The sequence below is a fragment of the Nocardioides aestuarii genome (assembly GCF_039527245.1).
Classification (GTDB): domain Bacteria; phylum Actinomycetota; class Actinomycetes; order Propionibacteriales; family Nocardioidaceae; genus Nocardioides; species Nocardioides aestuarii.
This window is the reverse complement of sequence record NZ_BAAAJT010000002.1, coordinates 2,832,840-2,889,635: the sequence shown is the minus strand read 5'-3', so window position 1 is coordinate 2,889,635 and position 56,796 is coordinate 2,832,840. Positions and strand designations below refer to the sequence as shown.

The following is a 56,796-nucleotide window of genomic DNA, read 5'->3' as shown; positions in this document are numbered from 1 at the left end:
CCCCGCCCGCTCGACCGCCAGCCGGCAGGAGTCGACCCGGTTCACCTGGCCCATGCCGATGCCGACCGAGGCGCCGTCGTGGGCGAGCAGGATCGCGTTGGACTTCACCGACCGGCACGCCCTCCAGGCGAAGGCGAGGTCGGCGAGCACGTCGGCGGACGCCGCCTCACCGGTCGCCAACGTCCAGGTCGACGGGTCGTCGCCACCCGCGCCCTCGTCGAGCACGGCGTCGACGTAGTCGCGCTCCTGGACCAGTAGTCCCCCGGAGATCGGTCGCATCTCCACCTCGCCGCGTCCCAGCGGCTCGCAGACGAGGATCCGGATGTTCTTCTTCCCCTGCAGGACCTCGACGGCTCCGTCGTCGTACGCCGGCGCCACGATCACCTCGGTGAAGATCTCGGCCACCTGCTCGGCCATCGCGACCGAGACGGGCCGGTTCGCGGCGATGACGCCGCCGAAGGCGGAGACGGAGTCGCACGCGTGGGCGCGGCGGTGGGCCTCCGCGACGTCGGACCCGACGGCGATCCCGCACGGGTTGGCGTGCTTGATGATGGCCACCGCCGGCTCGTCGAAGCCGTAGGCCGCGCGCCGGGCGGCGTCGGTGTCGACGTAGTTGTTGTAGGACATCTCCTTGCCGTGGAGCTGCTCGGCCTGGGCGAGGCCGCTGCCGACGTCGTTGAGGTAGAGCGCGGCCCGCTGGTGGGGGTTCTCCCCGTAGCGCAGGGTCGAGGCCTTTTCCCACGTGCCGCCGACCCACGCCGGGAATCCCTCGCCGTCGCTGGTGTCGGTGAGCACGTTGCCCATCCACGAGGCGACGTTCACGTCGTAGGTCGCGGTGTGCACGAACGCGTCGGCGGCCAGCCGCTGCCGCTCCTCGAGGGTGAAGCCGCCGGCGGCGACCGCGGCCAGGACGTCGTCGTAGCGCTCGGGCGAGGTCACGATCGCGACCGAGGGGTGGTTCTTGGCTGCTGCGCGGACCATCGAGGGGCCGCCGATGTCGATCTGCTCGACGCACTCGTCGGGCGTGGCGCCCGACGCGACCGTCTGGGTGAAGGGGTAGAGGTTGGAGACGACGAGGTCGAAGGGCTCGACGCCGAGGTCGGCGAGCTGGGAGACGTGGGACTCCAGTCGGCGGTCGGCGAGGATGCCGGCGTGGACGCGCGGGTGGAGCGTCTTGACCCGGCCGTCGAGGCACTCGGGGAAGCCGGTCAGGTCCTCGACCTTCGTCACGGGGATGCCGAGACCCTCGATCAGGGCGGCGGAGCCACCCGTGGAGACGAGCTCGACGCCGGCGTCGTGGAGGCCGCGGGCGAGCGGCTCGAGACCGGTCTTGTCGTAGACGGAGACCAGGGCGCGGCGGATCTGGATGCGGGTCACGGGTGACTCCTCGGGGCTCGGGGTGGATCGAGTATCGAGGTCGGGCACCCAGGCGTTCGATGCGCCGACGTGGTCACTCCCCGGTGGTGGCCCACCTGCGCCAGTCGTGTGGGGTCAGCCTATCCGCACCCGGCGGCCGTCGAGGGTCCAGCCCTCGCGTGCCATCCGGCCGACCGCGTCGACCAGCATCGCGCGCTCGGCGACCTTGATCCGCTCGTGGAGCGAGGCGACGTCGTCGTCGTCCTCGACCGGCACGGTGGCCTGGGCGACGATCGGGCCGGTGTCGACGCCGCCGTCGACGACGAAGAGCGTCGCGCCGGTCACCTTGACGCCGTAGTCGAGGGCGTCACGTGGCCCGTGCATCCCGGGGAACGACGGGCACAGCGCCGGGTGGGTGTTGACCATCGCGAACCGCTCGAGGAAGCCGCCGCCGACCAGCTTCATGAATCCCGCCGAGACCACCAGGTCCGGCTCGTACGCCGCCACGGAGTCGGCCAGCGCCGTGTCCCAGTCCTCGCGGCTGTCGTGGTCGCCGACGCGGCACACGAACGTCGGGATCCCGGCGCGCGAGGCCCGCGCCAGTCCCTCGATGCCGTCGCGGTCCGCCCCGACCGCGACGACCTCCGCGCCGTAGTCGGGGTCGGCGCAGGCGTCGAGCAGGGCCTGCAGGTTGGTGCCGGAACCGGAGACGAGGACGACGAGCCGCACGGGGGTGGAGCCTACGGGGAGGTCAGTCGGTCGGCCGCAGCGTCCGCCGCTGCCACCAGGTCATGACCAGCCCGCCGACGAGGCCGCCGATGCCGAGCGCCGTGATCGCGTGGACCAGGACGTCGAAGGCGTAGGGCTGGACCAGCTGCATCCGGCCGGGGCCGACGGCACCGCCCGCCAGCAGCGACAGCCAGCCGAGCAGCACGCCGGCGAGGACCCCGCCGGCGCAGCCGCGCAGGGCGCCCTCCTCCCACCGCAGGGTGGGCCGGCGCCGCTGGGCGAGCGCCGCGCCGAGTGCGGCAGCGAGGGGCGGGACGGCCATGAGTCCGACCGTCCACGCCGGGACCGTGCCGCTGTCGGGGAGCGCAGCGAGCAGCGGGAAGGCCGGCAGCGCACCGGTCACCACCACGGTCGGCGAGACCATCGTCTGAGCCCCGACCATGAAGCCCGGACCGAGCAGGTAGGAGGTCGAGAAGAGGGTCGCGTTGGGGAGGACGAGGAGGGAGAGCAGGCCGTAGAGGGCGGCCTCGCCGCCCGACAGCCGCAGCCCGGCCATCACGTTGACGGCGGTCGAGACGTCGACGGCCAGCGCGACGACGAAGGCGACCAGGCCGGCGAGGAGGACCGAGCGGAGCACCGCCCGGCAGGTGGCCGCGGTGGCCCGCAGGTTGGCCGGGACGACCGTCGCCCAGATCGCGGCGCGGCCGGAGCCGACGGCGATGGCCGGACCGCCCACGAGCAGGGCGAGCCCCAGCGACCAGGTGATCGCACGGCCACCGTCGGGGGCCGTGGCCGAGGTCGCGGCCAGGCGCAGCGTGACGGCCGTGACGGCCGTGTAGCCGAGGGCGAAGGCGGTGAGCGCGACCGGGACCGTCCAGTCCCGCTCGCCGTCGGCGATCTGGTCGGCGTCGGGCCCGTGGCCGGAGACCGAGCTGCCGACCTTGTGGCCGACGCGCCAGCACGACCAGGCCGCGAGCAGGGTCAGCAGCAGCGGGACCGCCGTGACGACGACGCCCTGGACCTTCACGCCCGACCCGTGGGCCATCAGCCAGCCGAGGGCACCGATCCGGAGCGCGTCGCGCGGGGCGCCGTGGGAGGCCGCGTCGGAGAGGAACCAGCCGGTCACGGCGACGCCGAGGCAGACCACGAGCAGTCCGAGTGCGGCCGTGGCGCCTCCGGCCAGGCCCACGGCGAGCAGCGGCCGGCGGTGGCGCAGGTCGGTCGCCGGGCTCGTCGCGCGGGCGGGGGCCGGGAGCAGGGAGGTCATGGCCCGGCCATCATCACCCGCTCCCGCGCCCGTCCTGCGCTGCCACGCCGAGGTCGTGAGCCGGCCCACGTGACCGCGTGCACACTCCCGCCGGTGAGTTTTCAGGGCCTCCGACCTCACCCGTATGGTGGATCGGTCATGATCAACCCCGAGGCCTACGACGCGTTCTACAAGGACGCCCGCGCGCGCCTGCTGCTGCAGACCTACGTGCTCACCGGCGACCTCCCCGCGGCCCGCTCGGCCGTGCGCGACTCCTTCATCGTCACCTGGCACCACTGGCGCAAGGTGAGTCGGCTGCCCGACCCCGAGTCGTGGGTGCGGCCCCACGCGTGGGCGCAGGCGCAGCGCCGCCACACGGCCCGGATCTGGCACCGCGACAAGGCCCTCGACCCCGAGGCGCGGGCCACCTTCGACGCCTTGGGCTCGCTGCCGATGTCGCAGCGCAAGGCGCTCCTGCTCGACCAGACCACGTCGCTCCCGATGACCGAGCGAGCCAAGGAGCTCGGGCTGACGCTCGGGGAGGCCGAGCGCCTCACGCTCGCCGCGACCGGCGCGTTCTGCGAGGCCCGGGAGGCCTCCCCCGCCGACGTGCCGCTCCTCTTCGGCCACCTCGCCACCCTCGTCACCGACACCCGGCTGCCCCGGGCCTCGATCCTGCGCCGCGCCGGCGCTGCCCGGCGGCGTACCCACACGGTGGTGGGGGCGGCCGTCGCCGTCGCCGCCGTCGTCGTGACCGGCACGGTCGTCAGCGGCTCCACCGTCGAGGGGAGCACCCGGCTGCGCGAGGACGACACCAGCAGCATCGCCGCCTCGGGCGTCGACGGCGCGCCCGTCTCGGCCTTCACGCCGGCCCGGCTGCTCGAGGCAGACGAGGTCGGCGACGCGATCGGTGGCGACTGGACCGAGAAGAAGACCTCCGACAACTCGCGCGGTTCGGGGCGGGTGGCGCCCTGCCAGCAGGACCGCTACGCCGACCCCCAGGGCGTGTCGACCCTCGTGCGGACCTTCGCGTCGGAAGGGTCGAAGCGCGAGCCCGCCGCCTCGGCGGTGCAGTACGCCGAGCTGTCGAAGACCACCTCGACGTCCCGCAGGGCGTGGGAGCGGATGCTCCGCTGGTACGGCGGCTGCGTGACGCCGCAGACCCAGCTGATGGGCACCTACGCCGTCTCCGGCGTCGGCGACGAGGCGATGATGTTCCACCTGCGCAGCTGGAAGGGCTCCGGTGAGACCTTCGTCGTCGGCGTGGCCCGGACCGGCCAGATCGTCACGACGACCGTCAGCCGCTCGGCCGCGACCGACGACCCCGCTCTCGGGGCCTCCGTCGACCTGCTCGGCTCCGGGGTCAACGGCTTGTGCCGGACGACCCCCAACGCCAAGTGCGCCGACGACACCGACATGGAGGAGACCGACCCGGTGACGGTCGGCGAGGTTCCCGGGCTCCTGGTGGAGTCCGACCTGCCGCCTCTGGTCGGGGTCTCCAAGCCGTGGGTCGGCACCGAGCCGCGCGAGGCCCGCACCAACACCGCCTCCACGCGGTGCGACAACACGGAGTTCTCGCAGAAGTACGTCACCAATGCCGTGACCCGCACCTTCCTCGTGCCCCAGGCGAAGCTGCCTGCCCAGTTCGGCCTCACCGAGACCGTCGGCCGGATGCCCGAGGGGCGGGCGCAGGCGCTCGTCGACGAGGTCCGCAAGAAGATGGCGTCCTGCTCCGACCGCGACGCCGGCAGCGAGGTCGAGTCGCTGGCCAGCGACGAGACGAAGGACTCCGACCTCTCGCTGTGGCGCGTCCGGGCGGAAGTGAGCGACAACGAGACGGTCACCTACCTGATGGGCATCGCCCGCCAGGGCGGCACCGTCGGCCAGGTCGGATTCGTCCCGGGAGGCGGCGTCTTCATCGAGGCCGACGACTTCGACGCGCTCGTACGCCGCGCGCTGGCCCGGCTCGACGACCTGCCGAAGAAGCAGCGCTGACCGTCAGGTCCCGCTGCGCTGCATGTTGCTCCAGCCGGTCCAGCCGCGCTCGGCCATCAGCTCCTGGAGCCGGGCCACCATCGGGTGGGCGTCGGTGGCGAAGGCGTCCATCACCGCGATGAACGCGTCGTCGCCCATCTCCTCCTCGGCGAGCTCGAGCTCGCCGTCGCGCTCGGACTCCTCGGTGAGCTCGACCATCAGGTCGGCGACCTCGACGAGCCGTTCCTCGTCGTAGCCCTCCTGGGCGAGCTCGCCGATGAGCAGGTAGAGCCGCACCGTGCGGGGGTCGTCCAGCCGCTGCTGCTTGTCGACCATGAACTCCGGGATCCGGTCCGGCCAGCGCGCGGCCATCAGGATCCAGCCGTCGCGCTCGCCGAGGACCATCTCCTCCGCGACGCCGAGCGTACGCAGCCGGTCGAGGTAGGCGACGACCTCCGGCGGGAGCGCCAGCGAGTCGCCCGCGGCCAGCGCGGCGATCCGCCGCCGGTGCTCCTGCAGCGCCTGCACCTCTGCCCGGAGCCGCTGGTCGATCTCCGCGACCGCAGCTGCGAAATCGTCCGGGTCGGCGTCGAGCAGCTCCTCGACCCGTGCGAGCGGCACGCCCGCCTCGGCCAGCGTACGGATCCGGACCAGCCGGACGACCGCGGCGGCGTCGTACGAGCGATAGCCGGAGTGGTCGCGTGCGGGCTCCGGCAGCAGCCCGACGTGGTGGTAGTGGCGCACGGCGCGCACCGTCACCCCGGCGTACGACGCCAGCTGGCCGATCGTGAGCATGCCCTCAGCCTGCCTCAGCTCGCCCGGACGCGCCCGAAGACGCGGCTCGCCCACCAGAAGCACACGGCCGAGATCGCCACGCACCAGCCGACCGCCCACCACGCGTCGGCGCCGGGGGCCCGGCCGTCGAGGCAGGCGCGGAGGGTGTCGATGATCGGCGTGAACGGCTGGTGCTCGGCGACCCAGGCGAGCCCGGCGGGCATCGTGTCCGTCGGGACGAAGCCGCTGGAGAGGAAGGGCAGCAGGATCAGCGGCATCGGGGCGTTGCTCGCCGCCTCGACGCTGCCGCTCGCCAGGCCGATCGCGACGCAGAGCCACGTGACGGCCCAGCCCATCAGCAGCAGGATCCCGACGGCGCCGGCCCAGCCGGCCACGCCGGCGTCGCTGCGATAGCCCAGCAGCACCGCGGTGGCCAGGACGGCGGCGACGCCGACGACGGTCTGCACCATGGCGGCCAGCACGTGCGAGGTCAGCGGGGCCGAGCGTGCGACCGGCATGGTCCGGAACCGGTCGATGATGCCCTCGGTCGCGTCCTTCGCGACCAGGATCGCCGTGCTCTGGGCGACCGCCGCGACCGTCATGACCAGCAGCGTGGGCGTGATGTAGTCGAGGTAGTCGGCGCGGCCGGTGCCGCCCGGCAGGCCCGCCCCCATCGTGCCGCCGAAGACGAAGACGAAGAGCAGCAGGAACACCAGCGGCATCGCGACGATCATCACCGTCAGCGACGGATAGCGCAGCAGGTGCCTGAGGTTGCGCCGGAACAGCGTCGTGCTGTCCGTGAGGACGTAGGTGCTCATGCCGTCACCTCCGTCGCGGTCGGCTCGGCCGCGTGCCCGGTCAGGGCGAGGAAGACGTCGTCGAGGGTCTCTCCCCCGGCCTGCTCCTTGAGCTGTGCCGGGGTGCCCTCGGCGACGATCCGGCCCCGGTCGAGCACACCGACGGTGTGGGCGAGCTGGTCGGCCTCCTCGAGGTACTGCGTCGTCAGCAGGACCGTCACCCCGTCGGTGACGAGGTCGCGGACGACCTGCCAGAGGTCGCGGCGGCTGCGCGGGTCGAGTCCGGTCGTCGGCTCGTCGAGGAAGATCACCCGCGGCCGGGCGACGAGGGTCATGGCGAGGTCGAGCCGGCGCCTCATGCCGCCGGAGTAGGCCGCCGCCCGCTTGTCGGCGGCGTCGGTGAGCCCGAACGTCGCGAGCAGCTCGTCGGTCCTCGCGGCCGCCTCACGCCGGCCGAGGTGGGCAAGGTCGGCCATCAGCCGCAGGTTCTCGCGGCCCGTGAGGAGGTCGTCGACGGCCGAGAACTGACCGGTCACGCCGATGCTGCGGCGTACGCCGGTGGGATCGGTGGCGACGTCGTGGCCCGCGACGCGGGCCTCTCCGCCGTCGGCGCTGATCAGGGTGGACAGGATGCGGACCAGGGTGGTCTTGCCGGCGCCGTTGGGCCCGAGCAGGGCATGGACGGTGCCGCTGGGCACGGTGAGGTCGAGGCTCCGCAGCACCGGCTGGTCGCCGTACGCCTTGGTGATCCCGACCGCCTCGATGGCGGGTGTCGGTGAGGTCATGCCCACAGCGTCGGGGGTTGACGCAGCGTCAAGGTCAAGCCCCCGGCCACACCGGCCCGTCGTCGGTCCACGTGACGCCCTGGTTGCGGCACAGGCAGAAGGGGTGGCCGACCGGGTCGGTGTAGACGTGGAAGCCGTGGCCCTCGGGTCCGACGTGCGCGGACATCAGGGTCGCACCGAGGGCGACGACGCGCTCGTGCTCGGCGACGAGGTCGTCGACCTCGAAGTCGAGATGGAACTGCTTCGGGTGCTCGCTCGCCGGCCACTGCGGGGCGCGGTAGTCCTCGACCGGGGTGAAGGCGAGCTCGAGACCACCCAGCGCGATCCCCGCCCACTGCTCGGTGCTGTCCTCCTTGACCGGCAGCCCCACCACCGCGGAGTAGAAGCCCGCCAGCTCCATCGCGTCCGGGCAGTCGATGATCACGTCGGTCAGCTTCAGCACGCGGTGATCCTGCCAGACGTGGGACCCGAGCCAGCCCGCTGAGCGGCAGCCTGAGCGCTCGGTTCCAGGTGAACCCCTAGCTCGCGTCCTCCGCCCAGTGCTCGGCGGGAGGCTGGATGACACAGAACTCATTTCCGTCGGGGTCCTCCAGCACGTGCCACGTCCAGCCGAACTCCGAGAACGGCTCCGACGAGACGACGCGCGCACCCAGACCCACGACCCGCGCCAGCTCGGCGTCGAGGTCAGGGGTTCGCAGGTCCAGGTGGATCCGGTTCTTGGTGGCCTTGACCTCAGGCACCCGCTGCAGGAGCACCTCCACACCCTGGCCATCGGCAGGAAGCAGGGTGCAGTACCTCGTGCTGCCCCCGCCCGCGTCGAGATAGCCGAGCACCTCGGTCCAGAAGCCTGCTGATCGACGCACGTCCGCGCAGTCCACGACGACGACCAGCTCCCCACGCCCGGGCCCGTACCCCTGTCGCTTCCGTGTCACGCGGCCAACCTATCCGGGCGTCCGGTCGATCGGACGGCGACGAGGGGCCGGACCCAACCGGGTCCGGCCCCTCGTCGTCGGTGCAGCGATCGTCAGAGGTTCTTGACGATCTCGCGCATCAGGTCGGCGGTCTCGGACGGCGTCTTGCCGACCTTCACGCCCACGGCCTCGAGGGCCTCCTTCTTGGCCTGCGCCGTGCCCGAGGAGCCCGACACGATGGCGCCGGCGTGGCCCATGGTCTTGCCCTCCGGGGCGGTGAACCCCGCGACGTAGCCGACGACCGGCTTGGTCACGTGGTCCTTGATGTAGGCCGCGGCGCGCTCCTCGGCGTCGCCGCCGATCTCGCCGATCATCACGATCGCCTTGGTCTCGGGGTCGTTCTCGAACGCCTCGAGCGCGTCGATGTGAGTGGTGCCGATGATCGGGTCACCACCGATGCCGATGGCGGTCGTGAAGCCGTGGTCCTTCAGCTCGTACATCATCTGGTAGGTCAACGTGCCCGACTTCGACACCAGACCGATCGGACCCTTGCCCGCGATGGTGTGGGGCGTGATGCCGGCCAGCGACTCCTCGGGCGTGATGATGCCCGGGCAGTTGGGACCGATCATCCGGGTCGACTTGCCGTCGAGGTAGGCCACGACCTCGGCCGTGTCCTGGACCGGCACGCCCTCGGTGATGACGACGAGGAGCGGGATCTCGGCGTCGATGGCCTCGATGCAGGCGTCCTTGGTGAACGCCGGCGGCACGAAGGCGACCGAGACGTTCGCACCGGTCTCCTTCATCGCCTCCTCGACGGTGCCGTAGACCGGCAGCTCCTTGCCGCCGAGCTCGACGGTGGTGCCGGCCTTGCGGGCGTTGACGCCGCCCACGATGTCGGCGCCGGACTCGACCATCAGCGTGGTGTGCTTCGCACCCATGCCGCCGGTCATGCCCTGGACGATGATCTTGGAGTCCTTGTTGAGGTAGATCGACATTGTTCTTCTCTCCTCCTCAGGCGCCGTGGGCCAGCTCGGCGGCCTTGTCGGCCGCGCCGTCCATGGTGTCGACCTGGGTGACCAGCGGGTGGTTGAGCTCGTTCAGGATCGCGCGACCGGCGTCGACGTTGTTGCCGTCGAGGCGGACGACGAGCGGCTTGGTCGCCTCGTCGCCGAGGATCTCGAGCGCCCCCTTGATGCCGTTGGCGACCTCGTCGCAGGCGGTGATGCCGCCGAAGACGTTGACGAACACGCTCTTGACCTGCGCGTCATTGAGGATGACGTCGAGACCGTCGGCCATCACCTGGGCGTTCGCACCCCCACCGATGTCCAGGAAGTTGGCGGGCTTCACGCCCCCGTGCGCCTCGCCGGCGTAGGCGACCACGTCGAGGGTCGACATGACCAGGCCCGCGCCGTTGCCGATGATGCCGACCTCGCCGTCGAGCTTGACGTAGTTGAGGCCCTTGTCCTTGGCCTTCGCCTCGAGCGGGTCGGCCTCCTCGCGGATCTCGAACTGCTCGTGCTCGGGGTGGCGGACCTCGGAGGCGTTGTCGTCGAGCGACACCTTGCCGTCGAGCGCCTCGAGCTTGTCGCCCTCGAGCCGCGCGAGCGGGTTGATCTCGACGAGCGTGGCGTCCTCCTCGACGTAGACCTTCCACAGCTGCTGCACCAGCTCGACAGCCTGGTCGCGCAGCTCGGCGGGGAACTTGGCCTCGTCGACGATCGCGGCGGCCTTCTCCGGGGTGACGCCCTCGAGGGCGTCGACGGGGATCTTCCGGACGGCGTCGGGGTTGGTCTTGGCGACCTCCTCGATCTCCACGCCGCCCTCGACCGACACGATGCACAGGTGGGTGCGGTTGGAGCGGTCGAGCAGGAAGGAGAAGTAGTACTCGTCGACCGGCGGGGTCGCCGGGGTGACGAGGACGCGGTTGACCGTCAGGCCCTTGATCTCCATCCCGAGGATGTCGCGGGCGTAGGACTCGGCGTCGTCGGCGGTCTTGGCGATCTTCACGCCGCCCGCCTTGCCACGGCCGCCGGCCTTGACCTGCGCCTTGACGACGGTCACGCCGCCCATCTCCTCCGCCGCCGCGCGCGCGGCCTCGGGGGTCTCGGCGACCACACCGAGGGTGGTCGTCACTCCGTGCTTGGCGAAGAGCTCCTTCGCCTGGTACTCCATCAAGTCCACTGTTCGCCCAGTCCTTCGTTCTGTTCGACACGCCCCGTCTCAGGGCTTGGGATCCGGCCTTCGCACCCTAGTCCCGTGTCGCGGGTCACGGCAGGTCGGGTCAAGCGTCGAACAGGGCGTACGCCGGGAGTCAGGCGCCGACGGCGAAGTGGTCGGCCACCCAGCCGGTGATCTCGTGGGTCGGCGCACCGGGCGTGAAGACCTTCGCCACGCCGATCTCCTCGAGGACCGGGATGTCCTCCTCGGGGATGATCCCGCCGCCGAAGACGACGATGTCGGAGGCGTCGCGCTCGGCGAGCAGCTCGAGCAGCTTCTTGAACAGCGTCATGTGGGCCCCGGACAGCACCGAGAGGCCGATCAGGTCCGCGTCCTCCTGGATCGCGGTCTCCACGATCTGCTCCGGCGTCTGGTGGAGCCCGGTGTAGATGACCTCGTGGCCGGCGTCGCGCAGCGCCCGGGCGACGATCTTCGCGCCCCGGTCGTGGCCGTCGAGGCCGGGCTTGCCGACGACGATCCGGATCCGGCCCACGGGTGGCTGCGCGCTCATGGCGGCAGGGTAACGGAGGCGTGATCCTCGCCACGGACCGGCTTCGGCCAAGTCCCACCGGCGGGACACCGCCCCGCCTGCACCGTTCACAGGACGTGCACGCAAAGGTCACAAACAATCCACAATGCTCCAGACCGGGATTACGTGGCGCGTGATCAATCCGTTACAGTCCTTTCTCGTTGTCTCCGGACCAGACCACCCCCGTCCCCGACCGGAAGAGCTACTGCTTCATGGGTAACCACCGTGCGGACCGCCGCGGCCCCCGCCGCCGGTCCGAGGCGACTCCGCCTGCCGCGGCCCCGGTCCTGACGGCCGGTGGTGGCCGCCGCAAGGCCAACCGCCACACCGGCTCCCGCGGGCCGCTCTTCCGTGGTCTGCCCTCGCTCCCGGTGCTCGTCGGGCTCGCCGCCCTGAGCGCCTCGGTCGGCGGCGCGGTCACCGTGTCCGACTCCGGCCTCGGCGGGCCGGAGAACCACCGCCTGGTCGCCGCCAACGCGCTCAGCGGCGCCAGCGGGCAGTCGAGCAGCGACGCCCTGCGCGGACGCTCCACGCTCTCCCGCGACTCGCGGCGCGACGCCCTCGCCGACGCCGCGGACGCCGACCTCGTGGCCGAGGCCGAGGCGATGACCAAGCGACGCGACGCCGCCCTCGCCCGCTTCGCCCAGCTCGCCGAGAAGCAGTCGAAGAAGATCGAGGACAACCGCTGGGTGCTCCCGCTGAGCCCCTCGATCACGACCGCCGAGTTCGGTGACTACGGCCTGTGGGCCAGCTATCACACCGGCCTCGACTTCAACGGCGTCGACGGCCAGTCGATCATGGCGATCGCCGCCGGCACCGTGACGTCGGTCGGCTACGACGGGTCCTACGGCAACAAGACCGTCGTCACCCTCGAGGACGGCACCGAGATCTGGTACTGCCACCAGTCGAGCTTCAGCGTCAGCGAGGGCGACACCGTGGCCCCCGGCGAGGTCATCGGCGCCGTCGGCTCCACCGGCAACGTCACCGGCTCCCACCTCCACGTCGAGGTGCGGCCCGGCGGCGGCGACCCGGTCGACCCGTACGCCGCGTTCCTCGTCCACGGCGTCACCCCCTGACGCCTCGCCCGACTATCGTGCGCCCATGGCCGCACGCCCGTCCGTCGACCACCTCGTGGTGGCCTCGGCAGACCTCGCGGTCGGGACCGAGTGGGTCGCGCGACGCCTCGGCGTGACGCCCGCGCCCGGCGGGGTCCACCCCGGACTCGGCACCCGCAACGCACTGCTCGGCCTGGGCGACCTCTACCTGGAGGTGCTGGCCCTCGATCCCGCGCAGCAGGGGCGGTCGTCGCGCTTCGCCGATCTCGCCCGAGGTCGCGGGGAGCCGGCCCTGGTGACCCTCGCGGTCGCGCGGGACGACCTCGAGGACCCCGTCCCGATGTCACGTCGACGGCCCGACGGGACGTCGATGTCCTGGCAGGTCCAGTTCACCGGGACCCCGTTGTTCTACATCGACTGGCTGGACTCACCGCGGCCCGCGGGTCTTCCCGACGGCGGGTCGCTGACAAGACTGACGGTCACGACCCCCGCGCCGCAGGAGCTCGCCGGCGTGGCCGGCATCGAGGTCCGCGAGGGTCCGTGGCACGTCGAGGCCGACGTCGACGGCACGCCGCTCGCCTGACCCGCCCGCGGCCCGGAACTAGAGCTTCTCGACGGGCGCGTAGCGCAGCAGCAGCCGCTTGACGCCCTCGCTCCCGAAGTCGATCGAGGCGACGGCCTTGTCAGCCGCGCCCTCGAGCGCGACGACGGTGCCCATGCCGAAGGAGTCGTGGAGGACGCGGTCGCCGGGTGACAGAGACGGGACCTCGCGGGCCTGCTTCGCCTTCGACGCGGCGTCGGCACGCGCCGCGGCGGCCGAGAAGTTGCGCCGGCCCGCGGCGGTGGGCTGCCCCCACGAGCCGCTGCGGCCGCCGGAGAGGTCGGGGCGCGACCACAGCGCCTGCGCCGCCTCGGTACGCCGCCAGTCGACCAGGTCGACCGGCATCTCGTCGAGGAAGCGCGAGGCGGGGTTGTGGGAAGGCGCGCCCCAGGCGGACCGGACGACCGCCCGCGAGAGGTAGAGCCGCTGCTCGGCCCGGGTGACGCCGACGTAGGCCAGCCGGCGCTCCTCCTCGAGCTCGGGCTGGTCGCCCAGCGACCGCGAGTGGGGAAAGACGCCGTCCTCGAGACCGGTGAGGAACACGACGGGGAACTCCAGCCCCTTGGCGGTGTGGAGCGTCATCAACGTGACCACCCCGGAGTCGTCGCCCTCCGGCGCGTCGGGGATCTGGTCGGTGTCGGCGACCAGCGCCACCCGCTCGAGGAAGTCGGACAGCCCCGGAACATCGGAGCCGGCAACAGTGTCATCGGGGTCGGTGGGGTCGGCGGACGGTCCCGCCACCGGGTCGTCGGAGAACTCGCGGGCGACCGCGACCAGCTCGGCGAGGTTCTCGAGCCGGGTCTCGTCCTGGGGGTCGTCGGAGGCCTCGAGCTCGCTGAGGTAGCCCGACCGGTCGAGCACGGACTCGAGCACGACGTCGGGCCGCTCCCCCCCGGCGACCATCGACTGCAGCTCCTCGACCATCTCGACGAACCCGCGGATCGCGGTCCGGGACCGCGTGACGAGGCCGGGTGCGTCGTCTGCTCGGCGCAGCGCCTCCCAGAAGGTGATCCGCTCGCGCTCGGCGAAGGCCGAGACCATCGCCTCGGCCCGGTCGCCGATGCCGCGCTTGGGCACGTTGAGGACGCGGCGCAGCGAGATCTCGTCGTCGGCGTTGACCAGCATCCGCAGGTAGGCGACGGCGTCACGGACCTCACGGCGCTCGTAGAAGCGCACTCCGCCGACGACCTTGTAGGGCTGGCCGGTGCGGATGAACACCTCCTCGAACACGCGTGACTGGGCGTTGGTGCGGTAGAAGACGGCGACGTCGGACGGCTTCACGCCCGCCTCGTCGGTGAGGGTGTCGATCTCCTGGCTGACGAACCGCGCCTCGTCGTGCTCGTCGTCGGCGACGTAGCCGACGATCCGCTCCCCCTGGCCGGCGTCGGACCACAGCCGCTTGGGCTTGCGGCCCTTGTTGTGACCGATGACGCCGTTGGCGGCCTCGAGGATCGTCTGGGTCGAGCGGTAGTTCTGCTCGAGCAGGATCGTCTGGGCCTGCGGGAAGTCGTTCTCGAAGTCGAGGATGTTGCGGATGTTGGCGCCGCGGAAGGCGTAGATCGACTGGTCGGCGTCGCCCACCACCATCAGCTCGCTCGGCTCCACCCGCTCGGCCTCGGGGTCGAGGTCCTCGGGGTCGTCCGCGCAGAGCTGGTGGATGAGGGCGTACTGCGCGTGGTTGGTGTCCTGGTACTCGTCCACGAGGACGTGGCGGAACCGACGGCGGTAGTTCTCACGGATGTCGGGATAGGCCTGGAACAGGTGGACCGTGGTCATGATCAGGTCGTCGAAGTCGAGCGCGTTGGCCTCGCGCAGCCGGCGCTGGTAGGCCGAGTAGGCCTTGGCGCACGCCTCCTCGTAGGAGTTGCGGGCGTCGCGGGTGGCCTCCTCGTGGTCGCGCAGCTCGTTCTTCTGGTTGGAGGTCCAGTGGAGCAGCACGTTGGGCGGGAACCGCTTGGGGTCGAGCTCGAGGTCCTTGGCGACCAGCGTCATCAGCCGCTTGGAGTCGGCGGCGTCGTAGATCGAGAACGACGACTTGAAGCCGAGCCCTTCCTGGTTGAGCACCGTGATCTCCTTGCGGAGGATGCGCACGCAGGCGGAGTGGAAGGTCGAGACCCACATGATCCGCGCACGCTTGCCGACGAGGTCCTCGACCCGCTCCTTCATCTCGGCCGCGGCCTTGTTGGTGAAGGTGATGGCCAGGATCGAGCCCGGGTGGGCCTTGCGCTGGCTGATCAGCCAGGCGATGCGCCGGGTCAGCACGCGGGTCTTCCCCGATCCGGCGCCCGCGACGACCAGAAGCGGCGCGCCCTCGTGGACGACGGCGGCTCGCTGGGGGTCGTTGAGCCCGTCGAGCAGCTCCTCGCGCGAGGGGCCACCGCGCCCTCCCCGGGGCTCGGCGGGGGTCGAGGCGGCGGCGGCGAGGTGCTCGAATCCGGGCAGCGGTGCAGACGTGCTCATGTCGGTCCAACCCTACGGCGGACCGCCGACGACGCCGGGTGCGGGAGCGCTCAGACGAAGACGGCGACGCCGACGTTGAGCACGGTGAGGCCGAGCATCAGCGCCCACAGCCCTTGGGGGATCGACGGCTTGCGCATGTTCATCATGACGAGCACCAGCAGCACGACGCCCACCACGAGCTTGATGCCGACCTTCACGTGGTCGACGTCGCCGTCGCCGGCCTCCAGGACACCGACCAGGCCGAGACCGGCGACCACCGCAGTGCCGACACCGTCGCGCATCGCTCCGTTGACCCGCTTCTGCTCGTCGCGGTGCTGCACGAGCAGCCCGCCGAACAGCGCTCCGAAGCCGAGCAGGTGGAGGACGAGCAGGATCTCCCGGAGTGTTTCCATGCCGTGAAATCTATCGACCGGTCCGGTCTCACCGGCGCCCGGTGTCTGGACACTCCGCCGGAAGTGCGGTTCGGTGTCATGCATGTCCCCAGCCGAAATTGTGACCCACGCCACATACCGCGCCGCTGAGGCGGCAGAGTCCTGGGGGTGGTTGAGCAGCGTCGAGGACGCGATCAACAACGCCTTCACCCCGATCTCGGACGCGGTCCAGAGCGTCATCTTCTACGCCCCCTCCATCGGCGGCGTGGAGGTGCCGCTCATCGTCTTCTGGCTCGTGGTGGCCGCCGCGATCTTCACGATCTACTTCAAGGGCGTCCAGTTCACCGGCTGGCGGACCTCCATCGACCTGGTCCGGGGCAAGTACTCCCGGGCGAGCGACCCCGGCGAGGTCACCCACTTCCAGGCGCTCACCTCGGCGGTGTCGGGCACCGTCGGACTCGGCAACATCGCCGGCGTCGGTGTGGCGGTCACGATCGGCGGTCCGGGTGCGACGTTCTGGATGATCCTCGCGGGCCTCCTGGGCATGTGCACCAAGTTCGTCGAGTGCACGCTGGGCGTGAAGTACCGCGAGGTCCACGAGGACGGCACGGTCACCGGCGGCGCCTTCCGCTACCTGCCGGTCGCCTTCGAACGCTTCGGCTCCGGGGTCTCCAAGACGCTGACGATGATCTTCGCGATCGCGCTGTTCTTCTTCGGCGCGGTCGGCGGCAACATGTTCCAGGCCAACCAGACCTTCGCCCAGGCGCAGGAGATCACCGGCGGCGACGACGGCTTCCTCGGCTCGTCGGGCTCCGCGCTGATCTTCGGCATCATCCTCGCGATCCTCGTGGGCGCGGTGATCCTCGGCGGCATCACCTCGATCGGCAAGGTCACCTCCCGCCTCGTGCCCCTGATGGCCCTCATCTACGTCGGCGCCTGCCTGCTGGTCATCGGCTTCAACATCGCCCACCTGCCGGCGGCCGTCGGCGAGATCATCAGCGGCGCCTTCGCCCCGGTCGGCGTGGCCGGCGGCGCGATCGGCGTCCTGATCATCGGCTTCCAGCGGGCCGCCTTCTCCAACGAGGCCGGCGTCGGCTCCGCCCCGACCGCCCACGCCGCGGTGAAGACCAAGCACCCCGTCAGCGAGGGCTTCGTGGCCCTGCTCGAGCCCTTCATCGACACGGTCGTCATCTGCACCATGACCGCGCTGACCATCGTCATCGCCGACACGACGTTCTACAGCGACGCACGCGAGGCGGTCGCGGCCGGCGAGGCGGCGCCCGACGGCGTCGTCGTCACCTCGCGCTCGTTCGAGACCTTCCTGCCGCAGTTCCCGGTGATCCTCGCGATCGCCGTCGCCCTCTTCGCGTTCTCGACGCTGATCACGTGGGCCTACTACACGCAGAAGGCGTTCACGACGATCTTCGGCCGCTCCAAGCGCAACGAGATGATCTTCAAGGTCATCTTCTGCCTGTTCACGGTCGTCGGCTCGGTCCTGACCTTCGACTCGGTCCTCGGCTTCGCCGACGCGATGTTGTTCGTCTGCGCGATCGTCAACCTGCTCGCGTGCTACCTGCTGCTGCCCAAGGTCAAGGAGGAGGTCCGCTCCTTCCGCCAGGGACTCAAGGACGGCTCCATCGAGGAGGTCCCGGTCGAGGAGCGCGCCACCACCTGAGCCGCGCCTCGTCGTACGACGAGGGGCCGGGACGCGCGCTGCGTCCCGGCCCCTCGTGCCGTCCGGTGGAGGTCAGCGCCGCTTGCGCGGTGCCGGCCGTACGACGAGCACCGGGCACGGCGCGTAGTGCTGCACGCGCTGGGCGGTGCTGCCGACCAGCACCCGGTCGCTGAGCCCGCGACCGCCGGCGGCGACCACGACCAGGCCGGCTCCGAGCTCCTCGGCGGCCTTGATGATCTCGTCGGCCGGAGAGCCGGAGCGCACGTCGCGGTGGACCGCCGGACCCCAGCCGTCGAAGACCCGCGCGACGTGGTCGACCGCAGACTCGGCCGCGGACCGGAAGCCCCCGGCCTCTCCCTCGGCGGCCCGGCGATCCGGCTCGGCGAGGTCGTCGGCGAACGCGACGGCCGCGAGCGGGCGGACCACGGCGAGCACGGTGACGTCGGTGACCTTCGTGGGGTCGGCGAAGGACAGCAGCTCCTCCGCCGCTCGCAACGACTGCCTGCTGCCGTCGGTGGTGACCAGCACGTGCATGTCAGGCTCCTTCGATGGGCTCGCTGCGGCGGCCGGTGCCCTTGCTGCCGAAGAGCGACTCGACGACGTAGAGCACGCCGCCGAGGCCGATCAGGCCCAGGCACCACCACAGGGAGCCTGGGTCGGTGTAGATCACGTAGCCGAGCAGGACGAGGTTGCCGAGCAGGCCGATGCCGAGGAGGACGCTGTTGGCCTTGAAGGTCTCGTCCGACTCGTCGCTGCCGCGCAGCTTGAAGCAGGAGACGATGACCCCTGCGTAGACGGCGAGCAGGAGCACCACGGTGACCGCGGCCAGCCGTTCGACGATGTCGATCTTGAGGCCGATCCCGTTGAGCAGCGATCCCACCACGACCAGGGCGATCACGACGGCCGCGCTGAAGATCAGGGCGTTGACCGGGCTTCGTCGCGACGAGTGGACCTTGGCGAAGACGCCCGGCACGACGTCCTCGCGGGCCATGCCGTAGAGGATGCGCGACTGGGTCACGACCTGGACCAGCGTGGTGTTGGTGATCGCGATCATCGCGATCACCGCGAAGACCAGCACCATCACGCTCACCGAGATCGGCAGGATGCCGGCCTTGATGACCTCGAGGAGCGCGGCATCGGAACCGGCGAGCGTCTTGACGTCCACCGTGAGCGCAGCCGAGATCGAGACCAGCACGTAGATCACGCCGGCCGCCGCCATGCCGCCCACGAGGGCGCGCGGGAAGTTCTTGTGGGGGTCGATCGTCTCCTCGGCCACGTTGGCCGCGTTCTCGAACCCGGTCATCGCGAAGAACGAGAGGGCGACACCCGCAACGATCGCGAAGATGACGCTGTCGGACGTGGAGAAGTCCGTGAGCCGCGAGAAGTCGGCGTTGCCCTGTCCGACGTAGATGATCGCGCAGATCATCACGATGACCAGGCCGGAGATCTCGACGATCGTCATCAGCATGTTGGCCACGACGGACTCGGTGATGCCGATGAAGTTGAGGACCGCCAGCAGGACGATGAACGCGATCATCACCAGGAGCACCGGCGGCGCCCCCCAGATCTGGCCGAAGTACTTCGCGAACCCGGCGGCCAGTGATCCTGCCGCCGCGAAGGTAGCCGACAGGTAGGTCACCGTCGTCAGGAAGGTGAGCCCCTTGTTGCCGAACGCCTTGTTGACGTAGAGCGAGGCACCGGCGGCCTGGGGGTACTTCGTCGCCAGCTCGGCGTAGGCCAGGCCGGTGAACCCGGCGACGGTGACGCCGACGGCGAAGGCCGCCCAGAAGGCACCGCCGACCTCGCCGGCCACCGCACCGATGAGGACGTAGATGCCGGAGCCCAGCACGTCGCCCAGCACGTAGAAGAAGAGGAGTCGTCCGGTGATCGACCGCTTCAGGCCGCCGTCGCTGACGGCTCCTGCCGAGGTCGCGGTGTTGGGTTCGGCCACGAGGGTGCCTTCTCTCCGAGAGGAATCGACCCTCCAGCGAACCGGAGGCGCTCGGCCGGTGTCACCATTCCTTCGGGTGAGCCAGGTCAGAGCAGGTGGCGGTCGGAGGCCCACCGGGTGAGCTCGTGGCGCGAGGAGAGCTGGAGCTTGCGCAGCACGCTCGACATGTGGGTCTCGACGGTCTTGATCGAGATGAAGAGCTCCTTCGCGACCTCCTTGTAGGCGTAGCCGCGGGCGATCAGCCGCATCACCTCCCGCTCCCGCTCGGTGAGCCGGTCGAGGTCCTCGTCGACCGCGGCGACCTCGATCGACCCGGCGAACGCGTCGAGGACGAAACCCGCGAGCCGGGGCGAGAAGACGGCGTCACCGTCGGCGACGCGCCGGATCGCGTCGACGAGCTCGGGTCCGGTGATCGTCTTGGTGACGTAGCCCCGGGCCCCGCCGCGGATCGTCCCGATGACGTCCTCGGCGGCGTCGCTGACCGACAGCGCGAGATAGCGGGTGTCCTCGCTCCGGGAGCGCTTGACCACCGAGACGCCGCCACCGCCGGGGAGGTGGACGTCGAGCAGCACCACGTCGGGCCGCTCGGCGTCGATGACGCGGACCGCCTCGTCGACGTCGCCGGCCTCCCCCACGACGACGACGTCGTCGGGCACGGTCGCCAGCTCGCCCCGCACCCCCGAGCGGAACATGGCGTGGTCGTCGACCAGCACGACGCGGACGGGCGCGGTGCGCGCCGTCCCGGACATGGGCTCAGTCATCGTCTCCTCCTACGGGCAGGTGCAACCGCACCTCGGTCCCCTCGCCGGGGGTGGAACGGATCTCGGCCGACCCGCCGTGGCGGGTCATGCGGTCGTGGATGCTCTGGCGGACGCCGTAGCGGTCGTCGGGGACGTCGTCGGGGTCGAAGCCGCGGCCCCGGTCGCGCACGAAGACCGAGATCTCCTCCGCGGCCACCTCGGCGTAGACGTCGACGCGGTCGACCCCCGCGTGCTTGGCGGCGTTGGTGAGCGCCTCGCCGGTCGCGCGCACGACGGGCTGCCACGCCTCGGCGTAGGGCAGGTCACCGACGACGACCACCTCGACCGCGACGCCGTGCGCGTCCTCGACGTCGGCGGCGACGCGGCGCAGCGAGCTGGCCAGCGTGCTGTCGTCGGTCGCCTCGCCCCGGTAGAGCCAGGCCCGCAGGTCGCGTTCCTGGGAGCGGGCGAGCCGCGAGACCGTGGTCGGGTCGTGGGCGTTCTTCTGGATCAGCGCGAGCGTCTGGAGCACCGAGTCGTGGAGGTGGGCGGCGACGTCGGCCCGGTCCTGGGTCCGCACCCGCTCGGCCCGCTCGGCAGTGAGGTCGGCGGCGAGCCGGTAGATCCAGGGACCCACGACGATGCCGAGCCCGGCGACGGCGAGCAGCGCCACGAGGGTCACGTCGCGGGCGAGGGCGAAGGAGGAGCCGCCGTGGAGGGAGACGAGGACCAGGGCGCCGACGATCAGCAGCGCGCCCACCACGAGTCGCGTCCAGGCGGCCCATCCGCCGTTGCCGAGCACGACCCGGACCGGGTCGACCCGCCCGGTGCGGTCGAGCCAGCGCTCGCGCTGGGCCTCGTCGGCCTGGCGCCACAACAGCGCGACACCGCCGACCCCCAGCAGCGCGGCCCAGAAGAGCGAGCCCTGGCCGAAGACGGCGTCGAGGAGCAGCACCGCGCCGATGCCGAGGGCCGCGAGGACGTGGACCGGGCCGACGTCGGCGAGGCGGCGGATCCGGCCGGGGCGGCGGCCGTCGCGGCTCGCGCCCTCGAGGCCGGGGGCGTCGCGCTCGAACGCGGCGTCCGTGGGCAGGACCATCCACAGCGCGCCGTAGAGGAAGACGCCGAGGCCGCCGAGCGTCAGCAGCAGGACGAACCCCACCCGCACCCAGAACACCGGCAGCCCGAGGTGGCGCGCGAGACCCGCCGCGACCCCGCCGAGGACCGGCTGCTGGGTGTCGCGGAAGGCCTTGCGCGTATCGGGGCGGACCTCGTGGTCCGCGGTCGGGGTGCTGCTGCTCATCGTGGCTCAATCCTCACACGCAGGCAGCGGACCCACCATGAGGTTCGACCCCGGTCCTGACCCCGGGGCGACCCTGAGGCGCACGAGCCGGGGACCGGGCATGATCAGGGTCGTCCCCGATGGTCCGGGGCGCCCGCCGCCACCACGCTTGGAGCCATGACCACCACACCGCCGCCTCCCGAGGAGGCCACCACCCCGCCGTCCGGGGGCGGCACCGCCACCGACGAGCACACCGGTCCCCGCGTCACCGCCGACGAGGTCCGCGACCTCGGCCGGCTGCGGCGCACGACCACCGACCGCAAGGTCGCCGGCGTCGCCGGCGGCCTCGCCCGCCACCTCGACATCGACCCGATCATCCTGCGGGTCGCCTTCGTCGTCCTCGCCTTCTTCGGCGGCGCCGGCCTGATCCTGTACGCCGCCGGCTGGCTGCTGCTGCCCGAGGACGGGGAGGAGCGGGCGACCCTCCACCTCGACGAGCGCAGCCGCACCATTGCGCTGGTCGCCCTGACGGTGCTGGCCGGACTGGCCCTCGTCGGCGACTCCTGGGGAGCCGGCTGGTTCCCCTGGCCGCTGGCGATCATCGGGCTGATCGCCTTCGTGTGGCTCAGCCGCAGCCGCGAGCGCGACCTCCGTCGTGCGGCGGCCGCACCCGCGGCGGAGGGGGAGCCCTACGCCACGCCGTCCCACACGGCGTACGCGCCCCCGCCGCCACGCGACCCGCGCAAGCGCGGCCCGAAGCTGTTCTGGTTCACGGTCCTGCTGATCGCCGTCGCCGAGGGTGCGCTCGGCATCGCCGACGGCGCCGGCCTGCCCGTCGTCGACTCGGCCTACCCGGCGCTGGCGGTCGGGCTCATCGCCACGATGCTCGTCGTCGGGTCGGTCATGGGTCGTGCCGGCGGCCTGATCGCGCTCGGCCTGGTCGGGAGCCTGTTCCTCGCCGGCGCCACGGCGGCCGACCGGTGGGACGGCGACCGCTTCGAGTACCACCCGTCGTCGAGCGCCGACGTCGAGGACAGCTATGCGATGGACGCGGGCACGATGGTCGTCGACCTGACCGACCTCGCGGACCCCGAGGCGCTCGACGGCCGCACGATCGACGTCACCGGTCAGGTCGGCGAGCTCGTCGTCCGGATCCCGGAGGACTCCAACGTCCGGATCCGCGCGTCGATCGACGGCCCCGGCGGCTACGACTTCTTCCAGGGCGACCGCCAGGGCGGTGGGATCGGCACCACCACGACCGCCCAGTGGCGCGGCGACGCCGACGACCCCACCTTCACCGTCGACGCCGACCTCCAGGTCGGCGTGGTCACCATCGAGACGGAGTGAGCACGATGAGCGAGCACGAGACCTACCGCTACGACACCGACAGCTTCGAGACCGACAGCTTCGAGACCGGGCGCATCCAGGAGACCGGGAGCTGGCGCCACCCGCTCAACGTCGGCCACCTGGTCATGGGCATCGCCTTCGCCGGCATGGTGCTGGTCTGGGCGCTGGTCGCCGGTGGCGCGGTCGCCGACGACGACATCCAGTGGCTGCTGCCGATCCCGTGGGTCGGGGCCGGCGCGGCCGGGCTGGTCGCGATGGCGCTGGCCGCGAGGCGGCGTACCTGAGGCGCTCCTAGGGTGGTCGCCATGACGACGCCCACCCTGGGGACCCTCGCCACCGAACCCGTCGACGCCCGTCCGGACCTGCTCGCCGAGCCGGTCCGGGCGGCGTTGTCGTCGTGGGAGCACGCCGGGGCGGTCGGCGTCGCGCCGATCGACCCGTCGCTGGCGGACACGGCCGCCTGCTCCGAGGCCTATGCCGTCCCGCTCGACGCCGGCGCCAACTGCGTGGTCGTCGCCGGCAAGCGCGACGGGCAGGAGCGGGTCGCCGCCTGCCTGGTCCGCTCCGACACCCGGGCGGACGTCAACAACCGGGTCAAGCGGCTCCTCGACGTCCGCAAGTGCTCCTTCCTGTCAGTGGACCGAGCGGTCGAGGAGTCGGGGATGGAGTACGGCGGCATCACCCCGGTCGGCCTGCCCGCCGGATGGCGGCTGCTGGTCGACGCCCGGGTCCTCGAGACCGACCTGGTCCTGATCGGCTCCGGCGTACGCCGCTCCAAGCTCGTCCTGCCCGGCCACCTCGCCGCCGCCCTCCCCCGCGCGGAGGTCGTCCCCGACCTCGCCCTGCCCTGACCGCCGAGTCGCGGGTTCGTGACGTGCGAGTGGCGGGTTGGTGACCGTCGAGCCCGCACATCTCCGCGACTCGGCGGTCACAACCCCACGACTCGACGTTCACCGGGGCGCCACCGGGGGCTCACGTCGGCGTCGTACGACGCGGGCAGGGTGGGCCGCATGACGCAGACGACCCGCGACCTCGTGCTGGGCCTGGCCTTCCTGTTCTCCTTCCCGCTGCTCCTCAGCGTCACCGGGTGGCTGGCGGCCACCCACTGACCCACGACCCTTGCGATCGTGACAGCGTTACTGTCACGATGCGGGAGTGCAGCTCTCCTACTCCCTGATGTACGACGGCAACCCGCGCGCGGCTGCCGACCAGGTCGCCGAGCTCGAGAAGGCCGGCATCGACGTGGTGTGGGTGGCCGAGGCCTACGGCTTCGACTCCCCCACGCTGATGGGCTACCTCGCAGCCAAGACCGAGACCGTCCAGATCGGCTCGGCGATCCTCAACATCTACTCCCGCACCCCCGGGACGCTGCTGCAGACGGCCGCCGGGCTCGACAACGTGAGCGGCGGCCGCGCGTTCCTCGGCCTCGGAGCCAGCGGACCGCAGGTGATCGAGGGGTGGCACGGCGTCCCCTACTCCAAGCCGCTGGGTCGCACGGCCGAGATCGTCGACCTGGTGCGCCGCGGCCTCCGGCGTGAGGTGCTCACCAACGACGGGACCTTCAAGCTCCCGCTGACCAAGGACGACGGCGCGGTCACCGGCCTCGGCAAGCCGCTGAAGATCCTGACCCACCCCGAGCGCGACTCGATCCCGATCTGGATCGCGGCGCTCGGCCCCAAGTCCGTGGAGCAGGCGGCGACCATCGCGGACGGCTGGATCCCCCACCTCTTCCACCCCGAGAAGTCCCACCTCGTCTGGGGCGACGCGCTCGCCGCCGGCGCGGAGCAGCGCTCCGCCGACCTCGCGCCGCTGCAGGTCACGGCCGGCGGCATGGTGGCGATCGGCGAGGGCCCCGAGACCAAGGCGCTCCTCGACTTCGCCCGCCCGCTCTTCGCCCTCTACGTCGGCGGCATGGGCGCGAAGGGCAAGAACTTCTACAACGACGTCGCAAAGGCCTACGGCTACGAGCAGGAGGCCGAGGAGATCCAGGACCTCTACCTCGCCGGCCACAAGAAGGAGGCCGAGGCGAAGGTGCCGACGGAGTGGCTCGAGGCGTGCAACCTCGTCGGCCCGGCGTCCTACGTCAAGGAGCGGATCGCCGCCTTCCGCGAGGCCGGCGTCACCCACCTCACGGTGATGCCCGCCAGCGACGACCCGGCCGCGACCGTGCGCCAGATCAAGGAGTGGGTGTGATGACCGGCCTCTACGAGGACGAGCACGAGGACTTCCGCAAGACCGCGCGGGCGTTCTTCGAGCGCGAGGTCGTGCCCCACCACGACCAGTGGGAGGCCGACGGGATCGTGCCGCGCGAGCTCTGGCTCAAGGCCGGCGAGGCGGGGCTGCTCTGCTTCGACGTCCCCGAGGCGTACGGCGGGGCCGGGATCGACGACTTCCGCTTCAACGTCGTGCTGTCGGAGGAGCAGACCCGGGCGGGTGCGTCGGGACCGGGGTTCTCGGTCCACAGCGACATCATCGTCCCCTATCTCACCAGCCTCGGCAGCGAGGAGCAGAAGCAGCGCTGGCTCCCCGGCTGCGTCAGCGGCGAGACCATCACCGCGATCGCGATGACCGAGCCCGGCGCCGGGTCCGACCTCCAGGGCGTCCGTACGTCGGCCGTCGACGCGGGCGACCACTACGTCGTCAACGGCTCCAAGACCTTCATCAGCAACGGCATCAACGCCGACCTCGTCATCGTCGTCGCCCGCACCGACCCCGACGCGGGCCACCAGGGCATCAGCCTGCTGGTGGTCGAGCGCGGCATGGAGGGCTTCGAGCGGGGGCGCAACCTCGACAAGATCGGCCTCCACGCCCAGGACACCGCCGAGCTGTCCTTCACCGACGTCCGGGTGCCGAAGGCCAACCTCCTCGGCGAGGAGGGCCAGGGCTTCGTCTACCTGATGCAGAACCTGCCCCAGGAGCGGCTGATCATCGGTGCCCAGGCGGTCGCGGCCACCGAGGCTGTCGTGGAGATGTGCCTCGACTACGCCAAGACCCGCGAGGCGTTCGGGCGGCCGATCGGCAAGTTCCAGCACAACCGCTTCCTCGTCGCCGAGATGGCGACCGAGGCGCGGGTGGCCCGCGCCTTCCTCGACGACTGCGTGCGCAAGCACCTCGACGGCCAGCTCGACGCCGTCGACGCAGCGATGGTGAAGTGGTGGACCACCGAGCTGCAGAACAAGATCGTCAACCAGGGCGTGCAGCTCCACGGCGGCTATGGCTACATGACCGAGTTCCCCATCGCGAAGGCCTACCTCGACAGCCGGATCTCCACGATCTACGGTGGCACGACCGAGATCCAGAAGGAGATCATCGGACGCAGCCTGGGGGTCTGATGCGATGGCGGGGTTCCCGGTCGCGGGCGAGGCGTACGCCGGCCGCTACACCGTCGTGCGCGAGCTCGGGCACGGCCGCGCCGGCACGGTCTACGAGGCCCACGACCCGGTCCTCGACCGCCCGGTCGCGCTGACCGTCGTCGTCCCGTCGCTGGCCGACCGGGGCGGCTACCAGGACCGGTTCGCCCGCGAGGCGGCCGCCCTCGCCCGCATCCGGTCGCGCCACGTCGTCGGCATCCACGAGTACGGCGAGCACGACGGCACCGTCTACGCCGTCACCCAGTTCTTCCCCGACGGCGACCTCGAGCGCTGGCTGGAGCATCGCGGGCCCCTGGACCGCGCCGACGCGCTCCGGCTGGTCGCCGAGGTCTGCCAAGGACTCGCCGACGCCCACGACGTCGGTGTGGTCCACGGCGACGTCCGGCCCGAGGCCGTGCTGCTGTGGCAGCAGCCCGACGGCCTGGTCCCCTACCTGCGCGACCTCGGCGTCGTCGGCGGCAACGAGCAGCACCTCGCCCCCGACGGCGCGATGGTCGGCACCCCGGCGTGGATGCCGCCCGAACGCCACTTCGGTCACCCGGCCGACGAGCGCGGCGACGTCTACGGCGCGGGCTGCCTGCTCTGGGCGACGCTGACCGGCCGGGCGCCGTACGCCGGCACGGACTTCCAGACCGTCAACGCCCACATCAACGACCCGGTGCCGCAGCTGCCCGGGGACGACGCGGTGGACGAGCGGATCAACGCCGTGCTCGCGGCCGCGATGGCGAAGTCCCCCGAGGACCGCACGACGTCGGCCTCCGAGCTGCGGGTGCGGCTCCTGCACGTCCTCCACGAGCTCCAGCGGTCGACCCAGGGGGCCGAGGCGGACGACGAGCCCCGCAGCCAGCGGTTGCTCCACTGGGCGCTGGCCTGCGTGGTCCTCGCCGTCGCGATCGGCGTGGTCGCCCTGGCCCTGTCCTGACCGCGGGCCCGCGGTCAGGCGGAGGAGTCGCTGAAGGCGTAGGTCGCCGCGTAGCGCGACGGCAGGGCCGCCGGGTGGGCGTCACGGCCCTGGAGGAGGCCACGCTCGAGGGCACGGCGCACCTGCGCGAGGTGGCGGGTCCACACGTCGACCACGGTGTCGCCGCGAGCGATCCGCACCGTGGCGCCGTCGACGAGTCGGAGGTCGCGGCCGTGAGCGGCGACCTGCACCTGGGTCAGCGCGTGCTCCAGCAGCCGGTCGGAGCCGAAGCCGTCCGGGACGAGCTGGACGGCGGCGATCCGGTCGCGGCCCTCGTCGAGCATCCGGGCGATCTCGAGGACGCCCTCGGGCGAGATCACCGCGCGCGGCGACTCGAGCTGGACCTCGAAGCGGAGGTTGCCCGTGAGCTCCTTCTCGACCCGCTCGGCGAGGTGGACGAGCGCCTCGACCTGGGCGACGCCGGTGACCGTGCGGACGGTCACGACGAAGCCCGGCGGCACCTCTCCGACACCCTCGAGGAACCGGCCGAGGGTGCGGACCGCGCGGGCGCGGGTCTCGCGGCCGAGCGCGGGGATCCGGATGCCGGCGTGGTCCGGCAGGTCGCCGCTCGCCGAGGCCGACGTCCACGACACGGCCGCGCGGTCGACGACGCGGTCGCCGGTCCACGGCGTGAAGTCGAGCCGGAGGTCCTCCACGGGCTCGGCAGCGAGCTTCTCGAGGACCTTCGCCATCAGCGCGTCGTCGCCGCCGAGGCAGTCGAGGAACTCCTCGGCGTGCTCGAGGATCAGTCCCTCGGCCTCGCGGCCGACGTCGCGCACGTGGTCGGCGTGGAAGTCGCCCGCGACGACGTACCAGGAGTGGACCGGGCGACGCTCCGCGAGGCGGAGGTGAGGGGTCGTCGGCGGCTCCTCGACGTCGGCGAGGATCTCGTCCACCTCGGCGGTGAGCCCGTCCAGATCCATGGCTCCACAGGGTAGTGGGGGTCCTCGGCGTGGCGCGAGTCGGTCAGGGGTCCCCTGCGACCCCGGACCGCTGCGCCCGGGCGTCAGGCGACGGCCAGCGCACCGGCGGCCACCAGGCCCGCCGCCGCGCACACCCCGAGGGTGCGCAGGGCCGACCAGCGGAGCCGGAGCACCAGCACGAGGGCGAGCCCGGTCAGCCCCACGGCCACCAGGTCGACCGACGCGGGCACCGGCAGCTCGAGGGACAGCGGTCCCGCCTCGACACGCCGGCTGTCCTCGAAGAGCGTGTGGAGCGCGAAGTAGGTGGCGAGGTTGGCGATGACCCCGACGACGGCCGCGGTGATGCCGGTCAGGGCTGCGGCGAGGCCGCGATGGTGCCGCAGCCGTTCGACGTACGGCGCCCCGAGGAGGATGAAGAGGAAGCACGGCACGAAGGTGACCCAGGTGGTGACCAGCGCCCCGAGGACGCCGGCGACCCAGGGGTCGAGCGGCCCGGGGTGGCGGTAGGCGCCGACGAAGGCGACGAACTGCACGACCATCACGAGTGGTCCGGGGGTGCTCTCGGCGAGCGCGAGCCCGCGGACCATCTCCCCCGGTGCGAGCCAGCCGTAGACCTGGACCGCCTGCTGCGCGACGTAGGCGAGCACGGCGTAGGCGCCGCCGAAGGTGACCAGGGCCGCGCCGCCGAAGAACCGGCCCTGGTCGACGAGGACCGAGTCGCGGCCCAGGGCGAGCCCGAGGGCGACCACCGGGGCGACCCACAGCGCGATCCCGACGACGAGCACAGTGAGGGACCGACGCCGGGTGGGGAGCTCGCGGTGGAGGGCGTCGTCCGCGATCAGGGGTGCCGGGCCGACGTCGCTCGCGGGGTCCCGCGGCGCCGGGGCCAGGTCGAGTCCGCCGACGCGGACCAGCAGCCAGCCGGTCGCGGCGGCGAGGCCGACGACGACCGGGAACGGCACTCCGAACACGGACAGGGCGAGGAATGCAGCGACCGCCAGACCGACCAGCGCCGGGTGGTGGAGGGCCTTCGCCCCCAGCCGCCACAGGGCGCTCACGACGATCGCGATCACCGCGGGCCCGACTCCGAGGAAGACCGCGTCGACCCAGGCGGTGTCGCCGTAGGCGACGTAGATCCCCGAGAGCGCCAGCAGCGCGACGACCCCTGGCAGCACGAAGAGGGTGCCGGCGACCAGCGCGCCGCGGACGCCGTTGAGCAACCACCCGACGTACGTCGCGAGCTGCTGGGCCTCGGGACCGGGGAGCAGCGTGCAGTAGGACAGCGCGAAGAGGAACCGCTGGTGGCCGATCCAGCGCTTCTCCTCGACCAGGGTGCGCTCCATGACGGCGATCTGGCCGGCGGGGCCGCCGAAGGTCTGCAGCGAGATGAGGAACCAGGCCCGGGTCGCCTCCCGGAGCGGGACCACGTCTCCGGTGCGGATGCTCACGCCGTTAAGTCAACCACTTCGCACGAGTTAGAGCACCCGAGCGATCACCGTTCGTCGCGTGTCCTCTGGGGCGGCTCCTCCCCGGGCAGCGGGTCCTGCTCGGGCTCGAGGCGCGCCATCGCGATCGGCAGGACGAAGGCGACGATCAGGACGGCAGGGACCAACAAGAGACTCACCCCTCGTGCCTACGCGACCTGCGCGCCCCTGACCTCACCCCTGCGTGGGTTTCGGGCCCCTCACTCCCACTCGATGGTGCCGGGCGGCTTCGAGGTGATGTCGAGGGTGACCCGGTTGACCTCGGCCACCTCGTTGGTGATCCGGGTCGAGATCGCCTCGAGCACGTCGTAGGGCACCCGCGCCCAGTCGGCGGTCATCGCGTCCTCGGAGGTGACGGGCCGGAGCACGACGGGGTGGCCGTAGGTGCGGCCGTCGCCCTGGACCCCGACCGACCGGACGTCGGCGAGCAGCACGACGGGGAACTGCCAGATGTCGCGGTCGAGGCCGGCGTGGGTGAGCTCCTCGCGGGCGATGGCGTCGGCGCGGCGCAGGATGTCGAGCCGGTCTCGGGTGACCTCGCCGATGATCCGGATGCCGAGGCCCGGGCCGGGGAACGGGTGCCGCCAGACCATCGACGGCGGGAGTCCGAGCTGCTCGCCGACGGCGCGGACCTCGTCCTTGAAGAGCGTGCGGAGCGGCTCGATGAGCTCGAACTGGAGGTCGTCGGGCAGTCCGCCGACGTTGTGGTGGGACTTGATGTTGGAGGTGCCGGCGCCCCCGCCCGACTCGACCACGTCGGGGTAGAGCGTGCCCTGCACGAGGTAGGCGGTGGCCTGGGTGCCGGCGGCGAGGTCGCCGAAGACCCGCACCTCGGCGGCCTCGAAGGTCCGGATGAACTCGCGTCCGATGATCTTGCGCTTGTCCTCGGGGTCGGAGACGCCGGCGAGCGCGTCGAGGAACTGGTCGGAGGCGTCGACCACGTCGAGGTCGCTGAAGACGGCCTCGAAGTCGCGCTTGACCTGGTCGGTCTCGCCGAGCCGCATCATCCCGTGGTCGACGTAGACGCAGGTGAGCCGGTCGCCGATGGCGCGCTCGACGATCGCGGCGGCCACGGCGGAGTCGACGCCGCCGGAGAGCGCGCAGATCGCCCGCCCCTCGCCGACCTGGTCGCGGATCAGCTCGACCTGCTCGTCGATGATGTTGAGCATCGTCCACGTCGGCCGGCAGCCGGCGATGTCGAGCAGGAAGTGCTCGAGGACGCGCTGGCCGTGCTCGGTGTGGAGGACCTCGGGGTGCCACTGGACCCCGGCCAGGCCGCGGCCGACGTCCTCGAAGGCCGCCACGGGCGTCACCGTCGTGGAGGCGAGCACGTCGAACCCGGCCGGCGCCGCCGTCACGGCGTCGCCGTGGGACATCCAGACGGTGTGCTCGGTCGGCAGGTCGGCCAGCAGGGTGCCGCTCTCGGAGACGCTCACCCGGGTACGGCCGTACTCGCGGGCGCCGGTCGCCGCCACCTCGCCACCGAGGCCGCGGGCCATCAGCTGGAAGCCGTAGCACATGCCGAACACCGGCACCCCCGCCGTGAACACGCCGGTGTCGATGCCGGGCGCGCCCTCGGCGTAGACGCTCGAGGGGCCCCCGGACAGCACGATCGCCTTCGGCCTGCGCGCCAGCATGTCGGCCACCGGCATCGTGTGGGGCACGATCTCGGAGTAGACCTTCGCCTCCCGCACCCGGCGGGCGATGAGCTGGGCGTACTGCGCGCCGAAGTCGACGACGAGGACCAGGTCGTGGTCGGGCGTCTCCGTCATGGCGTGAGCCTATCGACAGGTCGCGGGCGACCGTGACCTGCCGTCGTACCCGACATCAGCGTCGTGATCTGCCGGATTCACGACGCTCAGGTCGGGTAGGACGGGCTCACCCGGCGAGACGCCGCAGCCAGAGGGCGCGTTCGGTCTCGCCCAACGCGAGCCGGCGGGCAACGGTCGAGGTGTCGACCCACCACGTCGGCTGCTCGGTGGTCCACGACCGGGGCGACTCCGGCCGGGCCGCAGCGCGGCGGTAGGCCGCGTCGAGGCGGTCGGTGAAGCCGGCGGCGTCGGGGCGGCTCGACGACATCATCGTCACCAGCTCGAGGCCGAGGGTCGCGACACAGCGCCTCGCGGTCGAGGTCGCGCCGTCGCGTGGTGTCGTCGAGGTGGACGGCGCCGTCGTACTCCCCCACGATCCCGGCCCGCTCGTCGAGCAGGTCGGGGGTCAGCAGATGGCGCCCGGCGTGGTCGAAGACCGGCCGGTTGGCCGAGAGCACCGTCCCCGGCCGGTGGTGGGTCCACACCAGTCGCATCCGGGACTCCTGCGGGGACCAGGCGTTCTCGTCGGCCCGCGACAGCGCCTCGCGGAACCGTCGGATGCCCGGCCTGGGTCCGAGGGCGGCCGCGTAGTCGGCCAGCCGCTCGAGGTCCACCAGGTCCGCCGCGACCGCCATGTCGACCGTGATCTCGGCCGCTGCGAGCGTCCGCGCGCGGCACGTCTCGAAGGCGACCGCACGTTCGGGGATGGTCGTCCGCAGTCCGTCCACGCGTACGACGTCGTGGGGCAGCAGCCAGTCCTCGGTCAGCTCGACCCCGGCGCGGCGACGGGCGCCCCGCCGCCGGTCGAGCGCCACCGGCACGTCGACGGGCGTTCGACCGTCAGCGGCGAGACCGTCGAACCAGCGGGCGCCGGCCCACCCCAGTGATGCCCAGCCCGTGACCGCGGCATCGAGCGGCAGCCCCACCAGGGCCTCGACGATGCGCTGGTCGCGCGACGAGGAGTCGGTGCCGACCGGGACGTACTGACCCGGGGCGACCCGTCGCCAGCGCGGGCCGCGCGCCTGACCGGGTGTGGGCCCTGACGCGCCGCTGCGGTCGGGCGGTCGCGGCACGACGATCCCTCGCCGGGTGATCGGAACCGGGTCCATGCGCGCCAGCATCCGCCGGATCGCGGGGGCCGGCGCCGCTCTCTCCACAGGCGCGGCCGGGCCCGCTCGTCGTACCCGACATCAGCGTCGTGATCCGGCGAGATCACGACGCTCATGTCGGGTACGACGACTCCAGCCGGGCCACGGACACGAATCAGGGCCCGGCCGGGGAGGGAGGATGGCCGGGCCCTGACTGTCCACAAACCGGTGGTCGGTGGGTGGACCGGAGGACCCGACGAGGGAGGGAGCAAGGGTGTCGGGTCCACCCCTCCAACGAGGTCCTGTCGGGGTGGTTACGTCCGGCTCCGGACTTTTTCAGGAGACCTCGACGATGGGCAGCCGGAGTGCTCCGGGAGCCCCCTCGGGCACGACCGGATCACGGGGTGCGACCGGCTGGATCCGCCGATATCCGGCCCCGAGCACGGGGCGCGCGTCCTCCTCGCCCTTGTTGGGCCAGAACGACATCGCCCGCTCCGCCTGGGCCGTGATCGTCAGCGACGGGTTGACGCCGAGGTTGGCCGAGATCGCGGAGCCGTCGGCGACGTGGAGCCCCGGGTAGTGGTAGACGCGCTGGTAGGGGTCGATGACGCCCGACTCCACCGACGAGCCGATCGTGCAGCCGCCGATGAAGTGCGCCGTCAGCGGCATGTTGAACGGTTCGCCGATGTTGCCGCCGGGAAGGCCGCCGATCGTCGCCGCGATCCGTCGTACGGCGTCGTTCCCGGCAGGGATCCAGGTCGGGTTGGGGGCGCCGTGGCCCTGCCGGGAGGTCATCCGCCACCGCTTGGTCAACCGACCGCGCTTGCCGTAGGTCGTGATCGAGTTGTCGAGGCTCTGCATGACCAGGGCGATGACGGTCCGCTCCGACCAGTGCTTCACGTCGACGAGGTCGCCGAGGTGGTGGCGCTGGGTCCACAGCTCCTTGAGCCACGTCCGCCAGCGGGGCGCCGGACCGTCGCCGTCGGTGAGCACGGTCTGGAGGAAGGCCATCGCGTTGTGACCACGGCCGTAGCGCACCGGCTCGATGTGGGTGTCGGCGTCGGGGTGGAAGCTCGACGTGATCGCGACGCCCTCGCTGTAGTCGGTCGTGTCGCCCTTCGGGGCGATGGCGCCGAGGATCGACTCCGAGTTCGTGCGCGAGAGGTGGCCGAGCCGCTCCGAGAGCCGCGGCAGGTGGCCCTCGTCCTTCATCCGGTGGAGGAGCTTCTGGGTGCCGAGGGACGCCGCGGCCAGCACGACGTGGTCGGCGGTCAGCGTGCGGGTGGTCCGCGAGGTCTCGCGCTTCGCCTTGGTGAACCGCACCCGCACCTCGTAGCCGTGGTCGGCGTCGGTGCGTGGTGAGATCCGCGTGACCGTCGTCAGCGGCAGCACCTTCGCACCCTTGCTCTCGGCGAGGTAGAGATAGTTCTTGACCAGCGTGTTCTTCGCGTTGTGGCGGCAGCCGGACATGCACTCGCCGCAGTTGATGCACGTACGCCGCGCCGGACCCGCACCGCCGAAGAACGGGTCGTCGACCTCCTCGCCGCGCGCCTGGCCGGGTCCGCCGAAGAAGACCCCGACCGGCGTGGGGTGGAAGGTCTCGCCCACGCCCATGTCGGTGGCGACCTTCTCCATCACGTCGTCGGCGGGCGTCCGGTAGGGGTAGTCGGTGACGCCGAGCATCCGCTTCGCCTGGTCGTAGAACGGCGCGAGCTCGTCGGCCCAGTCGGTGATGTGGGCCCACTGCGGGTCCCGGTAGAACGCGGGCAGCGGCTCGTAGAGGGTGTTGGCGTAGACCAGCGACCCGCCGCCGACGCCTGCGCCCGCCACGATCATCGTGTCGTGGACGGCGTCGATGCGCTGGATGCCGTAGCAGCCGAGGGCGGGCGCCCAGAGGAACTGCTTGAGGTCGAAGGTGCCCGTGGTGAAGTCGTCGTCCTCGAACCGGGCGCCGGCCTCGAGGACCCCGACGCGGTAGCCCTTCTCGGTCAGCCGGAGCGCCGCGACCGACCCGCCGAAGCCGGAGCCGACGACGAGGACGTCGTAGTGGTGGGGGTCCTGGCGTGCGTGCCGGCCCGTCATGCCCGGCCCAGCTTGTTCATCAGGCGCAGCTGCGCGGTCATGACCTTGGCGTAGGTCTCGTCGGACATCCCGAGCATCGGCGCGAAGCGCACCAGCCGCTGGGTGGCGACGGACTGGGCCTCGGTGTAGCGCAGGATGCCCTCGCTGCCCTGGCGGCGACCCATGCCCGACTGCCGCATGCCGCCCATCGGGGAGTCGATGCTGGCGAAGGTGGCACCGAAGGCCTCGTTGATGTTGACGGTGCCGCAGCGGACGTGACGCGCGATCTCGCGCGCCCGGCGCCCGTCCTGGCTGTAGATCGAGGCGTTGAGGCCGTAGTCGCCGTCGTTGGCCCGCGCGACCGCGTCGGCCTCGTCGTGGAAGCGGTAGAGGGCGATGACCGGGCCGAAGGTCTCGTGGCCGAAGCAGGTCATGTCAGGACTGACGCCCTCGAGGATGGTGGGCTCGTAGACGAAGGGCCCGAGGTCGGGCCGGTGCCTGCCGCCGGTCAGCACGGTCGCTCCCTTGGCGACCGCGTCGGCCACGTGGGCCTCGACGGTGTCGAGCTGGTCCTGGCTGATCAGCGAGCCCATGTCGACGCCCCACTCGAGGCTGGCGCCCAGCGTCATCGCCTGGGTGCGGGCCACGAACCGCTCGACGAACCGGTCGTAGACCTGGTCGGCGACGAAGAGCCGCTCGGTCGAGACACAGAGCTGGCCGGCGTTGGAGAACGAGGCGCGGACCGCGCCCTCGGCCGCCTTCTCGAGGTCGGCGTCGCGCAGGACCAGCAGCGGGTTCTTGCCGCCGAGCTCGAGGGAGCAGCCGATCAGCCGGTCGGCGCACCCCTGGGCCACCAGCCGCCCGGTCGCCGTCGAGCCGGTGAAGCAGACGTAGTCGGCACGCTCGATGACCGACGTCCCGACCCGCGACCCGGGACCCGCGACGACCTGCCAGAGGTCGCGCGGGAAGCCCGCCTCCTCGAGCAGCTCCGCAGCGAGCAGCGCCGAGAGCATCGTCTGGGCGTCGGGCTTGGTGACGACGGCGTTGCCGGCCAGCAGCGCGGGAAGGCCGTCGCAGAGCGCCATCGTGAACGGGTAGTTCCAGGGCGAGATGATGCCGACGACGCCCTTGGGGACCCGGTTGACCTCGACCCGGGTCAGCCCGGGGACGACGCCCAGCTTGCGCTGGGTGTCGAGGTGGTCGTGGGCGGTGCGCGCGTAGTAGCGCGCGGTCAGCGCGATGTGGAGCGGCTCGTCGAAGGCGTGCTTGCGCGCCTTGCCGGACTCGAGGCAGATCAGGTCGATGATCTCGGCCTGGCGGTCGAGCACCAGGTCGTGCAGCCGCAGCAGCATCGCGGCCCGGTCGTCGAGCGACGTGCGTGACCACTGCTCCTGGGCGCGACGGGCCCGGGCGAACGCCTCGTCGACGTCGACCGCCCCCGACTGGGGCACGTGGGCCAGCGGCTGGCCCTGGAGCGGCGAGTGGACGGCAGCGGTCTCGCCGGTCGTGGAGACGATGCGGCCGGTCAGCCGCGCGACGTACGCCGGCTCGAGGGCGTAGGAGGCGGCGGGGTCGTGCTCGGGGTCGGCGGGCCCGTCGACGAGCGGGCCGCCGGAGGGGTGCTGGGCGCTCATAATACCGAGAGTATGTGACCGGCGTCTCCTGATCTACCCCTCGGTAGCAACAGTGTCGCTGGACACACGACCGCTCGATGTCAAGAGAACCGCCACTCCAGCACGTGGCGGTAGGTCTCCCCCGGCCGCAGCACCGCGGACGGCCAGCCAGGGCGCCCCTCGTGACGGGGCGAGTCGGGCAGCAGCTGCGGCTCCAGGGCGACCCCTGAGCGGGGCGGCCGGCTCTGCAACCACTCGCCCGTGTAGACCTGCAGGGCCGGCTGGTCCGAGCGGACCGTGAGCGTCGTCTGCGTCGCGGGCGAGACCAGGCGTGCCACCGGCCGGAGGCCCTCACCGGTGACCACGAAGGCGCGGTCGAGCGGTCCGACGTCGCCGAGCCGCAGACCCGACCGCAGGTCGAGTCCCGCAGCGACCGGGACCGGGTCACCGGTGGGGATGCCGGCGTCGTCGACGGGCAGCACCAGGTCCGCGGGCACGGTCAGCACGTGGTCGTCGACGGACCCGGAGTCGTCGAGCACGGCGTAGCCGTGGTGGGTCAGGCTCACCACGGTCGGAGCGTCGGTCGTCGCGGTCAGCGTCAGTCGGAAGCCGTCCGGCGACACGTCGTACGCCGCCTCGGCGACGAGCCTGCCCGGGAACCCTTGGTCGCCGTCCGGGCTGGTGAGCCGGAGCCGTGCCGAGGAGCCGTCGGCCTCGACGACGTCCCACGGGCGGGTGTCGAAGCCCTCCGGGCCCCCGTGGAGCGTGGTCGTGCCCTCGTTGGTCGCGAGCCGGTGCTCCTGACCGTCGACGACGACGGCCCCACCGCTGATCCGGTTGGCGAACCGGCCGATCGTCGCGCCGAGGAAGTCACCGCTGACGGCTGGGCCCGAGAGGACCACGTCGCGGCGTACGCCGTCACCGCAGGTGACCTCGAGGCGGACCACGGCGGCCCCGAGGGGATCGACCTCCAGCACCGGGCCCGGCTCGGCCCCGATCACGACATGCCGGTCCGGTGAGGTCATGCCCGGACGCTACCGGCCGTGCGTCCTAGGCTGCGCGGCATGGTCAAGCAGTCCACCACCATGCTCTCGCTCTCCCTGATGGGCGCCCTGGTCATCATTCCGGTCGCGGTCTTCTTCGTCGTCGGGAGCGAGGAGGGTGCGCTGGCCGCGCCCGCCACCCTGCTGCTGGTCGCGATCCCCGCCGCCGGCGCGGCGGTGCACGTGCTGCTGGAGTCGATCGGCTACCGCGTCCAGCCGATCGCCCCGGGGACGCCCGAGGACGACGCGCGCGGCCAGGCCGTGGCCCGGTGGCAGGCGTCGATGATCCAGCGCTTCGCCCTCTCCGAGTCGATCGCGATCGTCTCGCTCGCGCTCTGCTTCGTCGTCGAGCAGGGCGGCTACGTCCTGCTGCTCCTGGGGTGCGCGACCTCCCTCACCCTCATGGCCGTCCACGTCTTCCCGTGGTCGCGCCCGGTCGGCAAGGTCGCCGACGCCCTCGAGCGGGACGGCGCCCGCTCCGGACTGCGTGAGGTCTTCGGCCAGGGCGGCGGCCCCGGCGGTGCGATCCGGGAGCTCTGAGGCGCTCAGACGATGTCGGGGGCCTGCACCCGGGCCTCGTCGGCCTCCTGGTCGGTCCACTTCAGCTGGGAGGCCCGCTCGGCCTCGACCCGCCGCAGGTAGTGGTCGACCTCGTCGTCGACGCGCGCGGCGTCCCAGCCGAGCTCGCCGGCCATCAGCTCGGCGGCGGGGCGGGCGGCCTCGGTACCGCGGTCGAAGGTCTCGATGGAGATCCGCGTACGCCGCGCGAGGACGTCGTCGAGGTGGCGTGCACCCTCGTGGGTCACCGCATGGACGACCTCGGCGGCCAGGTAGGGCTCGGCGCCGGCCAGCGCCTCCCCCAGGTCGGGTCGCTCGGCGACCAGCGCGAGGACCTCGTCGACGAGGCCGCCGTGTCGCCCGAGCAGGTGGTCGACCTGGGCCAGCGTCAGGCCGCTGGTGCGCGAGAGCATGACCCGTTGGTTGGTGCGGGCCTCGAACCCGGCGGCACCGGCCAGCGGCACGCGGTCGGTGATGCAGGTCCGGACCGGGGCCTGGGTCTCCTCGAGCAGGTCGACGACGGCGTCGATCGCGTCGCGCGCCATCACCCGCCAGGTCGTGAGCTTGCCGCCCGCCACGAGCACCAGGCCCGGCGCCGGCGAGGCCACCGTGTGCTCGCGCGAGATCCGCGAGGTCGGCTCGGTCTCGCCCGAGAGCAGCGGCCGGAGGCCGGCGTAGACGCCCTCGACGTCGTCGAGGTCGAGCGGGTCGCGGAGCACCCGGTTGACGTGCTCGAGGAGGTAGTCGATGTCGGCGCGGCTGGCGGCGGGGTGGGCCTTGTCGAGGTCCCAGGGCGTGTCGGTGGTGCCGATGATCCAGTGGGTGCCCCACGGGATCACGAAGAGCACCGACTTCTCGGTGCGGGTGATCAGGCCGCACTCGGAGCGGATCCGGTCACGCGGCACGACGAGGTGGATGCCCTTCGACGCCCGGACGTGCAGCTGGCCGCTGCCGGCCATGTCCTGGATCTCGTCGGTCCACACGCCGGCCGCGTTGATGACGACCCGGGCGCGCACCTCGAGCTCCTCGCCGGTCTCGAGGTCGGTCGCACGTACGCCGACCACGCGGCGCCCCTCGCGGAGGAAGCCCGTGACGCGGGTGCGGGTCGCGACGTGGGCGCCGTAGGACGCCGCCGTGCGGGCGACCGCGACGACGAGCCGCGCGTCGTCGACCTGGCAGTCGTAGTAGCGGATCGCGCCGGTGAGGTCGTCGGTGCGCAGGTCGGGGGCGATCCGGGCGACCTGCTTGCGGAACAGGTGGCGGTGCTTGGGGACGCCCATGTCGTACTTGCCGGCCATCGCCATCGCGTCGTAGAGCGCGAGGCCGGCGCCGACGTAGGGACGCTCGAGCCGCTTGTGGAGCGGGTAGAGGAACGGCACGGGCCGGACCAGGTGGGGTGCGAGCCGGGTGAGCTGGAGGCCGCGCTCCTGGAGGGCCTCGCGGACCAGGCCGAAGTCGAGCATCTCGAGGTAGCGCAGGCCGCCGTGGATCAGCTTGGAGCTGCGGCTGCTGGTGCCGGAGGCGAGGTCGCGCTGCTCGAGGAGTCCGGTCGACAGGCCACGGGTCGCGGCGTCGTTGGCGATGCCGGTGCCGGTGATGCCGCCGCCGACGACGAGCACGTCGAGCGGGTCCTGGGCGGTCGTGCGGGCGAGGGCCCGCAGCGCGTCGACACGGGCGCCGGGTGAGAGGGCACTGGTCATGATCGGCTCCTGCGACGGTCGAGCTCGCGCAGCATGTTGGACGCGAACCGGTCGCCCATGTGGCGCAGCACCTGGGACATGGCGGTGTGCACGGCCGGTCGGGCGACGCCGGGGATCGGCAGCCGGGCCGTGATGGTCAGGTCGATCGTCAGGCGGGTGCCGTCGTCCGACGCAGGCTCGAGGCCGTAGTGGCCCTCGGCTCCGGCCTGCAGGTGGCGCTCGAGCTCGCCGTGGGTGAAGTCGATGCGCGACTGCGGCGTGAAGGACATCGTCTCGAGCATCGACAGGTCGAGCGCGCGACCGGGCAGCGGCACTCCCTGCAGGCACCACAGCCACTGGTCGCCGTCGGCCTCGATCCGGGCCACCATCGGGGTGAGCCGGGCCACCGCGTCGGGGTCGACCAGGAGCTCCCACACCGCGTCGACGGGGTGGGGCACGTCGGCGGTGTCGCGGCGGCTGCGCGAGAAGGTGGCCACTAGCCGACCACGACCTCCACCCGCTGGAACTCCTTGAGATCGGTGTAGCCGGTGGTGGCCATCGACCGGCGCAGCGCGCCGATCAGGTTCATCGTGCCGTCGGCGACCCGGCTGGGGCCGAAGAGGATCTCCTCGAAGGTGCCGACGGGCGCGAACTCGACGCGTTGGCCGCGGGGCAGCTCGCTGTGGTGGGCCTCGCCGCCCCAGTGGAAGCCGCGGCCCGGGGCGTCGGTGGCACGGGCGAAGGGCGAGCCGACCATCACGGCGTCCGCGCCGCAGGCGACCGCCTTGGAGATGTCGCCGGACCGGCCGATGGAGCCGTCGGCGATGACGTGCACGTAGCGGCCGCCCGACTCGTCGAGGTAGTCGCGGCGGGCCGCGGCGACGTCGGCAACGGCGCTGGCCATCGGCACCGCGACTCCGAGGACGGTCCTGGTGGTGTGGGCGGCTCCACCGCCGAAGCCGACGAGGACGCCGGCCGCACCGGTCCGCATCAGGTGGAGCGCGGCCTGGTAGGTCGCGCAGCCGCCGACGATGACCGGGACGTCGAGCTCGTAGATGAACTCCTTGAGGTTCAGCGGCTCGGCCTGGCTGGAGACGTGCTCGGCGCTCACCGTCGTGCCGCGGATGACGAACATGTCGACACCGGCGTCGACGACGGTCTTGGCGAACTCCTTGGTGTGCTGGGGCGACAGCGAGCCGGCGACGGTGACGCCGGCGTCGCGGACCTCGCGGAGCCGCGCCGTGATCAGCTCGGGCTTGATCGGCTCGCGGTAGACCTCCTGCATCCGGCGGATGGCGTCGGCGCCGGTCAGTCCCGCGACCTCCACCAGCACGTCGGTGGGGTCCTCGTAGCGCGTCCAGAGCCCTTCGAGGTTGAGGACTCCGAGGCCGCCCATCCGGCCGAGGGCGATGGCCGTGGCCGGCGACATCACGGAGTCCATCGGAGCGGCGAGCACCGGGATCTCGAACCGGTAGGCGTCGATCTGCCAGGCCACGCTGACCTCCTCGGGGTCGCGGGTGCGCCGCGAGGGCACGATCGCGATGTCGTCGAAGGAGTAGGCCCGGCGGCCACGCTTGGCCTGGCCGATCTGGATCTCGGTCACCCCGTCAGCCTATCGGCGGAGCCTCACGCCGTGTGGTGCACCTCCTGGAGGCCGAACACCGGGGTGTCGATGCCCTCGAAGCGCGCCTTCAGCTGGAGCGCGAGGTAGAGGGAGTAGTGGCGCGACTGGTGGAGGTTGCCGCCGTGCATCCACAGGTTGTCGACGTTGGTCGGCTTCCACATGTTGCGCTGCTCGCCCTCCCACGGACCGGGGTCCTTGGTCGTCTCCGAGCCGAGCCCCCAGCACTTGCCGAGCCGGTCGGCGGTCTCCTGGTCGATCAGGTCGGCGACCCAGCCGTTCATGGAGTTGTAGCCGGTGGCGAGCACGACGACGTCGGCCGGCAGCTCGGTGCCGTCCTCGAGCACGACCGAGTCCTCGGTCAGGTGGGTGACCTGGCCCTGGGCGAGCTTCACGTCACCGTTCGCCACCAGGTCGGCGGCGCCGACGTCGATGTAGTAGCCCGAGCCGCGGCGCAGGTACTTCATGAAGAGGCCGGACCCGTCGTCGCCCCAGTCGTGGCGGAAGCCCGACTTCTCCAGCCGGTCGTAGAAGTCCTTGTCACGCTCGGCCATCGCCTCGTACGCCGGGATCTGGAAGGTGTGCAGGATCCGGTAGGGCAGCGACGCGAAGATCAGGTCCGCCTTCTCGGTCGTCACCCCGGCCGCGAGGGCGCGCTCGGAGTAGAGGTCGCCGAGCCCGATGTCCATCAGGCTGTCGCTCTTGACGATGTGGGTCGAGGAGCGCTGGACCATCGTCACGTCGGCGTCGTTCTCCCAGAGCGCCCCGCAGATGTCGAAGGAGGAGTTGTTGCTCCCGATGACCACGGCCTTCTTGCCGCGGTAGGCGTCCGGGCCGGGGTGGGCCGAGGAGTGGTGGACGTCGCCGCGGAACACGTCGGTGCCGGGCAGGTCGGGGACCCTGGGCTTGCCGGACATGCCGGTCGCGAAGACGAGCTGCTTCGGACGCATGGTCAACGGCTGGCCCTCGCACTCGAGCTCGACGGTCCACTCGCCCGCCGCCTCCGACCAGGTCGCGCTCTTCACCTCGGTGCTCGACCAGTAGGGCACCTCCATGACCTTGACGTAGGACTCGAGCCAGTCGCCGATCTTGTCCTTCGGCGCGAACACCGGCCAGTTGTCGGGGAACTTCAGGTAGGGCAGGTGGTCGTACCAGACCGGGTCGTGGAGGCAGAGCGACTTGTAGCGGTTGCGCCACTGGTCCCCCGGACGCGGGTGCTTGTCGACGACGAGGGTCGGTACGCCGAGCTGGCGCAGCCGCGAGCCGAGGGCGATGCCGCCCTGGCCGCCGCCGACCACGAGCACGTAGGGCTGGGTGGTCGACCCGAGGCTCTCGGCCTCCTCCTGCCGCTGCTCCTTCCACGTCTTCCGGTGCTTGTCAGCACCGTGCTCGGCCCCCATCGGCCGGTGCGTGCCGCGCGGCTCCTCGTGGCCCTTGAGCTCGTAGAGCGCTGTGAGCAGCGTCCAGGCGCGGTCCTCGCCGTCCTCCTCCGTCAGCCGCAGCAGCCCGTTGCCGCGGCCGACAGCCGTCTCGAAGGTGATCCACGCGGTGACGACGCCGTCTGCCTCGTCGGGGGGCTCGCTGGTGGCGAATCCGGACGGCGCCGTACGACCCGCGGTCTGGGCGACGAGGGACTCCACCCCGTCGCGACCCTCCACGGTCTTGATGTTCCAGGTGAAGGAGACCAGGTCGCGCCAGTAGCACTCGGTCGCGAAGAGCGCGGCGGCCGCGCCAGCGTCCTGCTCGCCGAGGGCCTGCTCGAAGCGGGACAGCCAGGAGTCCACCCGCGACTGCACGTCGGAGGCCTGGGCGGTGGGGTCGAGGGTCTGCGTCATGGCCACATCGAACGCCCGTGCGCCGCGGACCGACAGCGTTGCAGCGCGTTGCACTGTGGCGCCCCTCACACCAGCCGACCTATCCTCGGGGGCGAAGGGAGCGGCGCATGACGATCGCGGCATCCGGTCAGGGCGCAGTCGCCCCGGGGACCGACCTGTCCCTCCACGCGCGCGAGCTGCGCACGATCCACGACGCCGTGCTGTCGGGCTCCCGGCCGCGGCAGGCGCCGCGCGACCTCGTCGTCCGGTCGTGGCGCCGGGTGCTGGCCGAGGGGCTCGAGGCGCAGGGACGCAACCTGCGCGACCCGCTCCCCCTCGGGGAGACCGAGCGCCGCCGCGAGGCCTCCCCCATCGCCCTCGTCATCGACGAGCTGCGCCACGTCCTCACGGGGGTGGCCGATGCGTCGACCTACCTCATGGTCGTGACCGACGCCGACGGCGTCGTGCTCTGGCGCGAGGGGTCGTCGCGCGTGCGCCGCCAGGCCGACACGCTCGGCTTCACCGAGGGCGCGGTGTGGACCGAGCGCACCGTCGGCACCAACGCGATCGGGACCGCGCTGGCCGAGTCCGCACCCGTCGAGCTGTTCTCGGCCGAGCACTTCGAGAGCGCCCAGCACCCCTGGTACTGCTCCGCGTGGCCGATGCACGACCCGCGGACCGGCGACCTGATCGGGGTGGTCGACATCAGCGGGCCTGCGCTGACCCTCCACCCGGCCATCCGGGTGCTGGTCGAGAGCGCCGTGCGCCTCGCCGAGGGCCGGCTCGCCGGCCTCCACCGCGACCACCTCGACCGGCTCCGGCGTACGGCGGAACCGCTGCTCGCGGGCACGTCCGGGCCGCTGCTGGTCGTCGACGACCTCGGCTGGGTCGCCCACCACGCGGGCCTCGCCCACCGCGAGCGCATCGCGGCACCGCGCGAGCAGCACCCTCTGGCCGTCCCCGGCCTCGGCCTGTGCGTGCCCGAACGGCTCGGGGAGGGCTGGCTCGTCCGCCCGCCCCAGGAGCGCGGGGCGGTCACCGCCCGGCTCGACCTCGGCTCCCGGCTGCTCGAGGTGTCCGGGTCCGGCGAGGGCTGGCGCACGTCGCTGACCGCCCGGCACGCGGAGCTGCTGCGCCTGGTCGCCGCGGCCGGCCCCGCGGGCGTCACCGCGGCCGCGCTGAGCCGGGCCGTGCACGGCGACGACCAGCACACCGTCACCGTGCGAGCCGAGATGTCGCGCCTGCGGCGCGTCATCGGCGCCCTGGTCGAGCCTCACCCCTACCGGGTGGCCGCCGGAGTCAGCCTCACGCTCGAGGAGCCCGCATGAGTCCCGTCCGCGGCTACACCGGCTGGCTCGGCACCATCCTGGGCACCCCGGACCCGATCGGCCTCGGCCGCTTCTACGCCGGCCTGCTCGGCGGTGATCTCGACGAGGGCGACCCGGAGTTCGTGACGCTGCTGGTCCGACCGACCGACACCACCAGCCTCGGGTTCCAGCTCGAGCCCGACCACGTGCCGCCGGTGTGGCCGGACCCGGCGGGCGGCCAGCAGATGCAGGTCCACCTCGACATCGGCGTGGCCTCGCTCCCCGAGGCCGTCGAGGACGCCGTCGCGCTCGGCGCACGGCCGGCGGACCAGCAACCGCAGGACGACGTCCGGGTGATGCTGGACCCCGCCGGCCACCCCTTCTGCCTCTACACCGACGACTGAGCCGGAAAACTTCCCGGGGCGGGCGTGCAACCCCGGAGGCCGCTCACCCCGTTGAGGTGGGCATGAGGACGACGACGGGGGTCGACACATGAGGCGGGCGGACGAAGCAGCGTTCGAGGAGTTCGCCGTCGCGGCCCAGTCGCGGCTGCGCAGCACGGCCTACCTGATGTGCGGCGACTGGCACCACGCCTCCGACCTCGTGCAGGACACGCTGGTGCGGCTCTACGTCGCGTGGCCGCGGTTGCAGCGGCAGGGCGCCGAGCTGGCCTACGCCCGCCGCACGATGCTCAACCTGCTCCTAGACCAGCGCCGCCGTCGTTCCAGCGGCGAGGTGCCGCGGGCCGAGGACGACACACGGCCGTCGGGCGAGGACGTCGCCGAGGCCGTGTCGACCCGTGCCGCCCTGCTCGCCACCCTCGACCGGCTGCCACCGCGGCAGCGGGCGTGCGTGGTGCTGCGCTACTTCGACGACCTGTCGGTGGCCGACACCGCCGCCGCCCTCGGCTGCACCGAGGGCACGGTCAAGAGCCAGACGGCCCGGGGCCTCGACGCCCTCCGGGCGCTGGTGGCCGAGACGTCCCTGGCCGATCTGCGGATCGGGTGAGAGGAGACCCACGATGGTGAACGACCTGCGCGAGCTGCTCCGTGACAGCGTGAGCGACGCACCCCACGACGACCTCGACACGACGCAGCTGCTGGCGGCCGGCCGGTCCCGCGTACGCCGCCGCCGGGCGGTCCAGCTGGCGGCAGCGACGGCGGCCGTCGGACTGGTCGCGGCCGGCGCCTCGCTCGTCGGACCGGGCCTGCTCGGCAACCGCGCGGCACCGATCGACCGTCCCGACCTGGTCGGACCCGTCCTCCACCTCGAGGACGCCGTCGAGGCCGGTCGGGGCGACGTCGAGGTGGTGGCCCGCCACACCGAGGAGAACCTCAACCGGGCCAACGGTTCCCACTACTACGGCGTCACCGACGACGGACTCGTGCTCGTCGGCGACGGGCCGCACGGCATCCGGAACGAGCTCGACCTCTGGTTCCTCGACCCGGAGACCGGTGAGGAGCAGCCGCTGCCGAGCCCGCCGGACTCCGACTGGGGCCAGGTGCTCGAGCTCAGCGAGGACCGCATCGTCGTCTACTCCTACGGGATGGTGACCGCCGACACCACCGGTGCGTACGTCCTGGACCGTGAGACCCTCGAGTGGTCGGAGGTGCGCTGGAGCGGCCTACCCGAGCGGGACCAGCGAGGGGTCGCGATCGGCCCGGACGGGCGGGTCTACCTCGGAGTGGCGATGAGTCCCGACGAGCAGCGCGAGGCCGACCTGCAGGCCGCGCGAGACGCGGCCGGAGGCAGGGAGGTCGACGACTCCGGGGTCACCGGTGAGCGCTACGCGCTGTGGTCCGCCTCCCTGACCGACGCCACCGACGTGCGCGACGAGGACCTGGCGGTGGGCTCCTTCGCGTTCGACGAGGACACCATGGCCTGGTCCGCACGCACCAACGGCACCAACGACCGGGTCTTCGTCAAGGACCTCGACACCGGGGAGGTCACCGACTTCGACCCGATGTCCGGTCGGCGCTGCAACCTGCTCGATTTCGGCCTCGCCGGCGAGCAGGTGGTCCTGTCCCAGTACTGCGGCGACCTGCCGGAGAAGCAGCGCGACGACCGGGTCCAGGTCGTCACCACCGACGGCGAGCCCGTCGTGACCGTGCAGAGCACCTCCATCGACGGCGCTGCGGTCGACGACCGATGGGTAGAGGTGCAGGCCCAGACCCTGGGCCAGGACTCGACCGACGGCACCTACCTCTACGACCTCGAGACCGACCGGCTCCTGCGGGTCAGCGACGCCCTCTCCAACTTCGCGATCGGCGGTGGCCCGATGCCTCCCGGCTACGTGATGTGGAACCAGCCCGTCAATGATCGGCGAGGCCAGGAGGAGGTCATCGCCCGCCTCCCCTGAGCCGCCCCTGTCAGGCGGTCGTGGCGTCGTCGAGGGAGCGGCGGAGCCAGGCAGCGAAGCGCTCCTCGCTCCAGCCGCGGCGCCCCACGAGCGCGAGGTAGGTCTCCGACCGCATCAGGACGTAGACCTCGTCGACGGCGTCGGGGTGGGGCTCCCCGGTGGCGAGCAGCTCGACGACCTGGGCGGCGATGCCGACCAGGCCGGCCTCGGAGGCATCGACCAGGTCGCGCAGCTCGGGGTCGACGTCGGCGGCCAGGGGCAGCACCCGGGCGAGCGGTGCGATGCCGGCCAGCGACCGGGTCACCAGGAAGACGATGCGGTCGAGCCGGACGCCGCGGTCGGGCTCGTCGCCGAGACGCAGGGCGGCGAAGGCCGCCTGGGCGTCGACGTGGCGGCCGAAGCCGTTGCGGCGCAGGGCGGCCATGAGCAGGCCGGCCTTGCTGCCGAAGGCGGAGGAGACGAGGTCGGAGGACACCTCGGCCGCGGCGGCGACGTCGGCGATCGTGGTGCCGGCCCAGCCGTGCTCACCGAAGAGCCGCGCGGCCTCCTCGGCCACGCGGAGGCGGCGTTGCTCGGCCGCCGCCCGGCGGCCGCTGGCGTCGTACCGCCGCTTGGTCACGCTCAGAGAGTAGTGATGCTGCCAAGCATGGCGACGGCGCCCCGCCCGGTGCTGTCCCCCGTCCGGCTCCGGACGGTCGGCGCCGCCGCACCCCCCTGCTTTGGTTCCCCCCGAACCAGAACGAATATAGGACGAGATCGGCGCGGTGAACAGTCGTTTGCGTGCATCTCCACAGGTTTTACCTGACGGCGGCCGCCAGCGACCGGGACAGCCACGCTCGGTAGCGCTCGTCGGACCAGCCGCGGCTGCGGGTGAAGGTCAGGTAGGTCTCGGCCAGCAGCAGCTGGTAGACCTCGTCGGCCGCGTCGGGGGGCGCCTCCCCCGGGGCGATCAGCCGGACCACCTCGGCGGCGGTCGCGGAGAAGGAGTCCTCGGCGACCATGACCAGCACCCGCAGGTCGGCGTCCTGGTCACCGGCGACCCGCAGCACCTCGAGGAACGGCGCCATCCCCGGCATCACGCGGCAGGCGAGGTCGACCACCCACTCCAGCCGGACGTCGAGGTCGGGCTCGTCGTCGAGCCGGAGCGAGGCGAGCGCCTCGCGGACGTTGGCTCGCTCACCGAAGCCCGCGTGCCGGAAGGCCGCCATCAGCAGCCCGGGCTTCCCACCGAACGCGCCGGAGACGAGGTCGGTCGAGACGTCGGCGCGGCGCGCGACCTCGCCCATCGTGGTGCCGGTCCAGCCGTGCTCGAGGAACAGCTCGGCCGCGGCCGCGGCGATCCGCTGCCGCCGCTCGTGAGCAGCGACACGACGACGGGTGCCGTCGTAGGGGCGCGACGGGAGCGCGCCGCCCCGGACGTCCATCCGCGTCATGCCCCGCCGTCAGCGTCCGGTGTAGTTGGGCGCCTCGACGGTCATCTGGACGCCGTGGGGGTGGCTCTCGGTCAGCGACGCGGAGGTGATCCGGACGAACCGGCCCTTCTCCTGCAGCTCGGGCACGGTCCGCGCGCCGACGTAGAACATCGACTGGTTGAGACCGCCGATCAGCTGGTGCGTGACCGCGGACAGCGGCCCGCGATAGGCGACCTGGCCCTCGATCCCCTCCGGGACGATCTGGTCGTCACTGGTGACCTCGGCCTGGAAGTAGCGGTCCTTGGAGTAGGACTTCTTGCCGCGGCTGCTCATCGCGCCCAGCGAGCCCATGCCGCGGTAGGCCTTGTACTGCTTGCCGTTGACGAAGACGAGCTCCCCGGGCGACTCCTCGCACCCGGCGAGCAGTGAGCCGACCATCACGCAGTCGGCACCCGCCACGATCGCCTTCGCGATCTCGCCCGAGTGCTTCATGCCGCCGTCGGCGATGACCGGGACGCCGGCCGGCTTGCAGGCCAGCGAGGCCTCGTGGACCGCGGTGATCTGGGGTACGCCGACGCCGGTGACGACGCGGGTGGTGCAGATCGAGCCGGGGCCGACCCCCACCTTCACCGCGTCGGCGCCCGCGTCGACGAAGGCCTGGGCCCCCTCGCGGGTCGCGACGTTGCCGCCGATGACCTGCACGTGCCTGGTCGCCGGGTCGCTCTTGAGTCGCTCGACCATGTCGAGCAGCATCCGCACGTTGCCGTGGGCGGTGTCGGCCACGAGCACGTCGACCCCGGCCTCGATGAGCCGACCCGCGCGCTCCCAGGCGTCGCCGAAGTAGCCGATCGCCGCGCCGACCATCAGCCGGCCGTGGGGGTCGTTGGAGGCGTGGGGGAACTGCTCGGACTTCACGAAATCCTTGACCGTGATCAGGCCGGCGAGCCGACCCTGGTCGTCGACCAGCGGCAGCCGCTCGCGCTTGTGCTTGCGCAGCAGCAGGGTCGCCTCCTCGCGGGAGATGCCGACCGGGCCGGTGATCAACGGCATCGGCGTCATCACCTCGTCGACCTTCGTGCTGGCCCACTCCGCGACCGGTGTGAACCGGAGGTCGCGGTTGGTGATGATGCCGAGCAGGGTGTTGTCGACGCCGACCACCGGCAGGCCGGAGACGCGGTACTCCCCGCAGATCCGGTCGAGCTCCTCGAGCGTCGCGTCGGGACCGATGGTCACCGGGTTGGAGATGATGCCGGTCTGGGTCCGCTTCACCAGGTCGACCTGGTAGGCCTGGTCGTCGATCGACAGGTTGCGGTGGAGCACGCCGAGGCCGCCCTGGCGAGCCATGGCGATCGCCATCCGTGACTCGGTGACGGTGTCCATCGCGGCGCTGACCAGCGGGATCCGCAGCGAGATCTCGCGGGTGAGGCGGCCGGTCGTGTCGATGTCGCTGGGCGCCAGGTCGGAGTGACCGGGCAGCAGCAGGACGTCGTCGTAGGTGAGACCGAGCCTCGCAAATTTCTCCGGGAACTTCTCAGGGACCTCCACGAGCCCAGTCTACGGGTGCCGCGGGGTGCTCAGCGGACGCCGGCCAGCTGCTGCACCGGGATCCGCACCGTGAGGGTGTCGGCACCCATCCGGATCCGCCCGCGCAGGCCCGTGCCGAGCACCAGCGGGAGCACTGCCTGGTTGTCGGCGGCGGTCTTCACGACGATCTCGTCGGCGTCGGAGCTGCGGGCGACCCGGGCGACCTCGAGCAGCAGCCGCGAACCGATCCCCCGTCGACGCCAGGCCGGGTCGACGCCGAGGTCGACGTGCCACGCGCCGTCGCGGTCGGCATACCAGGTCACGCTGCCGACGACCGTGCCGTCGACCCGGGCGAGGACCGCGCTGTCGCCGACCTCGAAGCTCGGCGGGCCGTCGCTGCTGACCCGGCGGCCGGGCTCGGGCAGCGGTCGGAGCTTGGTGACGGCGAGGACGTCGGTGACGAGCTCGGCGAGCGCCGTGCCCCTCGCGTGCTCGGTGGCGGTGAACGGCGCGGTACGGCGGACCTGCACCGACACCTCTCCCACGACCAGGTCCATCACGTCCTGGACCGGGCCGAGGGTGGTGCCGGCCACCGACGACCCGGTCGGGTCGGCCTCGGCGTCGAAGAGCTGGGCGACGACCTCGGGGAAGCCGGCCGGCTGCGCCAGGATGCTGCGGGCCGCCAGGACGTAGCGGGTCGGCTGGTCGGCCAGTGCGGCCTCGGTGCACGGCAGCACGCTCACCTTGGTGCCGCCTGCGTGCTCGACGAGCTCGGCCAGGTCGGTCAGCTGCCAGGTGTCCGGGGTGCGCAGGATGAGCTCGTCGGTGACCCGTTCGACACCGGGGAAGATCTGGAGCCCGAGGATGTTGACCCCCGACTCCCCACAGCTCGCCGCCAGCTCCGCCAGCGCACCGGGCCGGTCGGGCAGCGTCGTCCGCACTCGCCACAGCATCGGCAGGTCCCCTCTCTTCTCGAGCTCTTCCGCGAGAAGTCTGGGGGACCGATGTTTCGAGAATCTTTCTGCAGGTTTCCGGGCTGTCACGTCCGGACGCCGTCACCCGGCGCCGGTCTGCCCCTCGGCAGCGTCCACGTCGTGGTGCCCACCGGTGCCGGACAGCAGGTCCACGGCGGGAAGGCCACTGCCACCGATCCCGAGGACGGTGACGGCCACGATCGCCGCGACGACCGCGCCACGGAGATGGGCCGAGTGCTGCCGCCCGCGCGGCAGACCACGTCGCTCGGCGCGGAGCAGGCTCAGGCAGCACGCCACGGCCACCACCTCGAGCGCACCCGCGCTGAGGTCGGCGAGGCCGACCGGCTCGGGCTCCCACGCCTCCGGCCCGAACGGCAGGCCCGCGGTCCGGGAGACGGCCCACAGGACGACCAGCCCCACCGACCCGACGGCGGTCAGGACCAGGACGAGACGCCCCGGCTGCCGCCACACCCAGAGCGCCGCGGTGACCTGGGCGAGCTCGACGACGACGAAGAAGACGCCGGCAGCCCGCCACTCCCCCATGTGCTCGGGCACGACCGCGGCGTGCACCAGGGCAGACCCCACCAGCGCGAGCACCAGCGCGAGCCGGCGATCGTCGATGACGACGCGAGGCCGGGCCCCGCTCCGGTAGGAGGCCGCGACGATCGGCCTGCCCCGCAGGGCCACGGCCCACCCGAGGAGGACGACGTTGGTCACGGCCAGCATCGGGATGCCGACTCCCACCGCCTTGAGCTGCACGACCAACGACGCGTGCTCGGCGCGGGTGAGGCAGGCATCGACGCAGGTCCGGTGCGTCTCGGCGTGATGGACCAGCTCGGCCGCCTGCAGGTGGTAGTCCCACAGCGAGCTCGCCAGCAGGATCGCGGCACCCGCCAGCGCGGTCGTCGCGGCCAGGACCAGGACGGTGCCGACCGCCGGCCCGCGCCCTCTCGGGACGTCGCCCCAGCGACGACTCACGAGGGCCAGCGCCACCACCACCGCGACCACGTGGACCGGCAGCAGCTCGACGGACTCCCGGACCCAGCTGAGGGCAGGGTCTGACGTGCGTTCGATCGACCCGACGCTCGTGCGCAGCACCACCACGATGAACTGGTCGGCCAGCGCGACCAGCGCGGCGAGCGGGAGGACCATCGAGCCCCACGGCACGGACCGCTCCGCGGGACCGTCGCTGCCGACGGTCCCGCGGTGGAGGAGGGCCTCGGTGGTCACGGCGAGATCGCCCAGCCGAACATCATGGCGTGGTCCTCGTGCGCCAGGTTGTGGCAGTGGGCGACGTAGGGCCCGACGAAGTCGCGGAAGCCGCGGTAGATGATGACCGACTCACCGGGGTCGAGGGCGACCAGGTCCTCGCGGGAGATGTCGTCCGGGTGGCCGGCGTCGGGCCGCTGCGTGACGTCCTTGCCGTTGCGCATCACGGTGCGGTGCTCCTCCATGTGGAGGTGGAAGGGATGGACCCAGCCGCCGCCACCGTTGCGGATCTCCCAGAGGTTGAAGCTGCCCTTCTTCTGGATCGCGAGCGGCCGCTTCCCCGACGGGTTCTTCAGGCTCGCCGCCACGGTGTCGGGCGTGAACGGCTGGCCGTTGATGAGCCACTCGACCTCGCCCCCGGCCCCGCCGCGCTGCACCTCGAAGATCGAGCGGTTGTCCATCATGCTCTTCCAGCTCGAGGGCAGCGGCGGGAGCGCACGCATCTGCTGGGGGATCTGGCTGTTGTCCTCGGCGAGGTCGCCGATCACGAACTTGAGCACCGGCACCTTGTACCTCGGGTCGGGCGAGAACCGGTTGGACTTCGACCACATCCGGCCGTCGGGCATCTTCATCACGTTGGTCAGGTAGACCACGTCGCCCTTCGTGGTGGGCGTCCCGTCCTGGTAGCGGGTGAAGTCGATGACGACCTCGCGGCGCTTGGCCGGCCAGAGCTCGAAGTTGTCCCGCTCGATCGGGAACGGGAGCAGCCCGCCGTCGGAGGCGATCTGGGTGAACTTCATGCACTGCTGGCCGTCCTCGATCCGGTACTGGCCCTGCAGGTCCTCGTCCTTGTAGCCCAGGGAGACCGCCGACTTCGGGCCCTGCGTGGAGCTCATGAGCTGGAAGTCGTAGATCCGGGCCACCGAGGCGTCGAGGAAGCGGAAGCGGTACTTGCGCCGCTTCACCTCCATCACCGGGAAGGCGGTGCCGTTGACGGTGAAGATGTCGCCGACGAAGCCGTGGTTGGGGAAGTGCTTGAAGAAGGTCTTGCCCCACCACTCCGGGTGCGTGGACGGGTTGTGCGCGTCGGGGTAGTCACCCTCGCCGTCGTGGATGTCCTGGTGGACGGTGACGCCGTCGTCGAGCCTGGCGTCGAAGAACGCGAGCGGGATGTCGTAGTCGACGTCGAAGGAGCCGTCGGAGTGGTCCTTGCGCACCCCCGGGAGGCGCAGCCCCCGGCGCTCGTCCCCCATGTCCATCCCGTTCTTGGGGTCGTAGATGGGATAGAGACCGACCATCCCCTTGTAGACGTTGGCGCCGGTGTGGTCCATGCGATGGTCGTGGAACCAGAAGAAGCTCTGCTTCTCGCGGTCGTCGTGGCCGGCCGGCCAGTTGAGGTAGAGGTTGTCCACCCAGGTGCCGGTCTCGTAGCCGACCTTCTTCGGGCCCATCACCATCGAGTAGTGGGGGTTGCCGTCGCTCTCGGGTGCGGTGTGGGCGTTGTGGAGGTGGGTGAGGAACGAGGCGTCCGGCGCACCGAAGTCCTGGCGGTCGAGGTTGAACGGGTTCTCGTCCAGGCTGTTGATGAAGCGGATCAGGACCGGCTTGCCGTACTCGGCGTTGATCATCGGCCCCGGGAAGGTGCCGTTGAACCCGTAGATCGTGCTCACCGGCAGGGTGCGCTCCTCGCCCTCGCGGTAGATCTTCCCGTCGGCGTCGAAGGACTTGGCGGGCAGGCCGTCACGGGTGATGGGGAGCACCTTCGAGGTGGTGAAGGAGTGGCCCCGCACCAGCAGCTCGATCTTGTAGACCAACGGGTCCGGGTAGGAGATCTCGTTCGGCCACTTCTGGTGACGCTCGTTGCGCATCGAGTTCTGCCGGCCGTCTCCCGGGCCCGGCGTGTCGGTCCAGGACAGGTAGCTGGACTCCGGCTCCGGTTCCAGCGCCTTCGGGATCGACAACCGGTCCTTGAACGGTTCCAGGATCAGCGGGCTCGTCGGGAACGCCTCCACGTAGAAGAGCGTGTCCCCGAGGGCTGTCCCGGCGGCCGAGAAGACGCCGTCGGGGTTCAGCAGTCCGCGTCGCGCCAGCGACGGGCCGACGAACGCGCCGGCCGTCGTGATCCCTGCTCCTGCTGCACCCACGGCCCCGAGCCGCAGCAGCGTGCGCCGTGCGAACGGGACCGATGCCTGGTCCTGCAGCCTGTCTGTCGTCGCGCCCAGCGGCGCGCTGTTCTGTTCTTCCATGTCCCCGCTCCAGTGCATCCCCATCGGTCCGAGACCGAACACCCCGAGCAGGCGCGACGCTAGAGGGCGAGGGTTGGGTTTTCCTTGGGGTGGCGCGGCTGGAGACCGAGGTGCCACAGCCACGACCCGAGGCCGAGCAGCACCAGGAACGACGACGCGATCGCCAGCTCCACGACGGTGCCGGTGACCAGCGGCGCCACGAGGCCCGCCACCAGGCCGTTGAGCATGAGCGTGAAGAAGGTGAACATCGAGACCGCGGCGCCGCGGCCCGCCGGGAACATGTCGAGCAGCGCGAGCTGGAGCGAGGGGTAGGCCGCGGCGGTGCCGACGCCCAGGAGCGCGGGCCCGACGACGGCCCACGGGAGCGACGGACCGACGGTCGCGGCCAGGCCCACGTTGACGAACGAGCCGAGGGTCGCGAAGAGCATCGCCGCCGTGATGAGCCGGTCGCCGCTCACGCGGCCGGCGGCGAGGCTGCTGACCTGGGACCCGACGAGCACGCCGCCGATCATCGGGACGAAGAAGACCCAGAAGTCGAGCTCGCCCCGGCCGAGCAGGTCGACCACGAAGATCGGCGCGGCGCCGATGTAGATGAACTGGCCCGCGAACGAGAGCGCGGCCGCCCAGGCGACCCGGTGGAAGGTCGCGTTGCGGGTGACGTCGAGGAGGCTGCCGACCAGCGACGCGACGCGCAGCGGCGTCCGGCGCTCGGCGGGATGGGTCTCGGGGAGGGCGAGCGCCACGACGGTGATGAGCAGCAGGCCCACGCCGGCCATGAACCAGAAGGTGACCTGCCACGGACCGAGCTGGAGCAGCAGGCCGCCGATGATCGGTGCCACCGCCGGGGCCACCGCGAAGATCATCATCACGCGGCTCATCAGACGCTGCGCCTCCGGCCCGGAGAACGCGTCGCGGATGACCGTGCGGCTGACGATCACGCCGCCGCCGGCGCTGAGTCCCTGGAGCACCCGGAAGACCAGCAGCATCGGCAGGCTGGTCGAGAAGGCGCAGCCGATCGAGGCCAGCACGTAGACCGCGACACCGCCGAGGATGACCGGGCGGCGCCCGACGGCGTCCGAGAGCGGGCCGTGGAAGGGGCTCATCAGGCCGAAGGAGATGAGGTAGGCCGAGACGACCAGCTGCATCTGGTCACCCGTGACGTCGAAGTCGTCGCCCATCTGCCTGAAGGCGGGGAACGGGGTGTCGATGCTGAAGGGGCCGAGCATCGAGAGTCCCGCCAGGATCAGCGGGACGAGGAACACGAACCCTGCAGAGACGCCGGACCCGCCCCGGCCGGAGCCGGGGCGGGTCGCGTCGTTCAGGGGATCAGTGGCCGTGGCCGTGTCCGTGACCGTGTCCGGTCGCGGCCTCCTCCTCGTCCTCGGGCTTGTCGACGACCAGGGTCTCGGTCGTGAGCAGCATGCCCGCGATGGAGGTGGCGTTGACGAGCGCGGAGCGGGTGACCTTGACGGGGTCGAGGACGCCCTGGGCGACGAGGTCGCCGTACTCCTCGGTGGCGGCGTTGTAGCCGGTGCCGACACCGTTCTCGCGGACCTTGGCGACGACGACGTAGCCGTTGACCCCGCCGTTCTCGGCGATCCAGCGCAGCGGCTCGTCCGCGGCCTTGCGGACGATCCGGACGCCGGCGGCCTCGTCGCCGGTGAGGCCGAGGTCGTCCTCGAGCACCGAGACGGCGTGGATCAGCGCCGAGCCACCGCCGGGGACGATGCCCTCCTCGATCGCGGCACGCGTCGCGGAGACGGCGTCCTCGATGCGGTGCTTCTTCTCCTTGAGCTCGACCTCGGTGGCCGCGCCGACCTTGACGACGCACACGCCGCCGGCCAGCTTGGCGAGACGCTCCTGGAGCTTCTCGCGGTCCCAGTCGGAGTCGGTGGACTCGATCTCGGCCTTGATCTGGTTGACCCGGCCCTCGACGGCAGCGGCGTCGCCGGCCCCGTCGACGATCGTGGTGTTGTCCTTGGTGACGACGACGCGACGCGCCTGGCCCAGCACCTCGAGCCCGACCTGGTCGAGCTTGAGGCCGACCTCGGGCGCCACGACCTGACCGCCGGTCAGGGTCGCGATGTCCTGCATCATCGCCTTGCGGCGGTCACCGAAGGCGGGGCTCTTCACCGCGACGGCGTTGAACGTGCCGCGGATCTTGTTGACCACGAGGGTCGAGAGCGCCTCGCCGTCGACGTCCTCGGCGAGGATGAAGAGCGGCTTGCCGGCGGCGATGACCTTCTCGAGCAGCGGGAGCAGGTCCTGCACGGAGGAGATCTTCCCCTGGTGGAGCAGGATGTAGGGGTCTTCGAGGACGGCCTCCATGCGCTCGGGGTCGCTGACGAAGTAGGCCGAGATGTAGCCCTTGTCGAACTGCATGCCCTCGGTGAACTCCAGCTCGGTGCCCATGGTGTTGGACTCCTCGACGGTGATCACGCCGTCCTTGCCGACCTTGTCGAAGGACTGGGCGAGCAGGTCGCCGATGTGGGCGTCGCGGCTGGAGATCGTCGCGACGGACGCCATGTCCTCGCGGGTCTCGACCTCGCGGGCCGCCTCCTTGAGCGCGTCGCCGACGGCCTCGGCCGCGGCGTCCATGCCCCGCTTGAGGCCCATCGGGTTGATGCCGGCCGCGACGGCGCGCAGGCCTTCGTGGACCATCGCCTGGGCCAGCACGGTGGCGGTGGTGGTGCCGTCACCCGCGACGTCGTTGGTCTTGGTGGCGACCTCCTTGGTGAGCTGGGCACCGAGGTTCTCGAACGGGTCGTCGAGCTCGACCTCACGCGCGACGGTCACGCCGTCGTTGGTGATCGTGGGGGCGCCCCACTTCTTGTCGAGGACGACGTAGCGGCCCCGGGGGCCGAGGGTGACCTTGACGGTGTTGGCGAGGACGTCGACGCCGCGCTCGAGGCTGCGGCGGGCGTTCTCGTCGAACTCC

General features: G+C 71.9%; 52 protein-coding genes and 1 riboswitch (1 of these 53 cut by a window edge). Of the genes, 15 read left to right on the top strand and 37 right to left on the bottom strand.

Annotated features, from left to right (window positions below):
• From purH to ABD091_RS14550, 3 genes are all read right to left on the bottom strand, one after another.
• Window positions 1–1,377: the 5' portion of a bifunctional phosphoribosylaminoimidazolecarboxamide formyltransferase/IMP cyclohydrolase gene (purH, locus tag ABD091_RS14560; RefSeq protein WP_343919674.1), read on the bottom strand. 195 nt of this gene lie to the left of the window's left edge; only the first 1,377 of its 1,572 coding nucleotides appear in the window; it begins with the start codon at window positions 1,375–1,377; its stop codon lies beyond the left edge, outside the window.
• A 39-nt stretch (window positions 1,378–1,416) separates the two neighbouring features.
• Window positions 1,417–1,488: riboswitch (ZMP/ZTP riboswitch) on the bottom strand.
• A 3-nt stretch (window positions 1,489–1,491) separates the two neighbouring features.
• Window positions 1,492–2,085 carry a phosphoribosylglycinamide formyltransferase gene (purN, locus tag ABD091_RS14555; protein WP_343919672.1) on the bottom strand — a complete coding sequence of 198 codons (594 nt, stop codon included), beginning with the start codon at window positions 2,083–2,085 and terminating at the stop codon, window positions 1,492–1,494.
• A 22-nt stretch (window positions 2,086–2,107) separates the two neighbouring features.
• The gene (locus ABD091_RS14550) at window positions 2,108–3,352 is read right to left on the bottom strand and encodes a cell division protein PerM (RefSeq protein WP_343919670.1); all 1,245 of its coding nucleotides are present in this window, start codon (window positions 3,350–3,352) and stop codon (window positions 2,108–2,110) included.
• Between the two features lie 138 nt (window positions 3,353–3,490).
• Between ABD091_RS14550 and ABD091_RS14545 the strand changes: the two genes are divergently transcribed.
• Window positions 3,491–5,326 carry a SigE family RNA polymerase sigma factor gene (locus tag ABD091_RS14545; RefSeq protein WP_343919668.1) on the top strand — a complete coding sequence of 612 codons (1,836 nt, stop codon included), beginning with the start codon at window positions 3,491–3,493 and terminating at the stop codon, window positions 5,324–5,326.
• Between the two features lie 3 nt (window positions 5,327–5,329).
• Here the strand turns inward: ABD091_RS14545 and ABD091_RS14540 are convergent, their stop codons facing one another.
• From ABD091_RS14540 to ABD091_RS14505, 8 genes are all read right to left on the bottom strand, one after another.
• Window positions 5,330–6,100 carry a MerR family transcriptional regulator gene (locus tag ABD091_RS14540; protein WP_343919666.1) on the bottom strand — a complete coding sequence of 257 codons (771 nt, stop codon included), beginning with the start codon at window positions 6,098–6,100 and terminating at the stop codon, window positions 5,330–5,332.
• A gap of 14 nt (window positions 6,101–6,114) precedes the next feature.
• Window positions 6,115–6,897, bottom strand: coding sequence for an ABC transporter permease (locus ABD091_RS14535; RefSeq protein WP_343919664.1), 783 nt, complete (start codon window positions 6,895–6,897; stop codon window positions 6,115–6,117).
• Window positions 6,894–7,661, bottom strand: coding sequence for an ABC transporter ATP-binding protein (locus ABD091_RS14530; RefSeq protein WP_343919662.1), 768 nt, complete (start codon window positions 7,659–7,661; stop codon window positions 6,894–6,896). The genes ABD091_RS14535 and ABD091_RS14530 overlap by 4 nt, the downstream gene beginning before the upstream one ends.
• Before the next feature lie 34 nt (window positions 7,662–7,695).
• On the bottom strand, window positions 7,696–8,103 hold the full coding sequence (locus tag ABD091_RS14525; protein WP_343919660.1) for a VOC family protein: 408 nt from the start codon (window positions 8,101–8,103) through the stop codon (window positions 7,696–7,698).
• A 76-nt stretch (window positions 8,104–8,179) separates the two neighbouring features.
• Window positions 8,180–8,593, bottom strand: coding sequence for a VOC family protein (locus ABD091_RS14520; protein WP_343919658.1), 414 nt, complete (start codon window positions 8,591–8,593; stop codon window positions 8,180–8,182).
• Between the two features lie 92 nt (window positions 8,594–8,685).
• Entirely contained in the window at window positions 8,686–9,567 is an 882-nt protein-coding gene (gene sucD / locus ABD091_RS14515; protein WP_343919656.1) for a succinate--CoA ligase subunit alpha, read from the bottom strand.
• 16 nt (window positions 9,568–9,583) lie between these two features.
• Window positions 9,584–10,753: an ADP-forming succinate--CoA ligase subunit beta gene (gene sucC, locus ABD091_RS14510; protein WP_343919654.1), complete on the bottom strand. Its 1,170-nt coding sequence runs from the start codon at window positions 10,751–10,753 to the stop codon at window positions 9,584–9,586.
• A gap of 130 nt (window positions 10,754–10,883) precedes the next feature.
• Entirely contained in the window at window positions 10,884–11,300 is a 417-nt protein-coding gene (locus tag ABD091_RS14505; protein ID WP_343919652.1) for a cobalamin B12-binding domain-containing protein, read from the bottom strand.
• Window positions 11,301–11,530: 230 nt separating this feature from the next.
• Between ABD091_RS14505 and ABD091_RS14500 the strand changes: the two genes are divergently transcribed.
• Both ABD091_RS14500 and ABD091_RS14495 read left to right on the top strand, forming a co-directional pair.
• Window positions 11,531–12,394, top strand: a complete 864-nt coding sequence (locus ABD091_RS14500) for a M23 family metallopeptidase (protein ID WP_343919650.1) — start codon at window positions 11,531–11,533, stop codon at window positions 12,392–12,394.
• A 25-nt stretch (window positions 12,395–12,419) separates the two neighbouring features.
• Complete coding sequence (locus ABD091_RS14495) at window positions 12,420–12,956, top strand: VOC family protein (RefSeq protein WP_343919648.1); 537 nt, start codon at window positions 12,420–12,422, stop codon at window positions 12,954–12,956.
• Between the two features lie 18 nt (window positions 12,957–12,974).
• Here ABD091_RS14495 and pcrA read toward each other — a convergent pair whose 3' ends face one another.
• Complete coding sequence (gene pcrA / locus ABD091_RS14490; protein WP_343919646.1) at window positions 12,975–15,434, bottom strand: DNA helicase PcrA; 2,460 nt, start codon at window positions 15,432–15,434, stop codon at window positions 12,975–12,977.
• A 50-nt stretch (window positions 15,435–15,484) separates the two neighbouring features.
• Complete coding sequence (locus ABD091_RS14485; RefSeq protein WP_343919644.1) at window positions 15,485–15,826, bottom strand: hypothetical protein; 342 nt, start codon at window positions 15,824–15,826, stop codon at window positions 15,485–15,487.
• A 151-nt stretch (window positions 15,827–15,977) separates the two neighbouring features.
• Between ABD091_RS14485 and ABD091_RS14480 the strand changes: the two genes are divergently transcribed.
• Complete coding sequence (locus tag ABD091_RS14480) at window positions 15,978–17,480, top strand: alanine/glycine:cation symporter family protein (RefSeq protein ID WP_343919642.1); 1,503 nt, start codon at window positions 15,978–15,980, stop codon at window positions 17,478–17,480.
• Between the two features lie 72 nt (window positions 17,481–17,552).
• Here the strand turns inward: ABD091_RS14480 and ABD091_RS14475 are convergent, their stop codons facing one another.
• The 4 genes from ABD091_RS14475 to ABD091_RS14460 all read right to left on the bottom strand — a co-directional run bounded on the left by ABD091_RS14475 (window position 17,553) and on the right by ABD091_RS14460 (window position 21,474).
• Window positions 17,553–18,014, bottom strand: a complete 462-nt coding sequence (locus tag ABD091_RS14475; protein WP_343919640.1) for a universal stress protein — start codon at window positions 18,012–18,014, stop codon at window positions 17,553–17,555.
• Between the two features lies 1 nt (window position 18,015).
• Window positions 18,016–19,431, bottom strand: a complete 1,416-nt coding sequence (locus tag ABD091_RS14470; protein WP_343919638.1) for an APC family permease — start codon at window positions 19,429–19,431, stop codon at window positions 18,016–18,018.
• Between the two features lie 86 nt (window positions 19,432–19,517).
• Entirely contained in the window at window positions 19,518–20,192 is a 675-nt protein-coding gene (locus ABD091_RS14465; protein WP_343919636.1) for a LuxR C-terminal-related transcriptional regulator, read from the bottom strand.
• Window positions 20,185–21,474, bottom strand: a complete 1,290-nt coding sequence (locus ABD091_RS14460; RefSeq protein ID WP_343919634.1) for a PspC domain-containing protein — start codon at window positions 21,472–21,474, stop codon at window positions 20,185–20,187. The genes ABD091_RS14465 and ABD091_RS14460 overlap by 8 nt, the downstream gene beginning before the upstream one ends.
• A gap of 156 nt (window positions 21,475–21,630) precedes the next feature.
• On the opposite strand from ABD091_RS14460, the gene ABD091_RS14455 reads away from it, so the two are divergent.
• From ABD091_RS14455 to ABD091_RS14430, 6 genes are all read left to right on the top strand, one after another.
• Entirely contained in the window at window positions 21,631–22,800 is a 1,170-nt protein-coding gene (locus ABD091_RS14455) for a PspC domain-containing protein (RefSeq protein WP_343919632.1), read from the top strand.
• Entirely contained in the window at window positions 22,797–23,084 is a 288-nt protein-coding gene (locus tag ABD091_RS14450; RefSeq protein WP_343919630.1) for a hypothetical protein, read from the top strand. The genes ABD091_RS14455 and ABD091_RS14450 overlap by 4 nt, the downstream gene beginning before the upstream one ends.
• 21 nt (window positions 23,085–23,105) lie before the next feature.
• Complete coding sequence (locus tag ABD091_RS14445) at window positions 23,106–23,651, top strand: YbaK/EbsC family protein (RefSeq protein ID WP_343919628.1); 546 nt, start codon at window positions 23,106–23,108, stop codon at window positions 23,649–23,651.
• Between the two features lie 304 nt (window positions 23,652–23,955).
• A complete protein-coding gene (locus ABD091_RS14440) occupies window positions 23,956–24,993 on the top strand; it encodes an LLM class F420-dependent oxidoreductase (RefSeq protein WP_343919626.1) in 1,038 nt (345 codons plus the stop codon).
• A complete protein-coding gene (locus tag ABD091_RS14435) occupies window positions 24,993–26,132 on the top strand; it encodes an acyl-CoA dehydrogenase family protein (protein WP_343919624.1) in 1,140 nt (379 codons plus the stop codon). The genes ABD091_RS14440 and ABD091_RS14435 overlap by 1 nt, the downstream gene beginning before the upstream one ends.
• Before the next feature lie 4 nt (window positions 26,133–26,136).
• Entirely contained in the window at window positions 26,137–27,093 is a 957-nt protein-coding gene (locus ABD091_RS14430) for a serine/threonine-protein kinase (protein WP_343919622.1), read from the top strand.
• Window positions 27,094–27,107: 14 nt separating this feature from the next.
• Here the strand turns inward: ABD091_RS14430 and ABD091_RS14425 are convergent, their stop codons facing one another.
• The 8 genes from ABD091_RS14425 to ABD091_RS14390 all read right to left on the bottom strand — a co-directional run bounded on the left by ABD091_RS14425 (window position 27,108) and on the right by ABD091_RS14390 (window position 37,137).
• Window positions 27,108–28,055, bottom strand: coding sequence for a DUF6986 family protein (locus tag ABD091_RS14425; protein ID WP_343919620.1), 948 nt, complete (start codon window positions 28,053–28,055; stop codon window positions 27,108–27,110).
• Between the two features lie 83 nt (window positions 28,056–28,138).
• On the bottom strand, window positions 28,139–29,503 hold the full coding sequence (chrA, locus tag ABD091_RS14420; protein ID WP_343919618.1) for a chromate efflux transporter: 1,365 nt from the start codon (window positions 29,501–29,503) through the stop codon (window positions 28,139–28,141).
• A 44-nt stretch (window positions 29,504–29,547) separates the two neighbouring features.
• On the bottom strand, window positions 29,548–29,679 hold the full coding sequence (locus ABD091_RS14415) for a hypothetical protein (RefSeq protein ID WP_343919616.1): 132 nt from the start codon (window positions 29,677–29,679) through the stop codon (window positions 29,548–29,550).
• Between the two features lie 60 nt (window positions 29,680–29,739).
• Entirely contained in the window at window positions 29,740–31,311 is a 1,572-nt protein-coding gene (gene guaA / locus ABD091_RS14410) for a glutamine-hydrolyzing GMP synthase (RefSeq protein WP_343919614.1), read from the bottom strand.
• Window positions 31,312–31,397: 86 nt separating this feature from the next.
• Window positions 31,398–32,459: a hypothetical protein gene (locus tag ABD091_RS14405; protein WP_343919612.1), complete on the bottom strand. Its 1,062-nt coding sequence runs from the start codon at window positions 32,457–32,459 to the stop codon at window positions 31,398–31,400.
• 315 nt (window positions 32,460–32,774) lie between these two features.
• On the bottom strand, window positions 32,775–34,520 hold the full coding sequence (locus ABD091_RS14400) for a GMC family oxidoreductase N-terminal domain-containing protein (protein ID WP_343919610.1): 1,746 nt from the start codon (window positions 34,518–34,520) through the stop codon (window positions 32,775–32,777).
• Window positions 34,517–36,133, bottom strand: a complete 1,617-nt coding sequence (locus tag ABD091_RS14395) for a succinic semialdehyde dehydrogenase (protein WP_343919608.1) — start codon at window positions 36,131–36,133, stop codon at window positions 34,517–34,519. The genes ABD091_RS14400 and ABD091_RS14395 overlap by 4 nt, the downstream gene beginning before the upstream one ends.
• Before the next feature lie 80 nt (window positions 36,134–36,213).
• Window positions 36,214–37,137 carry an aldose epimerase family protein gene (locus ABD091_RS14390; protein WP_343919606.1) on the bottom strand — a complete coding sequence of 308 codons (924 nt, stop codon included), beginning with the start codon at window positions 37,135–37,137 and terminating at the stop codon, window positions 36,214–36,216.
• 39 nt (window positions 37,138–37,176) lie between these two features.
• Here ABD091_RS14390 and ABD091_RS14385 point away from each other — a divergent pair, with 39 nt between their 5' ends.
• Entirely contained in the window at window positions 37,177–37,695 is a 519-nt protein-coding gene (locus ABD091_RS14385) for a hypothetical protein (RefSeq protein ID WP_343919604.1), read from the top strand.
• Window positions 37,696–37,700: 5 nt separating this feature from the next.
• Here the strand turns inward: ABD091_RS14385 and glpD are convergent, their stop codons facing one another.
• From glpD to ABD091_RS14365, 4 genes are read right to left on the bottom strand one after another with little or no spacing between them, the layout of a single operon-like run.
• A complete protein-coding gene (gene glpD / locus ABD091_RS14380; RefSeq protein WP_343919602.1) occupies window positions 37,701–39,413 on the bottom strand; it encodes a glycerol-3-phosphate dehydrogenase in 1,713 nt (570 codons plus the stop codon).
• A complete protein-coding gene (locus tag ABD091_RS14375; protein WP_343919600.1) occupies window positions 39,410–39,889 on the bottom strand; it encodes an SRPBCC family protein in 480 nt (159 codons plus the stop codon). The genes glpD and ABD091_RS14375 overlap by 4 nt, the downstream gene beginning before the upstream one ends.
• Window positions 39,889–40,995, bottom strand: coding sequence for a GuaB3 family IMP dehydrogenase-related protein (locus tag ABD091_RS14370; RefSeq protein ID WP_343919598.1), 1,107 nt, complete (start codon window positions 40,993–40,995; stop codon window positions 39,889–39,891). The genes ABD091_RS14375 and ABD091_RS14370 overlap by 1 nt, the downstream gene beginning before the upstream one ends.
• Before the next feature lie 23 nt (window positions 40,996–41,018).
• Window positions 41,019–42,848 (bottom strand): flavin-containing monooxygenase, encoded by a 1,830-nt coding sequence (locus ABD091_RS14365; RefSeq protein WP_343919596.1) that lies wholly within the window; start codon window positions 42,846–42,848, stop codon window positions 41,019–41,021.
• 107 nt (window positions 42,849–42,955) lie between these two features.
• On the opposite strand from ABD091_RS14365, the gene ABD091_RS14360 reads away from it, so the two are divergent.
• The 4 genes from ABD091_RS14360 to ABD091_RS14345 all read left to right on the top strand — a co-directional run bounded on the left by ABD091_RS14360 (window position 42,956) and on the right by ABD091_RS14345 (window position 46,493).
• A complete protein-coding gene (locus ABD091_RS14360) occupies window positions 42,956–44,155 on the top strand; it encodes a GAF domain-containing protein (RefSeq protein ID WP_343919594.1) in 1,200 nt (399 codons plus the stop codon).
• Window positions 44,152–44,538 (top strand): VOC family protein, encoded by a 387-nt coding sequence (locus ABD091_RS14355; RefSeq protein WP_343919592.1) that lies wholly within the window; start codon window positions 44,152–44,154, stop codon window positions 44,536–44,538. The genes ABD091_RS14360 and ABD091_RS14355 overlap by 4 nt, the downstream gene beginning before the upstream one ends.
• An 88-nt stretch (window positions 44,539–44,626) precedes the next feature.
• The gene (locus tag ABD091_RS14350) at window positions 44,627–45,142 is read left to right on the top strand and encodes a SigE family RNA polymerase sigma factor (RefSeq protein ID WP_343919590.1); all 516 of its coding nucleotides are present in this window, start codon (window positions 44,627–44,629) and stop codon (window positions 45,140–45,142) included.
• Between the two features lie 13 nt (window positions 45,143–45,155).
• Window positions 45,156–46,493 carry a Kelch repeat-containing protein gene (locus ABD091_RS14345; RefSeq protein WP_343919588.1) on the top strand — a complete coding sequence of 446 codons (1,338 nt, stop codon included), beginning with the start codon at window positions 45,156–45,158 and terminating at the stop codon, window positions 46,491–46,493.
• A gap of 10 nt (window positions 46,494–46,503) precedes the next feature.
• Here the strand turns inward: ABD091_RS14345 and ABD091_RS14340 are convergent, their stop codons facing one another.
• The 8 genes from ABD091_RS14340 to groL form a co-directional block, all read right to left on the bottom strand.
• Window positions 46,504–47,112 carry a TetR/AcrR family transcriptional regulator gene (locus ABD091_RS14340; RefSeq protein ID WP_343919586.1) on the bottom strand — a complete coding sequence of 203 codons (609 nt, stop codon included), beginning with the start codon at window positions 47,110–47,112 and terminating at the stop codon, window positions 46,504–46,506.
• Between the two features lie 178 nt (window positions 47,113–47,290).
• A complete protein-coding gene (locus ABD091_RS14335; RefSeq protein WP_343919584.1) occupies window positions 47,291–47,926 on the bottom strand; it encodes a TetR family transcriptional regulator in 636 nt (211 codons plus the stop codon).
• Between the two features lie 9 nt (window positions 47,927–47,935).
• Entirely contained in the window at window positions 47,936–49,450 is a 1,515-nt protein-coding gene (guaB, locus tag ABD091_RS14330) for an IMP dehydrogenase (RefSeq protein ID WP_343919582.1), read from the bottom strand.
• Between the two features lie 29 nt (window positions 49,451–49,479).
• Window positions 49,480–50,382, bottom strand: a complete 903-nt coding sequence (locus ABD091_RS14325) for a GNAT family N-acetyltransferase (protein WP_343919580.1) — start codon at window positions 50,380–50,382, stop codon at window positions 49,480–49,482.
• Between the two features lie 102 nt (window positions 50,383–50,484).
• Window positions 50,485–51,633: a hypothetical protein gene (locus tag ABD091_RS14320; protein WP_343919578.1), complete on the bottom strand. Its 1,149-nt coding sequence runs from the start codon at window positions 51,631–51,633 to the stop codon at window positions 50,485–50,487.
• Window positions 51,630–53,858 (bottom strand): multicopper oxidase family protein, encoded by a 2,229-nt coding sequence (locus tag ABD091_RS14315; protein ID WP_343919576.1) that lies wholly within the window; start codon window positions 53,856–53,858, stop codon window positions 51,630–51,632. Before ABD091_RS14315 ends, ABD091_RS14320 begins: the two co-directional genes overlap by 4 nt.
• Window positions 53,859–53,917: 59 nt before the next feature.
• A complete protein-coding gene (locus ABD091_RS14310) occupies window positions 53,918–55,120 on the bottom strand; it encodes a multidrug effflux MFS transporter (protein ID WP_343919574.1) in 1,203 nt (400 codons plus the stop codon).
• 64 nt (window positions 55,121–55,184) lie between these two features.
• A partial coding sequence (groL, locus tag ABD091_RS14305) for a chaperonin GroEL (RefSeq protein ID WP_343919572.1) occupies window positions 55,185–56,796 on the bottom strand: 1,612 nt, incomplete at its 5' end.

What these genes read in the sequence shown, in the direction of transcription:
- ABD091_RS14550 (WP_343919670.1), bottom strand. Translation starts at nt 3,352, where the DNA reads ATGACCTCCCTGCTCCCGGCCCCCGCCCGCGCGACGAGCCCGGCGACC.
- ABD091_RS14545 (WP_343919668.1), top strand. Translation starts at nt 3,491, where the DNA reads ATGATCAACCCCGAGGCCTACGACGCGTTCTACAAGGACGCCCGCGCG.
- ABD091_RS14540 (WP_343919666.1), bottom strand. Translation starts at nt 6,100, where the DNA reads ATGCTCACGATCGGCCAGCTGGCGTCGTACGCCGGGGTGACGGTGCGC.
- ABD091_RS14535 (WP_343919664.1), bottom strand. Translation starts at nt 6,897, where the DNA reads ATGAGCACCTACGTCCTCACGGACAGCACGACGCTGTTCCGGCGCAAC.
- ABD091_RS14530 (WP_343919662.1), bottom strand. Translation starts at nt 7,661, where the DNA reads ATGACCTCACCGACACCCGCCATCGAGGCGGTCGGGATCACCAAGGCG.
- sucD (WP_343919656.1), bottom strand. Translation starts at nt 9,567, where the DNA reads ATGTCGATCTACCTCAACAAGGACTCCAAGATCATCGTCCAGGGCATG.
- ABD091_RS14505 (WP_343919652.1), bottom strand. Translation starts at nt 11,300, where the DNA reads ATGAGCGCGCAGCCACCCGTGGGCCGGATCCGGATCGTCGTCGGCAAG.
- ABD091_RS14500 (WP_343919650.1), top strand. Translation starts at nt 11,531, where the DNA reads ATGGGTAACCACCGTGCGGACCGCCGCGGCCCCCGCCGCCGGTCCGAG.
- ABD091_RS14495 (WP_343919648.1), top strand. Translation starts at nt 12,420, where the DNA reads ATGGCCGCACGCCCGTCCGTCGACCACCTCGTGGTGGCCTCGGCAGAC.
- pcrA (WP_343919646.1), bottom strand. Translation starts at nt 15,434, where the DNA reads ATGAGCACGTCTGCACCGCTGCCCGGATTCGAGCACCTCGCCGCCGCC.
- ABD091_RS14485 (WP_343919644.1), bottom strand. Translation starts at nt 15,826, where the DNA reads ATGGAAACACTCCGGGAGATCCTGCTCGTCCTCCACCTGCTCGGCTTC.
- ABD091_RS14475 (WP_343919640.1), bottom strand. Translation starts at nt 18,014, where the DNA reads ATGCACGTGCTGGTCACCACCGACGGCAGCAGGCAGTCGTTGCGAGCG.
- ABD091_RS14465 (WP_343919636.1), bottom strand. Translation starts at nt 20,192, where the DNA reads ATGACTGAGCCCATGTCCGGGACGGCGCGCACCGCGCCCGTCCGCGTC.
- ABD091_RS14460 (WP_343919634.1), bottom strand. Translation starts at nt 21,474, where the DNA reads ATGAGCAGCAGCACCCCGACCGCGGACCACGAGGTCCGCCCCGATACG.
- ABD091_RS14455 (WP_343919632.1), top strand. Translation starts at nt 21,631, where the DNA reads ATGACCACCACACCGCCGCCTCCCGAGGAGGCCACCACCCCGCCGTCC.
- ABD091_RS14445 (WP_343919628.1), top strand. Translation starts at nt 23,106, where the DNA reads ATGACGACGCCCACCCTGGGGACCCTCGCCACCGAACCCGTCGACGCC.
- ABD091_RS14435 (WP_343919624.1), top strand. Translation starts at nt 24,993, where the DNA reads ATGACCGGCCTCTACGAGGACGAGCACGAGGACTTCCGCAAGACCGCG.
- ABD091_RS14430 (WP_343919622.1), top strand. Translation starts at nt 26,137, where the DNA reads ATGGCGGGGTTCCCGGTCGCGGGCGAGGCGTACGCCGGCCGCTACACC.
- ABD091_RS14425 (WP_343919620.1), bottom strand. Translation starts at nt 28,055, where the DNA reads ATGGATCTGGACGGGCTCACCGCCGAGGTGGACGAGATCCTCGCCGAC.
- guaA (WP_343919614.1), bottom strand. Translation starts at nt 31,311, where the DNA reads ATGACGGAGACGCCCGACCACGACCTGGTCCTCGTCGTCGACTTCGGC.
- ABD091_RS14405 (WP_343919612.1), bottom strand. Translation starts at nt 32,459, where the DNA reads ATGGACCCGGTTCCGATCACCCGGCGAGGGATCGTCGTGCCGCGACCG.
- ABD091_RS14400 (WP_343919610.1), bottom strand. Translation starts at nt 34,520, where the DNA reads ATGACGGGCCGGCACGCACGCCAGGACCCCCACCACTACGACGTCCTC.
- ABD091_RS14395 (WP_343919608.1), bottom strand. Translation starts at nt 36,133, where the DNA reads ATGAGCGCCCAGCACCCCTCCGGCGGCCCGCTCGTCGACGGGCCCGCC.
- ABD091_RS14390 (WP_343919606.1), bottom strand. Translation starts at nt 37,137, where the DNA reads ATGACCTCACCGGACCGGCATGTCGTGATCGGGGCCGAGCCGGGCCCG.
- ABD091_RS14385 (WP_343919604.1), top strand. Translation starts at nt 37,177, where the DNA reads ATGGTCAAGCAGTCCACCACCATGCTCTCGCTCTCCCTGATGGGCGCC.
- glpD (WP_343919602.1), bottom strand. Translation starts at nt 39,413, where the DNA reads ATGACCAGTGCCCTCTCACCCGGCGCCCGTGTCGACGCGCTGCGGGCC.
- ABD091_RS14365 (WP_343919596.1), bottom strand. Translation starts at nt 42,848, where the DNA reads ATGACGCAGACCCTCGACCCCACCGCCCAGGCCTCCGACGTGCAGTCG.
- ABD091_RS14360 (WP_343919594.1), top strand. Translation starts at nt 42,956, where the DNA reads ATGACGATCGCGGCATCCGGTCAGGGCGCAGTCGCCCCGGGGACCGAC.
- ABD091_RS14355 (WP_343919592.1), top strand. Translation starts at nt 44,152, where the DNA reads ATGAGTCCCGTCCGCGGCTACACCGGCTGGCTCGGCACCATCCTGGGC.
- ABD091_RS14350 (WP_343919590.1), top strand. Translation starts at nt 44,627, where the DNA reads ATGAGGCGGGCGGACGAAGCAGCGTTCGAGGAGTTCGCCGTCGCGGCC.
- ABD091_RS14345 (WP_343919588.1), top strand. Translation starts at nt 45,156, where the DNA reads ATGGTGAACGACCTGCGCGAGCTGCTCCGTGACAGCGTGAGCGACGCA.
- ABD091_RS14335 (WP_343919584.1), bottom strand. Translation starts at nt 47,926, where the DNA reads ATGACGCGGATGGACGTCCGGGGCGGCGCGCTCCCGTCGCGCCCCTAC.
- ABD091_RS14325 (WP_343919580.1), bottom strand. Translation starts at nt 50,382, where the DNA reads ATGCTGTGGCGAGTGCGGACGACGCTGCCCGACCGGCCCGGTGCGCTG.
- ABD091_RS14315 (WP_343919576.1), bottom strand. Translation starts at nt 53,858, where the DNA reads ATGGAAGAACAGAACAGCGCGCCGCTGGGCGCGACGACAGACAGGCTG.